General features: G+C 71.2%; 52 protein-coding genes and 5 tRNA genes (2 of these 57 cut by a window edge). 21 read left to right on the top strand and 36 right to left on the bottom strand.

Annotated elements, in window-relative coordinates:
* Positions 1 to 747: the 5' end (the start) of a DAK2 domain-containing protein gene (locus ABD269_RS21980; RefSeq protein WP_344120230.1), read on the bottom strand. The gene continues 936 nt to the left of window position 1, outside the view; the window shows 747 of its 1,683 coding nt (coding positions 1-747); the start codon lies at positions 745 to 747; its stop codon lies off the left edge, out of view.
* 338 nt (positions 748 to 1,085) lie between these two features.
* Here ABD269_RS21980 and rpmB point away from each other — a divergent pair, with 338 nt between their 5' ends.
* A complete protein-coding gene (rpmB, locus tag ABD269_RS21975) occupies positions 1,086 to 1,271 on the top strand; it encodes a 50S ribosomal protein L28 (RefSeq protein ID WP_087926075.1) in 186 nt (61 codons plus the stop codon).
* 149 nt (positions 1,272 to 1,420) lie between these two features.
* Here rpmB and thiD read toward each other — a convergent pair whose 3' ends face one another.
* Together thiD and ABD269_RS21965 are read right to left on the bottom strand one after the other, a co-directional pair.
* A complete protein-coding gene (thiD, locus tag ABD269_RS21970) occupies positions 1,421 to 2,212 on the bottom strand; it encodes a bifunctional hydroxymethylpyrimidine kinase/phosphomethylpyrimidine kinase (RefSeq protein ID WP_344120229.1) in 792 nt (263 codons plus the stop codon).
* A 10-nt stretch (positions 2,213 to 2,222) separates the two neighbouring features.
* A complete protein-coding gene (locus ABD269_RS21965) occupies positions 2,223 to 3,194 on the bottom strand; it encodes a thiamine-phosphate kinase (protein ID WP_301892051.1) in 972 nt (323 codons plus the stop codon).
* A gap of 137 nt (positions 3,195 to 3,331) precedes the next feature.
* On the opposite strand from ABD269_RS21965, the gene ABD269_RS21960 reads away from it, so the two are divergent.
* A complete protein-coding gene (locus ABD269_RS21960) occupies positions 3,332 to 3,565 on the top strand; it encodes an Lrp/AsnC ligand binding domain-containing protein (protein WP_116214093.1) in 234 nt (77 codons plus the stop codon).
* Positions 3,566 to 3,585: 20 nt separating this feature from the next.
* On the top strand, positions 3,586 to 4,092 hold the full coding sequence (locus ABD269_RS21955; protein ID WP_344120226.1) for a DUF3515 domain-containing protein: 507 nt from the start codon (positions 3,586 to 3,588) through the stop codon (positions 4,090 to 4,092).
* Here ABD269_RS21955 and ABD269_RS21950 read toward each other — a convergent pair.
* From ABD269_RS21950 to ABD269_RS21940, 3 genes are read right to left on the bottom strand one after another with little or no spacing between them, the layout of a single operon-like run.
* Complete coding sequence (locus tag ABD269_RS21950) at positions 4,089 to 5,243, bottom strand: D-alanine--D-alanine ligase family protein (protein ID WP_301892053.1); 1,155 nt, start codon at positions 5,241 to 5,243, stop codon at positions 4,089 to 4,091. The two genes, ABD269_RS21955 and ABD269_RS21950, sit on opposite strands and share 4 nt — an antisense overlap.
* 34 nt (positions 5,244 to 5,277) lie before the next feature.
* Complete coding sequence (locus ABD269_RS21945) at positions 5,278 to 6,279, bottom strand: NAD(P)H-dependent glycerol-3-phosphate dehydrogenase (protein WP_301892054.1); 1,002 nt, start codon at positions 6,277 to 6,279, stop codon at positions 5,278 to 5,280.
* Entirely contained in the window at positions 6,276 to 7,025 is a 750-nt protein-coding gene (locus ABD269_RS21940) for a lysophospholipid acyltransferase family protein (RefSeq protein ID WP_301892055.1), read from the bottom strand. Before ABD269_RS21940 ends, ABD269_RS21945 begins: the two co-directional genes overlap by 4 nt.
* A 160-nt stretch (positions 7,026 to 7,185) precedes the next feature.
* On the opposite strand from ABD269_RS21940, the gene cofC reads away from it, so the two are divergent.
* Together cofC and ABD269_RS21930 are read left to right on the top strand one after the other, a co-directional pair.
* Entirely contained in the window at positions 7,186 to 7,839 is a 654-nt protein-coding gene (gene cofC / locus ABD269_RS21935) for a 2-phospho-L-lactate guanylyltransferase (protein WP_301894301.1), read from the top strand.
* 118 nt (positions 7,840 to 7,957) lie between these two features.
* Complete coding sequence (locus tag ABD269_RS21930) at positions 7,958 to 8,158, top strand: hypothetical protein (protein ID WP_344120222.1); 201 nt, start codon at positions 7,958 to 7,960, stop codon at positions 8,156 to 8,158.
* A gap of 72 nt (positions 8,159 to 8,230) precedes the next feature.
* Here the strand turns inward: ABD269_RS21930 and ABD269_RS21925 are convergent, their stop codons facing one another.
* The 4 genes from ABD269_RS21925 to leuC form a co-directional block, all read right to left on the bottom strand.
* Positions 8,231 to 8,941, bottom strand: coding sequence for an HU family DNA-binding protein (locus ABD269_RS21925; protein WP_301892057.1), 711 nt, complete (start codon positions 8,939 to 8,941; stop codon positions 8,231 to 8,233).
* Positions 8,942 to 9,066: 125 nt separating this feature from the next.
* Positions 9,067 to 9,312 carry an SCO5555 family protein gene (locus ABD269_RS21920; protein WP_116214085.1) on the bottom strand — a complete coding sequence of 82 codons (246 nt, stop codon included), beginning with the start codon at positions 9,310 to 9,312 and terminating at the stop codon, positions 9,067 to 9,069.
* A 169-nt stretch (positions 9,313 to 9,481) separates the two neighbouring features.
* The gene (leuD, locus tag ABD269_RS21915; protein WP_344120219.1) at positions 9,482 to 10,075 is read right to left on the bottom strand and encodes a 3-isopropylmalate dehydratase small subunit; all 594 of its coding nucleotides are present in this window, start codon (positions 10,073 to 10,075) and stop codon (positions 9,482 to 9,484) included.
* A 6-nt stretch (positions 10,076 to 10,081) separates the two neighbouring features.
* Positions 10,082 to 11,515, bottom strand: coding sequence for a 3-isopropylmalate dehydratase large subunit (gene leuC / locus ABD269_RS21910; protein ID WP_301892061.1), 1,434 nt, complete (start codon positions 11,513 to 11,515; stop codon positions 10,082 to 10,084).
* Positions 11,516 to 11,644: 129 nt separating this feature from the next.
* Here leuC and ndgR point away from each other — a divergent pair, with 129 nt between their 5' ends.
* Entirely contained in the window at positions 11,645 to 12,373 is a 729-nt protein-coding gene (gene ndgR / locus ABD269_RS21905; RefSeq protein ID WP_301892062.1) for an IclR family transcriptional regulator NdgR, read from the top strand.
* A 46-nt stretch (positions 12,374 to 12,419) separates the two neighbouring features.
* On the opposite strand, the gene ABD269_RS21900 is transcribed toward ndgR, so the two are convergent.
* The 10 genes from ABD269_RS21900 to ABD269_RS21855 form a co-directional block, all read right to left on the bottom strand.
* Positions 12,420 to 13,406 (bottom strand): anti-sigma factor RsbA family regulatory protein, encoded by a 987-nt coding sequence (locus ABD269_RS21900; RefSeq protein ID WP_344120215.1) that lies wholly within the window; start codon positions 13,404 to 13,406, stop codon positions 12,420 to 12,422.
* Positions 13,396 to 14,325, bottom strand: a complete 930-nt coding sequence (locus ABD269_RS21895; protein WP_344120213.1) for an MEDS domain-containing protein — start codon at positions 14,323 to 14,325, stop codon at positions 13,396 to 13,398. Before ABD269_RS21895 ends, ABD269_RS21900 begins: the two co-directional genes overlap by 11 nt.
* A gap of 87 nt (positions 14,326 to 14,412) precedes the next feature.
* Positions 14,413 to 14,485: transfer RNA gene (locus ABD269_RS21890), tRNA-Glu, on the bottom strand.
* Between the two features lie 35 nt (positions 14,486 to 14,520).
* A tRNA-Gln gene (locus ABD269_RS21885) sits at positions 14,521 to 14,592 on the bottom strand.
* Between the two features lie 12 nt (positions 14,593 to 14,604).
* Positions 14,605 to 14,677 (bottom strand) — tRNA-Glu (locus ABD269_RS21880).
* Positions 14,678 to 14,736: 59 nt separating this feature from the next.
* Positions 14,737 to 14,809, bottom strand: a tRNA-Glu gene (locus ABD269_RS21875).
* Between the two features lie 61 nt (positions 14,810 to 14,870).
* Positions 14,871 to 14,942: transfer RNA gene (locus tag ABD269_RS21870), tRNA-Gln, on the bottom strand.
* Between the two features lie 293 nt (positions 14,943 to 15,235).
* Entirely contained in the window at positions 15,236 to 16,714 is a 1,479-nt protein-coding gene (gltX, locus tag ABD269_RS21865) for a glutamate--tRNA ligase (protein WP_344120211.1), read from the bottom strand.
* The gene (locus tag ABD269_RS21860; RefSeq protein ID WP_301892066.1) at positions 16,707 to 17,489 is read right to left on the bottom strand and encodes a fumarylacetoacetate hydrolase family protein; all 783 of its coding nucleotides are present in this window, start codon (positions 17,487 to 17,489) and stop codon (positions 16,707 to 16,709) included. The genes gltX and ABD269_RS21860 overlap by 8 nt, the downstream gene beginning before the upstream one ends.
* A gap of 92 nt (positions 17,490 to 17,581) precedes the next feature.
* Entirely contained in the window at positions 17,582 to 17,794 is a 213-nt protein-coding gene (locus tag ABD269_RS21855) for a hypothetical protein (protein ID WP_301892067.1), read from the bottom strand.
* A gap of 482 nt (positions 17,795 to 18,276) precedes the next feature.
* On the opposite strand from ABD269_RS21855, the gene ABD269_RS21850 reads away from it, so the two are divergent.
* The 8 genes from ABD269_RS21850 to ABD269_RS21815 all read left to right on the top strand — a co-directional run bounded on the left by ABD269_RS21850 (position 18,277) and on the right by ABD269_RS21815 (position 28,625).
* Positions 18,277 to 21,951 (top strand): sensor histidine kinase, encoded by a 3,675-nt coding sequence (locus ABD269_RS21850; RefSeq protein WP_344120207.1) that lies wholly within the window; start codon positions 18,277 to 18,279, stop codon positions 21,949 to 21,951.
* A 9-nt stretch (positions 21,952 to 21,960) separates the two neighbouring features.
* On the top strand, positions 21,961 to 22,374 hold the full coding sequence (locus ABD269_RS21845) for a roadblock/LC7 domain-containing protein (RefSeq protein WP_301894302.1): 414 nt from the start codon (positions 21,961 to 21,963) through the stop codon (positions 22,372 to 22,374).
* A gap of 104 nt (positions 22,375 to 22,478) precedes the next feature.
* The gene (locus ABD269_RS21840; protein ID WP_116214075.1) at positions 22,479 to 22,886 is read left to right on the top strand and encodes a DUF742 domain-containing protein; all 408 of its coding nucleotides are present in this window, start codon (positions 22,479 to 22,481) and stop codon (positions 22,884 to 22,886) included.
* The gene (locus tag ABD269_RS21835) at positions 22,867 to 23,448 is read left to right on the top strand and encodes a GTP-binding protein (RefSeq protein WP_301892070.1); all 582 of its coding nucleotides are present in this window, start codon (positions 22,867 to 22,869) and stop codon (positions 23,446 to 23,448) included. Before ABD269_RS21840 ends, ABD269_RS21835 begins: the two co-directional genes overlap by 20 nt.
* Before the next feature lie 328 nt (positions 23,449 to 23,776).
* Complete coding sequence (locus ABD269_RS21830) at positions 23,777 to 27,013, top strand: nitrate- and nitrite sensing domain-containing protein (protein ID WP_344120204.1); 3,237 nt, start codon at positions 23,777 to 23,779, stop codon at positions 27,011 to 27,013.
* A 1-nt stretch (position 27,014) separates the two neighbouring features.
* Positions 27,015 to 27,437, top strand: a complete 423-nt coding sequence (locus tag ABD269_RS21825; RefSeq protein WP_087926101.1) for a roadblock/LC7 domain-containing protein — start codon at positions 27,015 to 27,017, stop codon at positions 27,435 to 27,437.
* 86 nt (positions 27,438 to 27,523) lie between these two features.
* Complete coding sequence (locus ABD269_RS21820; protein ID WP_116214071.1) at positions 27,524 to 28,063, top strand: DUF742 domain-containing protein; 540 nt, start codon at positions 27,524 to 27,526, stop codon at positions 28,061 to 28,063.
* Entirely contained in the window at positions 28,044 to 28,625 is a 582-nt protein-coding gene (locus ABD269_RS21815) for a GTP-binding protein (protein WP_116214070.1), read from the top strand. The genes ABD269_RS21820 and ABD269_RS21815 overlap by 20 nt, the downstream gene beginning before the upstream one ends.
* A 109-nt stretch (positions 28,626 to 28,734) precedes the next feature.
* Here ABD269_RS21815 and ABD269_RS21810 read toward each other — a convergent pair whose 3' ends face one another.
* The 3 genes from ABD269_RS21810 to ABD269_RS21800 form a co-directional block, all read right to left on the bottom strand.
* Positions 28,735 to 28,932: an acyl-CoA carboxylase subunit epsilon gene (locus ABD269_RS21810; protein ID WP_301892072.1), complete on the bottom strand. Its 198-nt coding sequence runs from the start codon at positions 28,930 to 28,932 to the stop codon at positions 28,735 to 28,737.
* Positions 28,933 to 28,944: 12 nt separating this feature from the next.
* Positions 28,945 to 30,528 (bottom strand): acyl-CoA carboxylase subunit beta, encoded by a 1,584-nt coding sequence (locus tag ABD269_RS21805; protein ID WP_116214068.1) that lies wholly within the window; start codon positions 30,526 to 30,528, stop codon positions 28,945 to 28,947.
* A 219-nt stretch (positions 30,529 to 30,747) separates the two neighbouring features.
* Positions 30,748 to 33,129 (bottom strand): polysaccharide lyase 8 family protein, encoded by a 2,382-nt coding sequence (locus tag ABD269_RS21800; protein WP_344120199.1) that lies wholly within the window; start codon positions 33,127 to 33,129, stop codon positions 30,748 to 30,750.
* Between the two features lie 242 nt (positions 33,130 to 33,371).
* On the opposite strand from ABD269_RS21800, the gene ABD269_RS21795 reads away from it, so the two are divergent.
* Positions 33,372 to 34,001 carry a YceI family protein gene (locus ABD269_RS21795; RefSeq protein WP_344120197.1) on the top strand — a complete coding sequence of 210 codons (630 nt, stop codon included), beginning with the start codon at positions 33,372 to 33,374 and terminating at the stop codon, positions 33,999 to 34,001.
* Positions 34,002 to 34,012: 11 nt separating this feature from the next.
* On the opposite strand, the gene ABD269_RS21790 is transcribed toward ABD269_RS21795, so the two are convergent.
* Entirely contained in the window at positions 34,013 to 35,566 is a 1,554-nt protein-coding gene (locus ABD269_RS21790; RefSeq protein WP_344120195.1) for an FAD-dependent monooxygenase, read from the bottom strand.
* Between the two features lie 106 nt (positions 35,567 to 35,672).
* Here ABD269_RS21790 and ABD269_RS21785 point away from each other — a divergent pair, with 106 nt between their 5' ends.
* A complete protein-coding gene (locus ABD269_RS21785; protein WP_344120192.1) occupies positions 35,673 to 36,305 on the top strand; it encodes a TetR/AcrR family transcriptional regulator in 633 nt (210 codons plus the stop codon).
* Positions 36,306 to 36,383: 78 nt separating this feature from the next.
* Here ABD269_RS21785 and cimA read toward each other — a convergent pair whose 3' ends face one another.
* From cimA to ABD269_RS21765, 4 genes are all read right to left on the bottom strand, one after another.
* Positions 36,384 to 37,982 (bottom strand): citramalate synthase, encoded by a 1,599-nt coding sequence (cimA, locus tag ABD269_RS21780; RefSeq protein ID WP_116214063.1) that lies wholly within the window; start codon positions 37,980 to 37,982, stop codon positions 36,384 to 36,386.
* Positions 37,983 to 38,262: 280 nt separating this feature from the next.
* A complete protein-coding gene (locus tag ABD269_RS21775; RefSeq protein ID WP_344120189.1) occupies positions 38,263 to 39,579 on the bottom strand; it encodes an MFS transporter in 1,317 nt (438 codons plus the stop codon).
* A 117-nt stretch (positions 39,580 to 39,696) separates the two neighbouring features.
* Positions 39,697 to 40,785 carry a branched-chain amino acid aminotransferase gene (locus tag ABD269_RS21770; RefSeq protein ID WP_344120187.1) on the bottom strand — a complete coding sequence of 363 codons (1,089 nt, stop codon included), beginning with the start codon at positions 40,783 to 40,785 and terminating at the stop codon, positions 39,697 to 39,699.
* Positions 40,786 to 40,982: 197 nt separating this feature from the next.
* On the bottom strand, positions 40,983 to 42,026 hold the full coding sequence (locus ABD269_RS21765; protein WP_344120185.1) for a 3-isopropylmalate dehydrogenase: 1,044 nt from the start codon (positions 42,024 to 42,026) through the stop codon (positions 40,983 to 40,985).
* Between the two features lie 129 nt (positions 42,027 to 42,155).
* Between ABD269_RS21765 and ABD269_RS21760 the strand changes: the two genes are divergently transcribed.
* Complete coding sequence (locus ABD269_RS21760) at positions 42,156 to 43,757, top strand: purple acid phosphatase family protein (protein WP_344120183.1); 1,602 nt, start codon at positions 42,156 to 42,158, stop codon at positions 43,755 to 43,757.
* Positions 43,758 to 43,783: 26 nt separating this feature from the next.
* Here ABD269_RS21760 and ABD269_RS21755 read toward each other — a convergent pair whose 3' ends face one another.
* The 3 genes from ABD269_RS21755 to ABD269_RS21745 form a co-directional block, all read right to left on the bottom strand.
* Complete coding sequence (locus ABD269_RS21755) at positions 43,784 to 43,927, bottom strand: hypothetical protein (RefSeq protein ID WP_301892084.1); 144 nt, start codon at positions 43,925 to 43,927, stop codon at positions 43,784 to 43,786.
* Between the two features lie 313 nt (positions 43,928 to 44,240).
* Positions 44,241 to 45,872 (bottom strand): L-glutamate gamma-semialdehyde dehydrogenase, encoded by a 1,632-nt coding sequence (gene pruA, locus ABD269_RS21750; protein ID WP_344120180.1) that lies wholly within the window; start codon positions 45,870 to 45,872, stop codon positions 44,241 to 44,243.
* Between the two features lie 46 nt (positions 45,873 to 45,918).
* Positions 45,919 to 46,845: a proline dehydrogenase family protein gene (locus ABD269_RS21745; protein WP_301892086.1), complete on the bottom strand. Its 927-nt coding sequence runs from the start codon at positions 46,843 to 46,845 to the stop codon at positions 45,919 to 45,921.
* A 232-nt stretch (positions 46,846 to 47,077) separates the two neighbouring features.
* Between ABD269_RS21745 and ABD269_RS21740 the strand changes: the two genes are divergently transcribed.
* Positions 47,078 to 48,325 (top strand): PucR family transcriptional regulator, encoded by a 1,248-nt coding sequence (locus tag ABD269_RS21740; RefSeq protein ID WP_301894303.1) that lies wholly within the window; start codon positions 47,078 to 47,080, stop codon positions 48,323 to 48,325.
* A gap of 21 nt (positions 48,326 to 48,346) precedes the next feature.
* Here ABD269_RS21740 and ABD269_RS21735 read toward each other — a convergent pair whose 3' ends face one another.
* The 4 genes from ABD269_RS21735 to ABD269_RS21720 form a co-directional block, all read right to left on the bottom strand.
* Positions 48,347 to 48,541 carry a ferredoxin gene (locus ABD269_RS21735; RefSeq protein WP_301894304.1) on the bottom strand — a complete coding sequence of 65 codons (195 nt, stop codon included), beginning with the start codon at positions 48,539 to 48,541 and terminating at the stop codon, positions 48,347 to 48,349.
* Between the two features lie 35 nt (positions 48,542 to 48,576).
* A complete protein-coding gene (locus tag ABD269_RS21730; RefSeq protein ID WP_301892087.1) occupies positions 48,577 to 49,791 on the bottom strand; it encodes a cytochrome P450 in 1,215 nt (404 codons plus the stop codon).
* 262 nt (positions 49,792 to 50,053) lie between these two features.
* Positions 50,054 to 50,665, bottom strand: a complete 612-nt coding sequence (locus tag ABD269_RS21725; RefSeq protein ID WP_344120176.1) for a TetR/AcrR family transcriptional regulator — start codon at positions 50,663 to 50,665, stop codon at positions 50,054 to 50,056.
* A 113-nt stretch (positions 50,666 to 50,778) separates the two neighbouring features.
* Positions 50,779 to 50,901, bottom strand: coding sequence for a hypothetical protein (locus ABD269_RS21720; protein ID WP_344120173.1), 123 nt, complete (start codon positions 50,899 to 50,901; stop codon positions 50,779 to 50,781).
* Between the two features lie 376 nt (positions 50,902 to 51,277).
* Here ABD269_RS21720 and ABD269_RS21715 point away from each other — a divergent pair, with 376 nt between their 5' ends.
* From ABD269_RS21715 to ABD269_RS21705, 3 genes are read left to right on the top strand one after another with little or no spacing between them, the layout of a single operon-like run.
* A complete protein-coding gene (locus tag ABD269_RS21715; protein ID WP_344120170.1) occupies positions 51,278 to 52,378 on the top strand; it encodes a polyprenyl synthetase family protein in 1,101 nt (366 codons plus the stop codon).
* The gene (locus tag ABD269_RS21710; protein WP_344120168.1) at positions 52,375 to 53,466 is read left to right on the top strand and encodes a terpene synthase family protein; all 1,092 of its coding nucleotides are present in this window, start codon (positions 52,375 to 52,377) and stop codon (positions 53,464 to 53,466) included. Before ABD269_RS21715 ends, ABD269_RS21710 begins: the two co-directional genes overlap by 4 nt.
* 18 nt (positions 53,467 to 53,484) lie before the next feature.
* Complete coding sequence (locus tag ABD269_RS21705) at positions 53,485 to 54,897, top strand: cytochrome P450 (protein ID WP_344120166.1); 1,413 nt, start codon at positions 53,485 to 53,487, stop codon at positions 54,895 to 54,897.
* Positions 54,898 to 54,992: 95 nt separating this feature from the next.
* Here the strand turns inward: ABD269_RS21705 and serA are convergent, their stop codons facing one another.
* Positions 54,993 to 56,567, bottom strand: the 3' portion of a protein-coding gene (serA, locus tag ABD269_RS21700) for a phosphoglycerate dehydrogenase (RefSeq protein WP_301892093.1). Its footprint extends 30 nt past the window's final position; only the last 1,575 of its 1,605 coding nucleotides appear in the window; its start codon lies beyond the right edge, outside the window; the stop codon is at positions 54,993 to 54,995.

Raw genomic sequence — 56,567 nt, 5'->3', positions numbered from 1 at the left:
GCAGCCGACGGCCGCGGGTCGCGCCTGCGGACCGGGTTCGACGGCCGCCTGCTGCGCGGCCCGGTGCCGCCGCTCCCGCGCGGCCTCGGGCGCCGCCGTCTCCCCGGACAGCGCGCGGGACAGCGCGCCCAGGACCTCCACCAGGCCGAGGCCGCCCGCGTCGACGACGCCCGCCCTGCCGAGCACGTCCAGCTGGCCGGGGGTGATCGCGAGGGCCGTGCGGGCCGCCTCGTCCGCGGCGCGGGCCACTTCCGGGGCGCCGCCGGGCGCGTCCGCCGCCGCCTTCGCCGCGGCCGTGGCGACCGTGAGCACCGTGCCCTCGACGGGCCGGGCCACTCCCTCGTACGCGGACTCCACGGCCCGTCGCAGCGCCCTGCGCAGCAGTTCCCCGCCGTCGGGTCCGCCGGGGTGCTCCTGGGCCGCCAGGACCTCCGCCATGCCGCGCAGGAGCTGGGCCAGGATCGTGCCGGAGTTGCCGCGCGCGCCTATGAGGGCGCCGTGGGCCATGGCCCGTACGGCGTCGGGGAGGCCGGGGAGGGGGGCCGGGGAGGCGGGGCCCGCCGTGGCGTGGCCGTCGAAGACCGCCTCGACGGCGCGGGCTGCGGACTCGACGGTCAGGTAGAGGTTGGTGCCGGTGTCGCCGTCCGCGACCGGATAGACGTTGATCGCGTCGATCTCCTCGCGGGCCCGCCCGAGCGCGTCGAGGGCCAGAGCGCACCAGGTGCGTACCGCGGTGGCGTCCAGCATGTGCGGCACCTCGTGTCCTCCTCGGACTCCTGGGGGCGGTGTGGCAGTGATTCGGCAGCGTAGTCCCGCGACGGGCGGGGGCGGGCAGCCGGTGGGACCGTGTGTCCACAGGGCCCTGACAGGCGGCGATCCGCCCGTCGGGAGCGGCCCGGAGCGGCCCGGGCGGTCATGGTAGTTTCGTTGTACGGGAGCAGCCGATGTATGCTGCTCCGGTTGCCTGATGAAAATCAGGAACATCCCCTGATACTGCCGGTCACTGAGATTTCGGCACGCAGGGATTCACCGTACGTGCCTGTTGTTCCCGCGCAAGTGGGGATGACCCGTCTTTGGAGTAACCCGTGGCTGCCAACTGCGACGTCTGCGGCAAGGGGCCGGGCTTCGGCAACGCTATTTCGCACTCGCACCGCCGTACCCCCCGTCGTTGGAACCCCAACATCCAGCGGGTGCGCGCAGTGATCGGGCGCACGCCGAAGCGGATCAACGCCTGCACCTCGTGCATCAAGGCCGGCAAGGTCTCGCGCTGAAGCGAGTGATCTTTCCCGCGCAAGCGGACACCGGTCCACCTTTGGGTGGACCGGTTTTTCGCATGTCCGGAAGCGTGCTCTGAAGCACTCCCAACGGAAGCAGCCGGGCATGATTCCGGGGCGCCCCTTCGGGCGCCCCGGATTCGTCGTCACCTGAAGCGCCACCCGTGGTCCACGGGCCCGATACCGCCGCCCAGCGCGAAGCCCGCGGCGATGGCCCCGGTGACATAGTCCTTGGCCGCCGTGACGGCCTCCGGCACCCCGCTCCCCTTCGCCAGTTCCGCGGCGACGGCGCTGGCGAGGGTGCAGCCGGTGCCGTGCGTATGGCGGTTGTCGTGGCGGGGGGCGCGCAGCCAGTGTTCCTCGGTGCCGTCGGTCAGGAGGTCGACGGCCTCGGCGCCGTCCAGGTGGCCGCCCTTGACGAGCGCCCACGCCGGCCCGTAGGAGAGCACCGCGTCGGCGGCCCGGCGCAGGTCGGCCTCGGTGGCGACCCGTACGCCCGTGAGCCAGGCGACCTCGTCGAGGTTGGGGGTCGCGACGGTCGCCACGGGCAGCAGCTTCGTGCGCAGCGATTCGAGCGCGGAGGCGGCGAGCAGGGGGTCGCCGTGCTTGGAGATGCCCACCGGGTCGACGACCACGGGGGCATCGAGGCCGGTGAGGAGTTCCGCCACGGTCTCCACGAGTTCGGCCGAGGCGAGCATGCCCGTCTTGACGGCCTGGACGCCGATGTCGTCGACGACGCTGCGGAACTGGGCGCGCACCGCGTCGGCGGGCAGCTGCCAGGCGCCCTGCACCCCGCGGGAGTTCTGTGCGGTGACGGCGGTGAGCACGCTCATGCCGTGCACGCCGAGGGCGAGCATCGTCTTGAGGTCGGCCTGGATGCCCGCACCGCCGCCGGAGTCGGATCCGGCGACGGTCAGCACGCGTGGAGGTATCGGCATACCGCCGAATCTACTCGTCGGGCTCCGCGTCCCCGAAGTGGTCCCAGCCGCCGCCCTTGTCCCAGGGGGCGCCGTCGACGGTGACCTGCGGGAGCGCGGAGGGGCTGACGACCTCGCCGATGACCTTCCAGCGGGCCGGGAGCTTCACGTCCGGCGGGAAGGTGGCCACGATCGCGTGGTCCTCTCCCCCGGTGAGCACCCACTGCAGGGGGTCGACGCCGACGGCCTGCCCGATGTCGGACATCTGGGTGGGGACGTCGATCGCGGCGGTCCGCAGGTCGATGCGGACCTTGCTGGCCTCGGCGATGTGCCCGAGGTCGGCGATGAGGCCGTCGCTGACGTCGGTCATCGCCGTGGCGCCGAGCCCGGCGGCGGCGGGGCCCGCGTGGTACGGCGGCTCCGGGCGCCGGTGGGCCTCGACGAAGGCGCGGGGCGAGCGGAAGCCGCGGACGAGCACCGCGAGCCCGGCGGCGGACCAGCCGAGCCAGCCGGTGACCGCGACGACGTCGCCCGGCTGGGCGCCGGAGCGGGTGACCGGCTCGTGGTTGCGCAGGTCGCCCAGGGCCGTGATGGCCACGGTGATGGTGTCGCCGCGCACCACGTCGCCGCCGACCACGGCGGCGCCCGCGACCTGGCACTCGTCGCGGATGCCGTCCATCAGCTCGGTCGGCCAGGTGGCGGGGAGTTCGGCGGGCACGACGAGGCCGAGCAGGACGGCGGTGGGGACCGCGCCCATGGCGGCGATGTCGGCGAGGTTCTGCGCGGCCGCCTTGCGGCCGACGTCGTACGCCGTGGACCAGTCGCGACGGAAGTGCCGCCCTTCCAGGAGCACGTCCGTACTGGCCACGACCCTCCGGTCGGGCGCAGCGACCACCGCGGCGTCGTCACCCGGCCCGAGCCGGACCGCCGGGGTGGTGGTGAGCCGGGAAGTAAGCTCTCTGATGAGCCCGAACTCCCCCAACTCGCCCACGGTGCCTTTCACTGAGCTCCTCCTAGGAGTATCGGTTGTGACATTCGCCGCGCCGCGCAGTCAGCGCGGGTCTCCCCGCGCCGTACGGCGACGCGGTACCGTGGCGTCTCTTCTCCCCACATGATCCTCGTAGCCGCCCTGGAGGTTCCGTGGTACAGGCGTACATCCTGATCCAGACCGAGGTCGGCAAAGCGTCGACCGTGGCCGAAGTCATCGCAAAGATCACGGGAGTGATCCAGGCCGAGGACGTGACCGGTCCGTACGACGTGATCGTGCGCGCCCAGGCCGACACGGTCGACGAGCTCGGCCGGATGGTCGTCGCGAAGGTCCAGCAGGTGGACGGCATCACCCGCACACTGACCTGCCCGGTCGTTCATCTGTAGGTCCCCCGTATGCTCGGCCGGTGACGTTTTCGCTCCGCCGGTCGCTCGGTCTGCCCGCTGTCGTCGTGCTGTTCGCAGCCGTCGGCTGTTCCTCGGGCAACGACACGGCGGGCCCGGCGGTTCCCACGCCGCCGGCGCGGGCGGTCGGGCCCTGCCGGGCACTGCACAAGGCGCTCCCGGAGTCCGTGGACGGGATGGAACGGCGCAAGGCCGGTCCCGTCTCGGACTTCACCGCTGTCTGGGGCGACCCCGCGATCGCGCTGCGCTGCGGGGTGCTGCGCCCCGAGATCATCCGGGAAGGCTCCAAGACGTACGCGCCCTCCACCGGCTCGGTGGAGGCCGACGGTGTCGAGTGGCTGCCCGAGCAGCTGTCGGACGGCAGCATCCGCTGCACCACCGTGCACCGGGAGGTGTGGGTGGAGGTGACGCTGCCGAAGAAGGTCGTCGGTGGCGCCGGCGATCTCGGTGCGCTCACCGATCTCGCCGACGCCGTCAAGAAGACGATCCCCTTCGGTTACGTCGACTAGCGCAGGCCCGTGGACCGGCGCAGCGCCGCCTGGACGAGCGCGTCGATCAGCTCGGGGTAGCTCACGCCGCTCTCCTGCCACATGCGCGGGTACATCGAGATGGGCGTGAAGCCCGGCATGGTGTTGATCTCGTTGATGACGAACTCGCCGTCCTCGGCGAGGAAGAAGTCCGCGCGGACCAGGCCCTCGCAGGAGACGGCGTCGAAGGCCTGCACGGCGAGCTCCTGGACGCGGGCGGTCTGCTCCGGCGTCAGCGGCGCCGGGACGATGCCCGCGGCGGAGTCGATGTACTTCGCCTCGAAGTCGTAGAAGTCGTGGGCGGTGACCGGGGGGATCTCGGCGGGGACGCTCGCGCGCGGCCCGTCCGCCAGCTCCAGCACACCGCACTCGATCTCGCGGCCGCGCAGCAGCGACTCCACGATGATCTTGGGGTCGTGGCGCTGGGCCTCGGCGATGGCGTCGTCGAGACCGGCGACGTCGTCGACCTTGGTGATGCCCATGGAGGAGCCGGCGCGGGCGGGCTTCACGAAGAGCGGCCAGCCGTGCTCGCCGGCGAAGTCGACGATCTTCTTGCGGGCGGCGGCCGGGTCGGCCTGCCACTCGCGGGGGCGGACCACCTCGTACGGGCCGACGGGCAGGCCGTAGGAGATGAAGACCCGCTTCATGTACTCCTTGTCCTGGCCGACGGCCGAGGCGAGGACGCCGGCGCCCACGTAGGGGATGCCGGAGAGCTCCAGCATGCCCTGGAGGGTGCCGTCCTCGCCGTACGGGCCGTGCAGCACGGGGAAGACGACGTCGACCTCGCCCAGCGCCTTGGGGACGTTGCCCGGCTCGGTGTAGACGACCTCGCGGGAGGCGGGGTCGACCGGCAGCACCACGGTGCCGTCGGGCGACCGGTCGAGCTGGTCGACGGTCGGCAGCGTGCGGCCGGCGATGGCCATCCGCTCGGGGTCGTCGGCGGTGAGCGCCCAACGGCCGTCGGTGGTAATGCCGATCGGCAGCACGTCGTACTTCGTACGGTCGATCGCGCCCATGACGGCACCGGCGGTGACGACGGAGATCGCGTGCTCGGAACTGCGACCGCCGAACACGACCGCGATGCGCGGCTTACGGCTCCGGTCAGGGCTCTGGGTGGTGGTCTCGCTGCTCATATCGCGACGAGACTACCTGGTGGTACGGGGTGAGTCAGTGCCGCTCGGGCTTGGCGCTGCGCGACATCAGCTCCTTGAGGGCCACCAGCGGCGGCTTCCCCTCGTGGACGATCTCCACCACGGTCTCCGTGATCGGCATGTCGACATCGTGCCTGCGCGCCAGATCCAGCACGGACTCACAGGACTTGACGCCCTCGGCGGTCTGCCTGGTGACGGCGATGGTCTCGGCGAGGGTCATGCCGCGGCCGAGGTTGGTGCCGAAGGTGTGGTTGCGGGAGAGCGGCGAGGAGCAGGTGGCCACGAGGTCGCCCATCCCGGCGAGACCGGCGAAGGTGTGCGCGTCGGCGCCCATGGCGAGGCCGAGCCGGGTCGTCTCGGCCAGACCGCGGGTGATGAGCGACGCCTTGGCGTTGTCGCCGAGGCCCATGCCGTCGGCGATGCCCACGGCGAGCGCGATGACGTTCTTGACGGCGCCGCCCAGTTCGCAGCCGACGACGTCGGTGTTGGTGTAGGGGCGGAAGTACGGGGTGTGGCAGGCCGTCTGGAGCCGCTTGGCCACGGCCTCGTCCCGGCAGGCGACGACGGCCGCGGCGGGCTGCCTGGCGGCGATCTCCTTGGCGAGGTTGGGGCCGGTGAGGACGGCGACGCGGTCCGCGGAGACCTTGGCGACCTCCTCGACGACCTCGCTCATCCGCTTGGCGGTGCCCAGTTCGACGCCCTTCATCAGGGAGACGAGGACGGTGCCGTCGGCCAGCAGGGGCGCCCACTCGGTGAGGTTGCCGCGCAGGGTCTGCGAGGGCACGGCGAGGACGGTGAAGTCCGCGCCGGCGGCCGCCTCGGCGGGGTCGGTGGTGGCCCGCACGGCGGCGGGGAGCTCGGTGCCCGGGAGGTAGTCGGGGTTGGTGCGGGTGGTGTTGATCTCGGTCACCAGGGACTCCCGGCGGCCCCACATCGTCACCTCGCAGCCCGCGTCGGCGAGGATCATCGCGAAGGCGGTGCCCCAGGATCCGGTGCCGAAGACGGCGCAGCGCGTCACTTGGTGTCCTCCTGGGCCTTGCGGCGGGTCGCGGCAAGGGCCTTGCGGTGGTTGTACGGCTCGGCGGGGGCGTCCTCGCCGCGGAGTTCGGCGAGGAGGGCCGTGATGGCGGCCATGATCTCCTCGGTGGCGCCGCGCAGCACCTCGGCGGTGGGCTCCTTGCCGTAGTACGCGGAGAGGTCGACGGGCGGGCCCGCGAGGACCTTGAGCGTCTTGCGGGGGAAGAGCCGGAGCTTCTTCTCCTTGGCGTACGGCGGCATGGCCTCGTTGGCGCCCCACTGGGCGACCGGGATGACGGGCGCCTGCGTGAGCAGCGCCACACGGGCGGCGCCGGTCTTGCCCTCCATCGGCCACATGTCGGGGTCGCGGGTGAGGGTGCCCTCGGGGTAGAAGGCCACGCACTCGCCCCTGTTGATGGCGTCGACGGCGGACCGGAAGGCGGTGGCGGCGTCGGTGGTCTCGCGGTAGACCGGGATCTGTCCGGTGCCGCGCAGCACCGCGCCGACGAAGCTGCCCTTGAACAGGCCCGCCTTGGCCAGGAAGCGGGGGACGCGGCCGGTGTTGTACTGGAAGTGCGCGTAGGAGAGCGGGTCGAGATACGAGTTGTGGTTGACCGCGGTGATAAACCCGCCGTCGGCCGGAATGTGCTCCATTCCGCGCCAGTCCCGCTTGAACAGAACCACGAGCGGCGGTTTCGCCAACACCGCCGTAAAGCGGTACCAGAAGCCGATTCTGTGGCGGGACACTCGGACACCCTTCTCTCGGGACCTGGGGGCTGTATGAACCCGGGGGCCGCACAAGTGTCGCCCCAGGTACCCGGTCTGTCGAGAACACCGTAACCCCGCGCTCCCCTGGCCACTGCGGCAGCGGGTGACAATGAGGCTGATGCGAAGAGAGGGGGCGGATGTGGTCTGGACCCTGGTGGTGCCGCTGAAGCCGCTGTCCCAGGCCAAGAGCCGTCTCGCAGGGGGCACCGGGCACGCTCCGCGGCCCGCCCTCGCGCTGGCGTTCGCCCTGGACACGGTGGCGGCCGCGCTGGCCTGTCCGGCGGTGGGGGGTGTGGTGGTCGTCACGGACGATCCGCTGGCCGGTGCGGAGCTGGGGGCACTCGGGGCCCGGGTGCTGCCGGAGCCGACGGGGCGGGGCGGGCTGAACGGCGCGCTGGCGCACGGCGCGCGGAGCGTGCGGGCACAGTGCCCGCGGTCCGCCGTGGCGACGCTCAACGCGGATCTGCCGGCGCTGCGGCCGGCGGAACTCGGGCGGGTGCTCGATTCGGCCACGGAATTCCCGCGGGCATTTCTCGCGGACGCGGCGGGAATCGGGACGACGCTTCTCGCGGCGGCTCCCGGAATGGAATTGGCTCCGGCGTTCGAGGGACCTTCGCGCGCCCGCCATCGGGCCTCGGGGGCCCATGAGATCGAACTCACGGGGGTCGATTCCGTGCGCCAGGACGTGGACACGGAGTCCGATTTGCGGGCGGCGCTGGGTCTCGGTCTCGGCCCGCGGACGGCCGCCGCTGCGGCGGGTCTGCTGGCGCACGGGCCCGGACGGGCCGACTAGGCGGAGCCGGGCGGGGTTTTCCGGGGCTCGGGACGGAGTCCGCGTCCAGGGGTCGCGGAGGCCCCCGTTGCGGGTGGGGGTAATCCGCCGGGCCCGCCGCAGGCCGTACGCTCGACCCATGCAGGCCACCGCGTACACCTACGACCCCCAGACCCGTTCCGGCAGCGTGCTGCTGGACGACGGCACGCCCGTGCCCTTCGGCACGGCGGCGTTCGACGCCGGCGGCCTGCGGCTGCTGCGCCCCGGTCAGCGCGTGCGCATCGAGCGCGCGGAGGGCCGGCGGGGCGAGGTCACGCTGGTGACACTGCAGACGTTCTGACAGGCCTCTCACAACACCGCGGGCCGGGCTCCCCGAAGGGAGCCCGGCCCGGTGCGTGACGCCTTCGCTGCCTTACTTCTTGGCGGCGGCCTTCTTGGCGGTGGTCTTGCGCGCCGTGGTCTTGCGCGTCGCAGCCTTGGTCGCCGTGGCCTTCTTGGCGGGCGCCGTCTTCTTGGCGGCCGCCTTCTTGGTCGTGGCGGTGGCCTTCTTCGCCGTCGTGGTGGTCTTCTTGGCCGCGGCCTTGGTGGCCGTGGCCGCCTTCTTGGCCGGGGCGGCCTTCTTCGCCGTGGTCTTCTTCGCGGCGGCCTTGGTGGCGGTGGCCGTCGTCTTCTTGGCGGTGGTCTTCTTCGCCGTGGCCTTCTTCGCGGTGGCGGCCGTGGTGGCCTTCTTCGCGGTGACCTTCTTGGCGGTGGCCTTCTTGGCCGCGGCCTTGGCCGTCACCTTGGTGCCGCCCGAAAGGCTGCCCTTGGGCGCCTTCTTCACCGCGACGTCGTTCTTCGGCAGCTTCTTCGAGCCGCTCACCAGGTCCTTGAAGCCCTGGCCCGCGCGGAAGCGCGGCACGGAGGTCTTCTTGACCCGGACGCGCTCACCCGTCTGCGGGTTGCGGGCGTAACGGGCCGGACGGTCGACCTTCTCGAACGAGCCGAAGCCGGTGACCGAGACCCGGTCCCCGGCGACAACTGCACGGACGATCGCGTCGAGTACCGCGTCGACCGCGTCTGCGGCCTGCTGACGGCCACCGAGCTTGTCGGCAATCGCTTCAACGAGCTGCGCCTTGTTCACGTCTTCCCCTTCGGAGACATTGCTGGAACGAATGCGTTCCAGCCTTTTCGCACGTTAGGCAGATATATACCGCAAATCAAACACGAAACGGTCTAATCACCCTTGTGCCGCAACGAACTCGACCATCACGGAGTTCCGTCACGGTCGGGCTCTTCGGGGAAACGGCCCTCGTCGAGGTCGTTCATCAGCCGGTCCAGACGCTTTGCCGCGCCTGAGAGATCGTGCTTTGCCGCAGCCGTGATGGCCAGCAGCTTCCGGGACAGCGCCATCCGTACGCCCTCCGGGACTTGCAGTGTGCGCACCCTGGTGTGCGCTTGCTTGAGTTGGTCGGCGACGAGCCGGTAAAGCTCGAGTTGGCTGTCGCGTTCCATGCACCGATTGTGCCATCTGAGGCGAGTTGTCGCTTCACAGGGCCTCAACAAAGCGATGCGCCCCCTGTCCGAAGACAGGGGGCGCATCATGTCAAACCCTGGGTGAGCAGCGAAAATCCGGGTCCCCGCAAGCGTGTCGGCCGACCGCCGGACGGGCCCGAAATCCGTGTCAGAACTGGGCCGTGGACGGCTTGTACGAAGGCCTCCGGGCCTCGAAGGCGGCGATGTCGGCCTCGTGCCGGAGGGTCAGGGCGATGTCGTCCAGCCCCTCCAGAAGACGCCGGCGCGCGTTCTCGTCAAGCTCAAAATCAGCCGTGATGCCCTCGGCCCGGACCTGTCGTCCGACGAGGTCGACCGTCACCTCGGCGGTGGGGTCGGACTCGGTCAGCCGCCAGAGCGCGTCGACGGTCTCCTGCGGCAGGACGACGGTCAGCAGCCCGTTCTTCAGCGAGTTCCCGCGGAAGATGTCGGCGAAGCGGGACGAGACGACGGCCTTGAAGCCGTAGTTCTGCAGCGCCCAGACGGCGTGCTCGCGGGAGGAGCCGGTGCCGAAGTCGGGGCCCGCGACCAGAACGGTGGCGCCGCGGCGCTCCGGACGGTTCAGGACGAACTCCGGGTCCTTGCGCCAGGCCTCGAAGAGCCCGTCCTCGAAGCCGTCGCGGGTGACCTTCTTGAGCCAGTGCGCCGGGATGATCTGGTCGGTGTCGACATTGCCGCGGCGCAGCGGTACGGCCCGGCCGGTGTGCGTGGTGAAGGCTTCCATGTCTCCTCAGACCCCTACGGCAGTACGTACGTCGGACGCGTCGGCCAGCTCGGCCGGGGAGGCCAGCCGGCCCAGGACGGCGGTGGCGGCGGCGACCTGGGGCGACACCAGGTGGGTGCGGCCGCCCTTGCCCTGCCTGCCCTCGAAGTTGCGGTTGGAGGTCGACGCGGACCTCTCGCCGGGCGCGAGTTGGTCGGGGTTCATGCCCAGGCACATGGAGCAGCCCGCGTGCCGCCATTCGGCCCCGGCGGCGGTGAACACCTTGTCCAGCCCCTCCGCGACGGCCTCGAGGGAGACGCGTACGGACCCGGGGACGACCAGCATCCGGACGCCGTCGGCGACATGCCGGCCCTCCAGGACGGCCGCGACGGCACGCAGGTCCTCGATCCGGCCGTTGGTGCACGAGCCCACGAAGACGGTGTCGACACTGATGTCGCGCAGCGCCTGACCCGCCGTCAACCCCATGTATTCCAGGGCCTTTTCGGCGGCGAGCCGGTCCGAGGGGTCGGCGTAGGAGGCCGGGTCGGGAACGCTCGCCGACAGGGGTGCGCCCTGGCCGGGGTTGGTGCCCCAGGTGACGAACGGCGAGAGCTCGGTGGCGTCGATGACCACCTCGTGGTCGAAGACGGCGTCGTCGTCGGTGCGCAGGGTGCGCCAGTGGGCGACGGCGGCGTCCCAGTCGGCGCCCCGGGGTGCGTGGGGGCGGCCTTCGAGGTAGGCGAAGGTGGTGTCGTCGGGGGCGATCATCCCGGCGCGGGCGCCCGCCTCGATGGACATGTTGCAGACGGTCATCCGCGCCTCCATCGACAGCTTCTCGATGGCCGGGCCGCGGTATTCGATGACGTAGCCCTGGCCGCCGCCGGTGCCGATGCGGGCGATGACGGCCAGGATCAGGTCCTTGGCCGAGACGCCCTCGGGCAGTTCGCCCTCGACGGTGACGGCCATGGTGCGGAACGGGGCCAGCGGCAGGGTCTGGGTGGCGAGGACGTGCTCGACCTGGCTGGTGCCGATGCCGAACGCCAGCGCGCCGAAGGCGCCGTGGGTGGAGGTGTGGCTGTCGCCGCAGACGACGGTGGTGCCGGGCTGGGTCAGTCCCAGCTGCGGTCCCACCACGTGGACCACGCCCTGCTCGACGTCGCCCAGCGGGTGCAGCCGCACCCCGAAGTCGGCGCAGTTCTTGCGCAGGGTCTCCAGCTGGGTGCGGGAGACGGGGTCCGCGATCGGCTTGTCGATGTCGAGGGTGGGGGTGTTGTGGTCCTCGGTGGCGATGGTGAGGTCGAGCCGGCGGACCGGGCGGCCCGCCTTGCGCAGCCCGTCGAAGGCCTGCGGACTGGTCACCTCGTGGAGCAGGTGCAGGTCGATGAAGAGGAGGTCGGGCTCGCCCTCGGCGCGCGTGACGACGTGGTCGTCCCAGACCTTCTCCGCGAGTGTCCGTCCCATCGCTGTCCCTCCGGCCGGCGTCACCGCCGGTCCCATTCGTGTCGCTCGTGGGTTGCTGTCCCTCCAGGTTGGCGGGTCCGCCGGAAAATTGAACTTGCGTTTCACAGTGTGAGACGGGAGTATCGTTTCATGGACAACTCTGGTGGCGCCTCGAGCGGTGTGGGCGTTCTCGACAAGGCGGCTCTGGTTCTGAGCGCTCTGGAGTCCGGTCCGGCGACGCTGGCCGGACTGGTCACGGCGACCGGGCTGGCGCGCCCGACGGCGCACCGGCTCGCGGTCGCGCTTGAGCACCACCGCATGGTGGCGCGGGACATGCAGGGCCGTTTCATCCTCGGTCCCCGGCTGAGCGAGCTGGCGGCCGCGGCCGGCGAGGACCGGCTGCTGGCCACGGCCGGGCCGGTGCTCACGCACCTGCGGGACGTGACGGGCGAGAGCGCGCAGCTCTACCGCCGGCAGGGCGACATGCGGATCTGTGTGGCGGCCGCGGAGCGGCTGTCCGGTCTGCGGGACACCGTGCCGGTCGGCTCGACGCTGCCGATGAAGGCCGGTTCCGCGGCGCAGGTGCTGATGGCCTGGGAGGAGCCCGAGCGGCTGCACCGCGGCCTCCAGGGCGCCCGCTTCACCGCGACGGCGCTCTCGGGCGTGCGGCGCCGCGGCTGGGCCCAGTCGATCGGCGAGCGGGAGCCGGGTGTCGCCTCGGTCTCCGCGCCCGTGCGGGGCCCGTCCAATCGCGTGGTCGCCGCCGTCTCGGTCTCCGGACCGATCGAGCGCCTCACCCGCCACCCGGGCCGGATGCACGCCCAGGCGGTCATCGACGCGGCCATGCGGCTGAGCGAGGCCCTGCGCCGCAACGGCTGACCCTTCGGTACGAAAAGCCCTGTGAGGGCGGGCACGCCGCCCGCCCTCACAGGGCTTCCGCGTCTGTCGGGCCGGCGACGCGCAGGGTGATCCGGGTCGCGTCGTCCCCGGAGCGCACGTCCAGGAACTCGCTCAGGCGCCGGGCGAGCCACAGGCCGTCCTCCCCGCCCTGGGCGGCCCCGGGCGGGGTGTAGCCCGCGAGCGCGGGCACGGGGGCGCCGAGCGGCCCGGGGCGCCACAGGTCGTACACCAGGGCCCCCGGCTCCTCCCAGGCGCTCAGCGTGACGTGCGCGCCGTCGGCGGCCAGCAGGTGCCCCGCGGCCTCGTGGACGGCGAGCACCGCCAGGGCGAGCCGCTCGCCGGTGAGGCCCGCGGCGGCCCCCCGGGCGCGGGCGAAGCGGCGTACGGCGGGCAGGGAGGCCGTCGCGGGGGCCAGGGCGGCCGAGGGCGGCGGCGGGAGATCGGGCGGCGGCACCGACGCCGTGTAGTGCGCGGGGTCGCGATAGCCGGCGCACGGCGTCACGCGCTCGCCGTCCAGCCGCGCCGGATGGGTCGCGCAGGCCGCCTCGGCCACGTCGGGCGGCACGGTCCTGGTGTCGTACGGGCAGATCATCCACAGCGGAAGTCCGGCCAGCAGCAGGTTCAGGCCGGACTCCATCCGCTTCCACTCGGCGGTCTGGCGGGCGGATCTGCCGCCCCACACCGGCTCGGCGATCATCCGCAGCCGACCGCCGGGCCGGGCCCGGCGGTCGTGGTAGCGCAGGAAGGCGGAGACCCGCTCGACGGGTCTGCGGCCGAAGTACGCGGTCTCGGCGGTGTCCAGGGCGTGCGCGCCGTCCCCGAGGGCGGCGCGCAGGAGTTCGATGTTGGCGGGGGTCGTCGCCGCCAGTACCGACTCCCCCGCGGCCAGCCCGGCGCGGACGAAGGGCACCGCCATGGCGAGGAACTCCGCGTCGCTCCCGTACAGGCAGGCGTGGTGGACGAACCCCCGGGCGGTTCCGGGCCCGTCGGGGCCCGCGTGCTCAGCAGGCATGCGCGGCCCCCAGCCGCAGGCCCGGTGTCCGGTCCCAGCCGATGAGGGTGATGACGTGCAGCAGATGGGGCGGCACCCCGGCCAGTTCGACGGTGCAGTGGCGGGCGGCACGGGCCCTGGCGAAGGTCATCAGCAGCCGCAGCCCGGCGAGGTCGAGGAATTCCACCCGGGACATCTCCAGCCGGACGTCGCCCCGGACGGAGGCGACGGACTGGAGGGCGTCGCGCAGGTGCCGGTGCGAGGCGGTGTCGACCACCCCTTCTATCCGCAGACCGGGTGGGTCGAAGGTGCGGACGACGACGAGTTCGGCGGTACGGATGAGGGGATCCACTTCGACGCTCCTGGGATGAGCCGATGCGAAGGCGTCCAGGGCGGCGGGGTCGCAGCGGCGGGTGTCGCACTGGCAGACCGCCAGTGCCTCGCCGGAGCCGAACTCCGCGGCCAGCAGGGCCTCGTAGCGCAGCAGCCGGGAGACGTCCCGGCCGTCGCACAGAGCGGTGCACAGATCCCCCGTGATGCGCAGCGCGCGGTAGCCCTCGCTGCGGGACCGGTCGACGGCCGCCCGCAGCGAGCCGAGTAAGGCGGCCGGGTCCAACTCACCCTGCCGCGGGGAGAGCTCGGCCGGTCCGAGCACCTCCAGCTGCCCGGCGGGCACCTCCGGCGGTCCGCTGAACCGGCACTGCTCCAGCAGTTCCCCCGGCCCCCGTGGGCCGTCCGCGTCCGCGAGGTAGAGGATCTTGTGCTTCGCGTCCAGACCGCCGAGCAGGAAGCCCCGCAGGATCGACGCCCGTTCCTCGTCCGACGCGTAGAGCGCACAGGCGTGGTCGCCGGGACGGAGGTCACCGACGTGAACCGTGCCGGCCGTGCCGCCGGTGCCGCTCGTGCCGCCCCGGTGTCGCGCGCCGTCGGTATGGGCCATGCGTGGATTATCGGGCCCGGTACGTGCCTGCGGAAGCCCGCACGAAAAAATGCCCCCCGCTTATGCGGGAGGCATCTTTCCTTTTTGTACCCCCGACCGGATTCGAACCGGCGCTACCGCCTTGAGAGGGCGGCGTGCTAGGCCGCTACACAACGGGGGCCTGCTTTGCAGTTTGCAGAGCTGTCGCTCTCTGCGCTGGGCTACCAGGACTCGAACCTAGACTAAGGGAACCAGAAACCCTCGTGCTGCCAATTACACCATAGCCCATGGTGTTACAAGTACCCCCGACCGGATTCGAACCGGCGCTACCGCCTTGAGAGGGCGGCGTGCTAGGCCGCTACACAACGGGGGCCCTAGCGATCCATTCCTCGCCTCCGGGAAATCTCCGGATGGTGATGAATTCAGGATCTGTACCCCCGACCGGATTCGAACCGGCGCTACCGCCTTGAGAGGGCGGCGTGCTAGGCCGCTACACAACGGGGGCTCGCACTGCGCTTTACTGCGTTTCCTACTTTATCAAAAGAAATCCGAGTGAATTTCTTTTGCTGGGGTACCAGGACTCGAACCTAGACTAAGGGAACCAGAAACCCTCGTGCTGCCAATTACACCATACCCCACCAGAACTCGACCTCCCTGAAGGGGTCTTGCTCGGGCTTGCTCCGTCCGTTCCGGCCTCTCGGCCCTCTCGGGCGGCGCAGGAAGAACATTACCCGAAGGTGGAGGGTGCTCCAAAACCGATAAGCCCACGCACCGGCCGGGACACCTGCCAAGGTCGCGCGGGCGGCCGGGAAGAGGTCCCAGGCGCCCCACACGGCCCGTGGAGAGCCCCGGCGGCAAAAGGGCCGAGGGCCTGCCCCGCGGAGTCGTACCGCGCGAACAGGCCCTCGGCCCCCGGTGTTGCGGAACGGCCTTACGCCGCCAGCTTCGCCAGCGCCGCGTCGATGCGCGCCAGGGTGCGCTCGCGGCCCAGGATCTCCAGGGACTCGAAGAGCGGCAGGCCGACCGTGCGGCCGGTGACGGCCACGCGGACCGGGGCCTGCGCCTTGCCGAGCTTCAGGCCGTGCTCCTCGCCCGCCGCCAGGACGGCGTTCTTGAGGGACTCGGGGCTGGACCAGTCGGCCGCCCCGAGCTTCTCGCGCGCGGTGCGCAGCAGCGCGTCCGAGCCCTCCTTCATGGCCTTGATCCAGGACGCCTCGTCCTCCACCGGCTCCTTCAGGAAGAGGAAGTCGACGTTGGCCGTGATGTCCGACAGGACCGTGACGCGGGTCTGGGCGTGCGGGGCGATCGCCTCCCAGGCCGCCGGGTCGAAGTCCTCCGGGGCCCAATTGGCGTGCGGGGCCCGCAGCCACGGCGCACAGGCCTCGGCGAAGGCCTTCACGTCGAGGCGCCGGATGTGGTCGGCGTTGATCGACTCGGCCTTCTTGAGGTCGAAGCGCGCCGGGTTGGCGTTGACGTCCGCGAGCTCGAACTTCGCCACCATCTCCTCGATCGAGAAGATGTCCTGGTCGGCCGAGAACGACCAGCCGAGCAGCGAGAGGTAGTTGAGCAGGCCCTCGGGGAGGAAGCCGCGCTCCCGGTAGAGGTTGAGGGACGCCTGCGGGTCGCGCTTGGAGAGCTTCTTGTTGCCCTCGCCCATCACGTACGGCAGGTGGCCGAACGCCGGGATCTCCTTGGCGACGCCCAGCTCGATCAGCGCCTTGTAGAGCGCGATCTGGCGCGGGGTGGAGGACAGCAGGTCCTCGCCGCGCAGCACGTGCGTGATCTCCATCAGCGCGTCGTCGACGGGGTTGACGAGCGTGTAGAGCGGGGCGCCGTTGGCACGGACGATGCCGTAGTCCGGGACGTTCTCCGGGGTGAAGGTCAGCTCGCCGCGGACGAGGTCGGTGAAGGTGATCGCCTCGTCGGGCATCCGGAAGCGGACGATGGAGGAGCGGCCCTCCGCCTCGTACGCGGCCTTCTGCTCGGGGGTCACGACGCGGCACTTGCCGTCGTAGCCGGACGGCTTGCCGGCGGCGCGGGCGGCCTCGCGGCGGGCGTCGAGCTCCTCGGTGGTGCAGTAGCAGTGGTAGGCGTGGCCGCCGTCCAGGAGCTTCTGCGCGACGTCCTTGTAGATGTCCATGCGCTGCGACTGGCGGTAGGGGGCGTGCGGGCCGCCGACCTCGGGGCCCTCGTCCCAGTCGAAGCCGAGCCAGCGCATCGAGTCGAGCAGCTGCTCGTACGACTCCTCCGAGTCGCGCGCCGCGTCGGTGTCCTCGATGCGGAAGACCATGGTGCCGCCGTTGTGGCGGGCGAACGCCCAGTTGAAAAGGGCGGTGCGGACCAGACCCACGTGGGGGTTGCCGGTCGGCGAGGGACAGAAACGGACCCGTACGGGAGTTGCGCTAGCCACGCTTGATCACCTTATTGGTGAGAGTGCCGATGCCTTCGATGGTGACGGCGACCTCGTCGCCGACGTTCAGGGGTCCGACGCCGGCCGGGGTCCCGGTGAGGACGACGTCGCCGGGGAGCAGCGTCATCGCCTCGGTGATGTGGACGATCAGGTCCTCGATGGAGCGCACCATGTCGCTCGTGCGGCCCAGCTGGCGCTGTTCGCCGTTGACCGTGCACATGATCCCGAGGTCGCTCGGGTCGAGCTCGGTCTCCACCCAGGGGCCGAGCGGGCAGGAGCTGTCGAAGCCCTTGGCGCGGGCCCACTGCTTCTCGCGCTGCTGGATGTCGCGCGCGGTGACGTCGTTGGCGCAGGTGTAGCCGAGGATGACGTCCTTCACGCGCTCGCGCGGGACCTCGCGGCACATCCGCCCGATGACCACGGCCAGCTCGGCCTCGTGGTGCACCTCGTTGGAGAAGGGGGGGTACGCGATGGGGTCGCCGGGGCCGATGACCGAGGTGGACGGCTTGAAGAAGGCGACCGGGGCGTCGGGGACCTCGTTGCCCAGCTCGGCGGCGTGCTCGGCGTAGTTGCGCCCGATGCCGACGACCTTGTTGGGCAGGACGGGCGGCAGGAGCCGCACCTTGGAGAGAGGGATCTTCTGCCCCGAGCGCTCGAATTCGGCGAAGGGGTGGCCCTTGATGATGTCGAGGACGGGGCCGCCTTCGGTTGAGGCGTCCCCTTCCACGACGCCGAAGGCGACGTTGCCGTCGATGGAGAACCTGGCGATGCGCACGGGAAGCTGTTGCCCCTTATCTGATCCGGCCGGAGTCTGAACCGTCTCAGGCTATCGCGGGGGGCGTGCGCGGCCCGTGCGCCGCCAGGGGGTCAGTCCTGGGGGGCCGCGACGGGGGCGGTCATGAGGACCGTGCGGCGCGGGTTGGCCGTGACGGCCGGCAGCTCGACGGCGTGCTCCCGGGGCTCCAGGGCGCGCATCGCCTGGGCGCTCTCCAGGTGGGCGAGCGTCGTGCGGCGCGGGTTGGCGGTCTTGCGGGACACCAGCGTCGTCGTGGTCTTCGTCTTCTTCGTGGTGCTCTGCACTTGCTGCCTCGCGGTGTGGTGTGTCGCGGTCGTTTTCGCGGCTTGTGTAAAGGACCAGGCTAGGCGCGCCTATCCCCAGTCGTCCGCGCGAGAAGTCATGACTTGCTTGTGAGTTTGCTCACGAGCGCGTCGAAAAATGCCGCATAGCGGGCGTCGATTTCGCCTTCACGAAACGGACATTGCATGGCTGAACCTGACGTTCCGCTCCTGATCATGGCGACTGGGACACGTGGCGACCCGGGTTGCCAGGGAGGCAAATTGTCGATTTGTGCCGCATATAAAGGCTCTGGTCCTCTACACCCCGTGACGGATCACGGCACTGAGCGTCACGCACCGCACGGGGGCGTGCACCGGCCTTGTTGGAGATCCGGCACTGTGCTGGAATTCCACGGACCGCCAGGGGGCAACCGCGGTCCCCCCACGACTCGACACCGTCCCGCCGCTCCACCGGTGGGACGCCTGGTCCAGAGGTTGCGACGCTAGTGCAGGGACGTTTCAAGAGGGATGGCAGCGCTGCGGCGGAGCCGGAGCCGCGCGGTGCGACCGACCGCGGCACGTCCGTCGACGCGCCGACCGGTGGCGAATCCGCCGAACGGTCGAAGTCCAAGTCGAAGGCGAAAGGGCCCAGCGGGCCGGGCTCACGAATAGCCCTGCGCAACTGGCGCATTTCAACCCGGCTCGTCTCCCTGCTGGCCCTCCCCGTCGTCGCCGCGACGACCCTGGGTGCCCTGCGAATCGACAGCTCGCTCCAGAACGTCGACCAGCTCGACCACATGAAGCTCCTCACCGACATGACGGGCAAGGCCACCGCACTGGCCAGCGCCCTGCAGGAGGAGCGCGACAAGACCGCCGGGCCGCTGGCCGGCGGCAACAAGACCAACGACCTCGTGGTCTCCACCCGGCAGCGCTCCGACAAGGCCATCCAGGCCTTCAGCGATGCCACCGAGGGCGTGAAGCCCAACGACACGACGATGGTCGGCGTGCAGACCACCCTGGTCGACATCAGCCGTCAGCTGAAGAAGATCCAGGACGTCCGCAACACCGCGTACACCGACGACGCCTACATCGCGAAGACGGTCAACAACTACGACTCGCTGATCAACTCGCTGCTGTCGCTCTCGCAGGACATGGCCCAGGCCACCAGCAACGCCGACATGATCACCGCGACCCGCTCGCTGGCCACGTTCTCCGCGGCCAAGGAGTACGCGTCCATCCAGCGCGCCGTGATCACCGCGGCGCTGGCCGCGAAGGGCGGCGCCAACCTCTCGGACAACGACCGCCAGTACGCCGACGAGGCGCGGCAGGCCGAGGACCAGGCGATCAAGCGGTTCTCCGCGATCCACGCCGCCGACGCCAAGACGCTGCTCCAGGCGCTCAACGGCGGTGCCCCGGACGTCACCACGGCGAACGCCCTCGCCGAGCGCGTGCTGTCCAAGAAGGACGGGATCAAGGACGCCCAGGCCACCTGGATGGACTGGTCCGACCAGTCGGGCACCAAGATCACCGAGATGTCCAAGGTCGAGCAGACCCTGCTCTCGCAGATGGAGCAGAAGGCGCGCGAGCTGCGCGACGAGGCCCAGCAGGAAGCCATCCTCAACGGTGTGCTGATCGTGCTCGTCCTCGGCATCTCGCTCGTCGGCGCGTTCGTCGTGGCGCGGTCCATGGTGCGCTCGCTGCGCCGCCTTCAGGACACCGCCCAGAAGGTCGCCCAGGAACGTCTGCCCGAGCTCGTCAAGCAGCTCTCCGAGACCGACCCGCAGGACGTCGACACGTCCGTGGAGTCCGTCGGCGTGCACAGCACGGACGAGATCGGCAAGGTGGCCGCGGCCTTCGACGACGTGCACCGCGAGGCCGTCCGCCTCGCCGCCGAGCAGGCGCTGCTGCGAGGCAACGTCAACGCGATGTTCACCAACCTCTCGCGCCGCAGCCAGGGCCTCATCCAGCGTCAGCTGTCGCTGATCTCCGAGCTGGAGAGCCGCGAGGCCGACCCCGACCAGCTCTCCTCGCTGTTCAAGCTCGACCACCTCGCGACCCGCATGCGCCGTAACGGCGAGAACCTCCTCGTCCTCGCGGGTGAGGAGCCCGGCCGCCGGTGGACCCGGCCCGTGCCGCTCGTCGACGTCCTGCGTGCCGCCGCGTCCGAGGTGGAGCAGTACGAGCGCATCGAACTCAGCGGTGTGCCGCCGACCGAGGTCGCCGGCCGCGTGGTCAACGACCTCGTGCACCTCCTCGCCGAGCTGCTGGAGAACGCCACGTCGTTCTCCTCGCCGCAGACCAAGGTCAAGGTCACCGGTCACGCGCTGCCCGACGGCCGGGTGCTGGTCGAGATCCACGACACCGGCATCGGCCTCTCCCCCGAGGACCTCGCCTCCATCAACGAGCGGCTCGCCAGCCCGCCGACCGTGGACGTGTCGGTCTCCCGCCGCATGGGTCTGTTCGTGGTCGGCCGCCTGTCCCTGCGACACGGCGTCCGCATCCAGCTCCGTCCGTCCGACTCGGGCGGCACCACCGCGCTCGTCATGCTCCCGGTCGACGTCGCCCAGGGCGGCAAGCGGCCGATGCCCGGTGCCACCGGCGCGCCCGCCCCGGCGGGCATGCCCCCCGCGCCCGGCGGCAAGGGCGGCCCCGGCCCGATGGGCTCCGCGCCGCGCCGCCAGGTCCCGGCCAGCGGCCCGCGCCCGGCGCTGCCCGGCCGCCCGGCCACGACGGAGAGCGGTCTGCCGACGCGCCCCGTCCCCGCGCCCGGTGCGGGCAACGGCGCCGGTGCGGGCGCCGGTTCGACCGGTGGCAGCCTCTTCGACGCCGCGCCGCGCGGTGGCGGCGACGCCAAGGGCGCCCCGGGCGCCGACGGCCGCCCCGCGCTGCCGTCCCGCGGTGACGGCGGCCCCGCCGCCATCCCGCCGGCGAGCGACAACGTCCGCCGCCCGCAGATGCCGAGGCGCCGGGGCAGCGCTCCCGCGGCCGGTCCCGGCTCCGCGCCCGAGCTGCCGACCCGCAAGACCCCCAGCTGGGGCAACCAGCAGCAGCCGGCCGCCCCGAAGCCGCCGGCCGACGACTGGCCGATGCCGTCCGCGGACGCCGCGGGCCGCGCCGCGCAGGACACCCCGCGCGGTCACCAGGACGTCGACGCCCTCGGCTCCCCCGAGACCACGGGCAGCTTCGCCGCGCCGGCCGACGGCACGTCGGGCGGGTTCGCCCTGCCCGCGGGCGGCCCCGGCGACACCGCCCAGTTCCCGGCGATCGGGTCCGCGCCCGAGCCGTCGGGCAGCACGTCGGGCGAGTACGCGCGGCCCGACGGTCCGGGCGGCACGGGGCAGTTCGACCTCCCGAACAGCACCAGCGGCCAGTTCCCGCAGCCGAACGGCCCCGGTACGACCGGCCAGTTCGCCCTGCCGGCGAGCACGGACGCGCCCAACAGCACCAGCGGTCAGCACGCGCGGCCCGGCGGCACCGGCCAGTTCGCCCTGCCCGGGACCACCGACGCCCCGAACAGCACCAGCGGCCAGCACGCTCGGCCGCAGGCACCGCAGCACCAGGCTCCGGCGGACGACTGGCCGTTGGCCGGTGACGGCTCCGCCCGTACGCCGGAGCGCCGGTTCGGCCGGCAGGACGGCGCCACGCCGGCCCCGCTGCCCTCGGCCGGTCCCGGCGACGGCCGGACCCCGCTCTTCGAGGAGCTTGAGTCCAACTGGTTCCGCGGTACGGACGAGAACCAGGCACCCGCGGCGCCGGAGCCCCCGGCGGCCGCCCCGCAGCGGCTGCCGCGGCGTGAGCCGCGCCAGACCCTCGACGACCCGCAGCGCTCCCAGGTCCCGCCCGCCCCGCGGGCCGACCGGCCGCAGCCGGCCGCGCAGGACAACTGGCGCGACTCCCCCAACGACGCGCGCTGGCGCCGGGCCGAGCAGGTCCGTGAGCCGGCCGCGGGCGGGATCACCCAGTCCGGCCTGCCGCGGCGCGTGCCGCGCGCGAACCTCGTCGAGGGCACCGCGGAGCAGCAGCAGAACAACCCGACCGGTCCGCAGGTCTCGCGTGCGCCCGACGACGTGCGCGGCCGTCTGACCAACCTTCGCCGGGGCATCCAGCAGGGCCGTCAGGCCGGTAACTCCTCGGCCACCGGCAGCCACAACGTTGGCCCCACCTACCAGCAGGAGCGTTAGTTGAGTCCGATGAGCCAGGCGGCGCAGAATCTGAACTGGTTGATCACCAACTTCGTGGAGAGCACCCCAGGGGTGTCCCACACGGTGGTGGTCTCCGCCGACGGACTCCTTCTGGCAATGTCCGAAGGTTTCCCGCGGGACCGCGCGGACCAGCTGGCGGCGGTCGCCTCCGGCCTGACGTCCCTGACCGCGGGCGCCTCCCGGATCTTCGAGGGCGGCGCGGTCAACCAGACCGTGGTGGAGATGGAGCGCGGCTTCCTCTTCATCATGTCCGTCTCCGACGGATCCTCGCTGGCCGTACTCGCGCACCCCGAGTGCGACATCGGCCTCGTGGGCTACGAGATGGCCCTCCTCGTCGACCGCGCGGGCACCGTGCTCACGCCCGATCTCCGCGCCGAGCTCCAGGGCAGCCTGCTGAACTGACCCCGCGCACACCGCAGATACCGTCCGACCGCACGGCCGAAAACCCCCCACCGGCCACCGCTCGACGGCATTATTGCCATCCTGCTGTCCCGTCCGGAGGATTCATGACCCCGCCCGCCTCGCCCGGCCCGTACGGCGCTTCTCACCACGCGTCGTACGGGAGTGAAGGCGACCAGCCGCTGGTCCGCCCCTATGCCATGACGGGTGGCCGCACCCGGCCGCGCTACCAGCTCGCCATCGAGGCCCTGGTCAGCTCGACGGCCGATCCGGCGCACCTGCAGGGGCTGCTCCCCGAGCACCAGCGGATCTGTCACCTGTGCCGGGAGGTCAAGTCGGTCGCGGAGGTCTCGGCGCTGCTGAACATGCCCCTGGGCGTGGCGCGCATCCTCGTCGCGGACCTGGCGGAGGCCGGGATGGTGGCGATCCACCAGCCGGGCGGCAGCGGCGAGTCCGGCGGGACGCCGGATGTGACACTGCTCGAAAGGGTGCTCAGTGGACTTCGGAAGCTCTAGCGGGGGCGTCGCCCGTTCCACCACCTCCGCGAAGATCGTGGTGGCGGGCGGCTTCGGCGTGGGCAAGACCACGTTCGTCGGCGCGGTCTCGGAGATCAGCCCGCTGCGCACCGAAGCCGTGATGACGTCCGCGTCGGCCGGGATCGACGACCTCACGCACGCGCCGGACAAGACCACGACGACCGTGGCGATGGATTTCGGCCGCATCACGCTGGACGACGATCTGATCCTTTATCTGTTCGGAACGCCGGGTCAGGACCGTTTCTGGTTCATGTGGGACGACCTGGTGCGCGGTGCGATCGGCGCCGTCGTGCTGGTGGACACCCGCCGGCTCGCGGACTGTTTCCCCGCGGTCGACTACTTCGAGAACAGCGGCCTGCCCTTCGTCATCGCCCTCAACGGTTTCGACGGACACCAGCCGTACGGTCCCGAGGAGGTGCGCGAGGCGCTCCAGATCGGCCCGGACACCCCGATCATCACGACGGACGCCCGCCACCGCAACGAGGCGAAGAGCGCCCTCATCACTCTTGTCGAGCACGCCCTGATGGCGCGGCTGAAGTAGCGCCGCGCAATCTCCTGGTTGTCGCAAATGGGTTGTGGTATTGAACACGACCCGGCACTGCGTTCATAACGTTTCGACAGAGAATCGGCCGGATGTGGGCACAGTGTGCGTTCGGCCGACTTCGCTGCGCTCATGATTCGCCCGCCATTTGGCGCCGCTCGCTCTTAATGCCCGTTTTATGTCGGGCAAATCGCTTCGGCCGTCGGCCGCGTGCAGTGTTTGGAATGCGCACGCCTGACGTGCTGGAATTCCAGGAACTGAGCAGTAACGGCTCAGTTCGAAAAACGGCACACAACGCAGGTGCCGACGCCGAGAGGTTGTTGGTCGAGTGACGCGCAGAAAGACGGGCGCCGCACAGCAGGCGCGGGACGAGCGGGGCAACTTCACCCCGCCGTCGCGCACAGCGGTGCCGCCTTCCGACGTGCCGGAAACGCCCGCCCCGCCCGCGGCCCCCGGCGGCCGCTTCTCGCCCCGCAACTGGCGTGTGCCCGTTCGCCTGAACGCGATCCTGCTGATCCCGGTGCTCGTTGCCCTGGTCTTCGGCGGTCTCGACGTCAAGGGCTCGGTGGACACCTGGACCGAGGCGAAGGACGCGGCGAACACCGCGCGTCTGGTCCGCGCCGCGGCCACGTACGCCCACGCCGTCATCGACGAGCGCGACCTGAGCACGCAGCCGATGCTGCTGAACCACCGTGACGACCCGGTCGTCAAGAAGGCGCAGGCCGCGACGGACACCGCCAAGGCGGAGTTCGACAAGGCCGTCGCGAAGGCCCCGCACACCCAGAGCCTGCAGCGCCGTCTGAAGCTCTTCCGTGAGGCCGAGCTGACGCTGCCGAAGCTGCGCCAGGCGGCCTTCACCCCGGACATGCCGCAGGTGAAGTCCGAGGACGGCTACGGCGCCATCCAGCAGCCGCTGATGACCTTCGCCAACGAGCTGGGCCTGGGCACCGGCAACAACTCCTACGGCCGCATGGTCTACGCGATCGAGCTGGCGAAGGCCGCCGAGTCGCTCCAGCGCTCCATCGGCACCCACCTGCTGGTCAAGCCTGCCGAGGGCGAAGCCGACCGGGCCGCCCAGACGACCGCGTTCATCTCCTACAACTTCCTGGAGTCCATCGCCCGGCGTGAGTACGACGCCGCCGGCAGCGAGGACGACATCAGCCGCCTGAACGACATCATGGCCACCAAGGCCAAGTCGTCCGAGCAGGACAAGATCTTCAACCTGATCGCGGCCGGCAAGATCTCGAAGCAGCAGCAGACCGCCCTGGACATCAGCCCCGAAAGCTGGTTCACGGCCGCGACGGCGAAGTTCGACGCCTACCGCGAGGTCGAGAAGGAGCTGGCCGACAAGGCGGTGAACGAGGCCGAGCAGGTCTCCTCCGACGCTCAGCAGACCGCCTACGTCAACGGCGCCATCCTGGTCACCGTTCTCATCATCGCGTTCTTCGTGGCCGGGATGATGGCCCGCTCGATGAGCCGCAACATGCGCCACCTGCGGCGCGCGGCCTTCGACGTGGCCGAGCAGCGGCTGCCCGCGCTGGTCGACCAGCTCTCGCGCACCGACCCCGGCCGCGTGGACACCCGGATCCAGCCCATCCCGATCACCACCCGGGACGAGATCGGCGAGGTCGCCCGCGCCTTCGACCAGGTGCACCGCGAGGCCGTCCGGCTCGCCGCCGAGCAGGCGCTGCTGCGGGGCAACGTCAACGCGATCTTCACCAACCTCTCGCGCCGCAACCAGAGCCTGATCGAGGGCCAGCTGACCCTGATCACGGAGCTGGAGGAGAACGAGGCCGACCCGGACCAGCTGGAGAACCTCTTCCGCCTGGACCACCTGGCCACCCGTATGCGCCGCAACGGCGAGAACCTCCTGGTCCTCGCCGGCGAGGAGCCCGGCCGCCGCTGGGACCAGCCGGTCCCGCTGGTGGACGTGCTGCGCGCCGCCTCCTCCGAGGTGGAGGCGTACGAGCGCATCGAGCTCTCCGGCGTCCCGGACGCCGAGATCCACGGCCTGGCCGTGACCGACCTCGTGCACCTGCTCGCGGAGCTGCTGGAGAACGCGACCTCGTTCTCCTCCCCGCACACCAAGGTCAGGGTCACCGCGACCCGGCTGCCCGACGGCCGTGTGATGGTCGAGATCCACGACAAGGGCATCGGCCTGACCGCCGAGGACTTCGCGGACATCAACCACCGCCTGGCCAACCCGCCGTCCGTGGACGTCGCGATCGCGCAGCGCATGGGCCTCTTCGTGGTCGGCCGTCTGGCGACCCGCCACGGCATCCGCGTCCAGCTCCGCCCGTCCGGCGAGCAGGCCGGCACCACCTCGCTGGTGATGCTCCCGGACGCCATCACGCACGGTGGTGGCGGCGAGGACGAGCTGGCCGGCGACGACTTCACGGTCTCCCGGATGGTGCCCGAGCAGCAGTCCACGCCCATCGGCCGGTCCCGTACCGCGGCCGAGCTCGGCTTCGACGACTCGCGCTACGAGCCCCGGCAGGAGAACTCCGGCGCCCCGGCACTGGACCCGCTCGGCCGCTCGCGACTGCGCGAGGAGCGCCGCGCGGCCCTGGAGGCACAGGTGGCCGAAGGCCGCCCGCTGTTCCAGGACCAGGTGTCCCAGCAGCCGTACGAGCAGCAGGGGCAGCAGGGGTACGAGCAGCAGCCCGACCAGGACACCGGTGGCCACGCGGTCCCCTACCCCGGTCAGCACTCGACGGGCCAGCACGCCGTCCCGCAGCAGGGGCAGCACTCGACCGGCCAGCACGCCGTGCCCCAGCAGGACCAGTACTCGACGGGCCAGCACCGGGCGCCGCAGCCGGAGCACGAGTCCTACGAGCAGACGTCCCAGCACGCCTACCCGGAGGCCGCCTATCCGGAGGCCGACTACGACGCCGGCTATGCGGAACCGGGCTACGCCGGGCAGCAGCAGGGCTTCGACGGTTTCAACGCCCCGGCCCAGCAGGGCGGGTGGCAGGAGTCTGGTCCGTACCAGAACGCCCCCCAGCAGGGTTACGGAGCGGATTCGGAATCCCGGCCGCCCGCTGACACGGCACAGCCCGAGCGCGTAGAGTTCGACCGTCCGGGCCCCGCCTCGAGCGGCTCCCACTCGCTGACCGGGTCCGGTCTGCCGCGCCGCGCGACGCAGTGGCAGCAGCCCGAGTCAGTCGAGGACGCCGCGGGGGCCGGCGAACCGGAGCAGCCTCAGCAGGACGTCCGACAGCAGCCGCACGAGGGCGACGACCCCGACTGGCGATCGACGAACGATGAGCGCTGGCACCGCGCCGAGCAGCTCCGTGAGCCGAAAGCCGGCGGAATCACCCCCTCCGGCCTGCCCCGCCGAGTGCCCAAGGCCAATCTGATCGAGGGCAAGGCGGCGCAGACCCCCCAGGGCGGCACCCAGATATCCCGTGCCCCGGAGGACGTACGCGGCAGGCTGAGCAATCTGCGCCGCGGCATCCAGCAGGGGCGCAGCGCGGGCGGCGACACCGCCGGCTCCGCGCAGGAGCAGCATGAGCAGCACGACCAGGGCTTCGGCCCCGGCGGTACCTACGATCAGGAGCGTTAGTGTGAGCCCGATGAGCCAGGCGGCGCAAAACCTGAACTGGTTGATCACCAGTTTCGTGGAGAACACCCCAGGGGTGTCCCACACCGTCGTGGTCTCCGCCGACGGACTCCTTCTGGCGATGTCCGAAGGTTTCCCGCGGGACCGCGCGGACCAGCTGGCGGCGGTCGCCTCCGGCCTGACCTCGCTGACGGCCGGAGCCTCCCGGATCTTCGAGGGCGGCGCGGTCAACCAGACCGTGGTGGAGATGGAGCGCGGCTTCCTCTTCATCATGTCCGTCTCCGACGGATCCTCGCTGGCCGTACTCGCGCACCCCGAGTGCGACATCGGCCTCGTGGGCTACGAGATGGCTCTCCTGGTCGACCGGGCGGGCAGTGTGCTGACGCCCGATCTCCGTGCCGAACTGCAGGGGAGCCTTCTCAACTAGCAAAGAGGCAGTGCGTTTCGCGCCACCGCGCCATAAGGTGCGGTGGCGCGACCAGCAGCAGACAGGCGAGTTGGAGGAGGATGGACGTGGCAACGCCCCCAGGCGGTTACCCGTATGGCAATGAACAGCAGGGGCAGCCCCCGCTGAACCGCTTCAACTTCCCCTCTGCGCCGAGCCACCAAGCGCACGCGGAGCCCCCGCGTCCGCCGCAGCACGTCCAGCCGGTGCCGCAGCAACAGCAGAACCGGCGCGCAGCCCAGGCGTCCCCCTCGGGGGGCAAGAAGCACAATCCGCTGGTCCGTCCCTATGCGATGACCGGCGGCCGGACCCGGCCGCGGTACCAGCTCGCCATCGAGGCGCTGGTGCACACCACGGCCCAGCCGTCCCAGCTCCAAGGGCAGTTGCCGGAACACCAGCGCATCTGCCATCTGTGCCGTGAGATCAAGTCGGTCGCCGAGATCTCGGCACTTCTCTCCATTCCCCTCGGCGTCGCCCGAATCCTCGTCGCCGACTTGGCGGAGGCCGGGCTCGTCGCCATCCATCAGCCCGGCGGCGACGAGTCCGCCGGCGGCCAGCCTGACGTGACACTGCTCGAAAGGGTGCTCAGTGGACTTCGGAACCTCTAGCGGCGAGGCAGTCCGCTCCACCACCTCCGCGAAGATCGTGGTGGCGGGTGGATTCGGCGTGGGCAAGACCACGTTCGTCGGCGCGGTCTCGGAGATCAACCCGCTGCGCACCGAAGCCGTGATGACGTCCGCTTCCGCGGGTATCGACGACCTCACGCACGCGCCGGACAAGACCACGACGACCGTGGCCATGGACTTCGGCCGCATCACCCTGGACCAGGACCTGATCCTGTACCTCTTCGGTACCCCGGGTCAGGACCGCTTCTGGTTCATGTGGGACGACCTGGTGCGCGGCGCGATCGGCGCCGTCGTCCTCGTCGACACCCGCCGGCTCGCGGACTGCTTCCCGGCCGTCGACTACTTCGAGAACAGCGGCCTGCCCTTCGTCATCGCCCTCAACGGCTTCGACGGACACCAGCCGTACACGCCGGAGGAGGTCCGTGAGGCCCTCCAGATCGGCCCGGACGCCCCGATCATCACGACGGACGCCCGCCACCGCAACGAGGCGAAGAGCGCCCTCATCACCCTGGTCGAGCACGCCCTGATGGCGCGCCTGCGGTGAGCGGATCGGCTGCGCCGACGCGAAAAGGTCCCCACACTCACGGAGTGCGGGGACCTTCTGCGTGTTCCGGGCGGGGCCTGGGCCTCGCCCGGATCAGGGCAGCGGAGCGCTAGACCTGCCAGCTGTGCGGCGCCCGGAAGCCGGACGTGCGCTCCAGGCGGCGCCACCCGGCGGGCGTGCGGCGGGGCCGGGCCACCGCCGGGGCGTTGCCTGCGGCTGCCGCACGGGCGAGCAGGACGGCCGTGACCGCGGCGACTTCCTCCGCGTCGGCGGTGCCCTTCTCGACGCGTACGAGCGTGTTCTCCATGCGTTGACTCCCTTACTGGGGCGGGTTGCCGTGCTTGCGGGAGGGCAGGTCCGCGTGCTTCGTGGCGAGCATCGCGAGCGACTTGATCAGCACCGACCGGGTCTCGACCGGGTCGATCACGTCGTCCACCAGTCCGCGCTCGGCGGCGTAGTACGGGTGCATCAGCTCGGCCTTGTACTCCTTGACCATCCGCGCCCGCATCGCCTCGGGGTCGTCCGCCTCGGCGATCTGCTTGCGGAAGATCACGTTGGCCGCGCCCTCGGCGCCCATGACGGCGATCTCGTTCGTCGGCCAGGCGTAGGTGAGGTCGGCGCCGATGGACTGGGAGTCCATGACGATGTACGCGCCGCCGTACGCCTTGCGCAGGATGACCGAGATCCGCGGCACCGTGGCGTTGCAGTACGCGTACAGCAGCTTCGCGCCGTGCCGGATGATTCCACCGTGCTCCTGGTCGACGCCGGGGAGAAAGCCCGGTACGTCCAGAAGAGTGATGATCGGGATGTTGAAGGCGTCGCACATCTGGATGAAACGGGCGGCCTTCTCGCTCGCCTCGATGTCCAGCACCCCGGCGAGGGACTGCGGCTGGTTGGCGACGATGCCGACGACCTGGCCGTCCAGCCGGGACAGGGCACAGATGATGTTGGTGGCCCAGCGCTCGTGGACCTCGAGGTACTCGCCGTCGTCGACAAGCTCCTCGATGACCTTGCGCATGTCGTACGGGCGGTTGCCGTCGGCCGGGACCAGGTCGAGGAGGGCCTCGCCGACGCGGTCGGCCGGGTCCTCGCTCGCCACGCGGGGCGGGTTCTCGCGGTTGTTCTGCGGCAGCAGCGACAGGAGGTAGCGGACCTCTTCGAGGCACGTCTCCTCGTCGTCGTAGGCGAAGTGGGCCACGCCGGAGGTCTCGGCGTGCACGTCCGCGCCGCCCAGGCCGTTCTGGCTGATCTCCTCGCCGGTGACGGCGCGCACGACGTCGGGGCCGGTGATGAACATCTGCGAGGTCTCACGGACCATGAAGACGAAGTCCGTGAGCGCCGGGCTGTAGGCCGCGCCGCCGGCGCAGGGGCCGAGCATCACGCTTATCTGCGGGATGACACCGGAGGCCCGGGTATTGCGCTGGAAGATCCCGCCGTAGCCGGCGAGCGCGGAGACGCCCTCCTGGATGCGGGCTCCGGCGCCGTCGTTCAGGGACACCAGGGGCGCCCCGGCCGAGATGGCCATGTCCATAATCTTGTGGATCTTGGTGGCGTGCGCCTCGCCGAGCGCACCGCCGAAGATCCGGAAGTCGTGGGCGTAGACGAAGACCGTACGGCCGTGGACGGTGCCCCAGCCGGTGATCACACCGTCGGTGTAGGGCTTCTTGCTCTCCAGTCCGAACCCCGAAGCCCGGTGCCGCCGCAGCGGCTCCACCTCGGAGAACGACCCCTCGTCCAGGAGCAGGTCGATCCGCTCCCGGGCCGTCAGCTTCCCCTTGGCCTTCTGGGCCTGGGTCGCCCGCTCGCTCGGACCACGCCGAACCTGCTCGCGGATGGCGTGCAGCTCGGCGACGCGCCCACGGACGTCACTCGCCTCTACGGGCGCACCTTCGAGATTGCTCATGCATAGACGGTACGTGGCGGGGCGGCCGGAAACTCATGTCGGTTCCATACAACGTCCTGCGTCATTTGGTGGGCAGGGATCACAGAAGGCCACAGCGACTGGGGTCCGGACCACCCCCAATAGGGGGTGCCCATTGTGAATACCCCACAAAAGTCCTTGACAGGAGCCGTAGGCTGCCCAACTTGACGGCCGTCCGGCGCGGGGCGGCACCCCTCTTGCTCACTCCAGAGCGACCGTACAGCGGTGGGTGGCGCAGGCCGTGCCCGGGGTGATCCTGAGCCGCAGTGTGTCACCTGTGGCCAGTACGCGCACCGAGGGGTCGTGGGCGGTCACCCCGCGCACCGGGCGGTGCCAGGTGAGGTCGAGGGGGGTGCCGGTGCGCGGCGGCTCGGCGAGGTGGAGGGTCGCGGTGCGCCCGCGCGCGGCCGGCGCGGGGCCGGGCGCCTCCCTGACGAGCACGGCCGCCGGGGCCGAGACGGTGAGGGCGCCGGCCGTGCCCGCCACCCAGAAGTTGGCGGCGGTGAGGCCGAGCGAGGGGAGGCGAATCGCCTGGCACTCGGGGGAGTTGGCGAGCACCGTGAGCCGGCCCGGATCCCCGGCCCATGCCGCCACGGCGCGCTGCCCGGCGCCGGGCAGCAGGAGATACGCGTAGGTCGCGCCGGCCGGGTCCGTGCCGTGGGGGCGGAGGAGAGTGAGGTAGCGACGGGTGAGACGGGCGGGACTGCCGCCGGAGTTGATGTCGCGCCAGGCGCCGGTACGGGCTTCGCACAGGGCCTCCAGGGGGGCGCCGCCCGGGAAGACATAGCCGCCGTGGCCCGCGAGGTGGACCCAGTGGGCGCGGGCGTAGGACCGCGCCCAGCCGGCGGTGGCGGCCTGCGGTTCGCCGTCGACGGTCAGGAGGGGCACCCCGTGCTCCCCGAGGGCGCGGTTGTCGACGACCGTTTCCACGGGTGTGCCGTCGCGGGCGGTGATGCCCGCGCCGAGGCAGACGACCGCATCGGCCGCGCAGAACCAGGACTTGCGGGCCTCCAGGGTGGAGGCGAGCCCCTTGAGGTGCTGCCCGAGGGCCGCGAATTCCCCGTCGGTGACGCCGCCCACCCAGCGCACGGCGGGTCTGGGCGCGCCCCAGCCGCCGCCTTCGTTGTCGGCGAGCCGCTTGGCCGAGACGGTCGTCCCGGGCAGCCGGTAGGGGTCGACGGTGGGCCAGAAGGCGTCCGTGTACTGTCCGTTGCCGCCCGGCGCCGCCCACCAGGAGAGCATTCCGGCGCCGGTGTGCCAGCCGCGGGGGTTCTCGCCGTTGCCGTTCTCGTAGTGGGTGATGCGGTCGGAGGCCATGGCGATGTTGACGGCCCAGCCGGGGCGGCGGTGCACGGCCCGGTCCATGGCGGCGAACAGCCGGTGCCCGACGGGCGCGGGCGCGGCCGGGCCCGGGGCGTCGAGGGCGGCGGCGATACGGGCGAGGTCGGCGACGCCGAACTGCGGGTCGGTCCGCAGACCGGTGCCGCGGTCCGCCCAGCCCTTGATCAACGCGTACCAGCGGTCCCGGTCGGCGGGGGTCGCGCTCGCGGCCAGCAGGGCGATGGCGGCGATGGTCGCGTGGCCGCGCTGGCGGTCGCTCTGCGGCAGCCCGCGGGGGTCGGCGCGCTGCAGGCCCCGGCTTATGGCGCGGCCGGAGACGCTGTCCATCATCAGGCCGTCGTGGATCAGGGGCGCATAGGCGTTCTCGACGCTGTCGTGGATGTTCCGCGCGGCCGGGTCGTCGACCTCCCAGCGCGATCCCCGCAGCAGGGCGAAGAGCCGCCCCAGCCCGTCGAGCAGGACCTGGCCGTAGGTGCCGGAGTAGGCGACCCAGGTGTGCTGGACGAACGAGCCGTCGGCGTAGAGCCCGTCGCCCCGGGCGACATGGGGGAAGACGGGCGAGAGGGCGTCGCGGGCGAGCGCGGTCCGGTCGGCGTCCGCGCCGAGGATGCCGCGCAGGGCGACGACGCGGCACAGGTCGACGCGGTTGGCCCCGGTGCTGGTGCCGGAGTAGTCGCCGAGCTCGGAGTCGGGGACGAAGTGGCCGATCGCGTCCAGCTGTCCGGCACGCCGCTCGGGACCGGCCTCGTCGTGGAGGAGCGTGAGCGTGTCGAGGAGCAGCCGGGGGCTGCCGATCTGCCACTCCCACCAGTTGCCGTACCGCGTGGTGCCCGAGTGGTAGACGCGCTCATGCACATGGTCGAGCCCGGCGAGGACGTCGGCGGCGAGGCCGGCGTCCCCCGTGAGCCCGGTGCCGGGCTGGGCGTACGCCTGCGCCATGGTGTGCAGCCGGGCATGGCTCTGGGTGATCCCGCTGGGCGGGTCGAAGGGGGCGTCGGGCCAGAGCGAGGCGGGATCGGGTCTCATGCTCGCCCGGTAGGCGCGGGCGAGCTCTCCGGTGCCGCGCAGGACGGTGGCGTAGGGCTCGGCGCCGGCGTCGAACCCGGTGCCGAGCATGATGGCGCGCCAGCGCTGCCGCAGCACCGGGAACTCCTCCCCCGGCCCGGCGAGGGTGAGGCCGAGCGCACCGGCGGCGGAGGCGGCGAGGAAGCCGCGGCGGGTCCAGGCGGGGACGGGCGGCACGGCGGGATCCTTCCGGTGGCAGGTGCGACGCGGAACGGCTGCGGTGGGCGAAGGGGCGTCGTGCGGGCGGCGAGGGCACACCGTGGCACGCCCCGGAAGGGCCCACAAGGGACACGACCGCGCCCGGCTCGGAATGCGCCAGGAAATCACCCCCGCCAGATGTTGAAACTTGAACCAGATCGCGCTAACGTCCTTCTCGTTGAACATTCAACGACACCTCGACTCGCACCCAGGAGCACCCCATGGCCCTCTTCGCCCGCAAGCGCGACAACGCCGCCACCGCCACCCTCGAAGCGCCCGCCACCACGGCCGTCGACCCGGCGCTGGCCGCCCTGACCGGCGAATACACCATCGACCCGGCCCACAGCAGCATCGGCTTCACCGTGCGCCACGCCATGGTCACCAACGTCAAGGGCTCGTTCACCGAGCACGAGGGCACCCTGCGCCTCGACGGCTCCGACCCCTCCCGCTCCACCGCGTCCCTCGACGTGCGGATCGAGAGCGTGGACACCGGCATCAAGGACCGCGACGCCCACCTGCGCGGCGCCGACTTCTTCGAGGCCGAGCGCTTCCCGCTGATGACCTTCCGCTCCACCACCGCCCGGCAGCTCGGCGGCGACCGCTACCGCGTCACCGGCGACCTCACCATCAAGGACGTCACCCGCCCGCTCTCCATCGACCTGGAGTTCAACGGCTCGGCCACCGACGTCTACGGCAACGAGCGGGTCGGCTTCGAGGGCGGCGCCGAGATCCTGCGCTCCGACTGGGGCCTGACCTGGAACGCCGCCCTGGAGACCGGTGGCGTGATGGTCAGCGACAAGGTGAAGCTGACCTTCGACATCTCCGCGGTCAAGTCCGCTCCCCAGGCCTGATCCGTGCGGTGTCAGCGGCCGAGGCGCTCCAGACGGTCGACGACCTCGGCGCCTCGGTCCACCGACGCCGTCAGGGCGACGTGGTTGTCGGGCCGCACGAGCACCAGCCCGCCCCTTCCGGCCCTCCCCGGCCCGTCCGCACCGCCGCCCTCCCGTCCCGCCATTCCATACGCCCGCCACGCGTGCCCCTCGGGATCCGCCAGCCCCGCGCCGCTTCCGTCGATGAGGCACGTACGGACCAGTTCGCCGCAGGCCGCCGACACCCGTGCGAGTGCCGCCGCGCTCTCCGGGCCGAAGCCCAGCAGGGTGAACCGGGGGCCGGCGAAGACCTCGAAGAGCCTGACGGGCGCGCCGGTCAGGGCGTCGTGGCACGGTGCGTCCGGCGCCCGCTCCCCCGCCGCCGGCCCGCCCCACGCCAGCGAGCTCCAGCCGTATCCGACGCCCAGAGTGGTGAGGTCGCTGCTGAACCCCGCCTCCGTGCCGACCCCCGCCTTCCGCGCCCCCTCCCTGACGGCCCGCAGCCGCTCGTTGGTGATCTTCAAGGTCCAGGCGGCCACCGGCAGCCGCTCCTCCTCATAGGTGTCCAGCAGCCCCTCCCCCGCCGCGCCGTTCACGACGAGGGCGAGCTTCCAGCCGAGGTTGTAGCCGTCCTGGATGCCGGTGTTCATGCCGAGGCCGCCGGCGATCGAGTGGATATGGGCCGCGTCGCCCGCGAGGAAGACCCTGCCGACCCGGAAACGCTCGGCCATCCGGACATTGACGCGATACGTCGAGAGCCAGCCCGGGTTGGTCAGCCGCAGCCCGGGCATCCGCGCATGGCGGTCGAGCTGGCGCTGGAACACCTCCAGGGACGGCTTCGCATAGCCCCCATCGGAGTCGGGCTCGGGCGAACTCTGGAGCTGCCAGCGCGGGGTGCCGGGCAAGGGGCAGAGGAGAACGGCGCCGTCCTCGTCGATCCACTGGTGCCAATAGCCGCGGTCCAGGCCGCCCTCGACCTCGACATCCCCGACCAGCGCGAGCTCCGGTTCGGCCGCCCCGTCGAAGGCCACCCCGAGCGCCTTGCGGACCATGCCGCGGGCGCCGTCGCAGCCCACGAGATACGCGGCATCGACGCGCCGGCCGTCGGCGAGTGTCACCGCCACCCCGTCCTGGTCCTGGGTGAACTCGGCCACCTCACTGCCCAGTTCGACCCGCACCCCGTACGATGCGAGCTTCGCCCTGAGGATCCCCTCGGTCCGCCACTGCGGTATCCACAGCCCCGTCGCGTAGGGCACGTCGGGCGACGGGGCCGCACCCTCCCCAGGCGCATGGTCGGCCACCGCGACGCCGTCCCGGTATTTGCGGAAGACCAGGCGGGGGTTGCCCGCTGCCGTGAACTCCTCCCCCATGCCGAGGTCGGCGAGCACCTCACGGCTGCGCTGGTTGAGCCCCTTGCCCCGCGAACCGTCGTGGAACGCGGGCGACTTGTCGACGATCCGCACCGGGACCCCGGCCCGGGCGAGTGTGCAGGCCAGCGTCAGACCCGTCGGCCCTGCGCCCACGATCAGCACTGCGGTGGTGGTCATGCGGTGTCCCTCCGTCGTTCGGTACGTCCATCAAAGACCCCGCGGAGAAGAAATGCAACTGAGTAACAAAAGATCCTGGGTAACAAACGCCTGATAGAGTGAACCCGTGACTGACGAGACCGGACTGCGGGAACGCAAGAAGCAGCGCACACGGCAGGCGCTGTCCGAGACGGCGATCGAGCTCTTCCTCGCGCGCGGCTTCGACCAGGTGTCGGTCGCGGACGTGGCCGCCGCGGTGGAGGTGTCCAAGCCGACGCTCTTCCGCTATTTCCCGGCCAAGGAGGATCTGGTCCTCCACCGCATCGCCGACCACCAGGGCGAGGCGGCCCGCGTGGTGCGCGACCGGCCGGCCGGGCTGTCGCCACTGGCCGCGCTGCGCACGCACTTCCACGAACGCCTCGACGCCCACGACCCGGTCACGGGCCTCAACGACAACCCCGCCGTGCTGGCCTTCCACGACCTGGTCTTCACGACGCCGAGCCTGGCGGCGCGACTCGTGCGGTACACGGCGCGGGACGAGGAGGAGCTGGCCTCGGCGCTGCTCGTCGCGGGAGGTGACGAGCTCACCGCTCGGCTTGCCGCTTCGCAGATCGTGACGGTGCAGCAGCGGATCGCGCGCGTGAACTGGGGGCGGATTGCGGGTGGGTCGAGCGCGGTCGAGGTTCTGCCGCTTGCTCACGCGGATGCGGATGTTGCGTACGAGCTGCTGGGGGGCGGGGTGGGGGTGGTGTACGGCTGAGGTGGGCGGGGGATTTTTCCCCTACCCGCCCCTTCCCTCAACCGGGGCTCCGCCCCGGACCCGCCCCCAACCCCGGCACTACTCCTGCGGTTCCACCCCCGCGCGGCGCAGGCCGTACGCGTACGCGTCGTCCAGTGCCTGCCACGACGCCGCGATGACGTTCTCCGCCACGCCCACCGTGGACCACTCCCCGCTCTCGTCGCTCGTGGAGACGAGGACCCTGGTGATGGAGCCCGTGCCCAGGCTGCCTTCCAGGATGCGGACCTTGTAGTCGGTGAGCTTCAGGGCGGCGAGCTGGGGATAGATGCGTTCCAGGGCGACGCGCAGGGCCCGGTCCAGGGCGTTGACCGGGCCGTTTCCCTCGGCGGTGGCGACGATGCGTTCGCCCTTGGCCCACAGCTTCACGGTCGCCTCGTTGGCGTGCGTGCCGTCGGGGCGGTCCTCGACGATGGCGCGCCAGGACTCCACCCGGTAGTAGCGGCGCGCCCGGCCCTCCGTCTCCTGGCGCAGCAGCAACTCGAAGGAGGCGTCGGCGGCTTCGTAGGTGTACCCCGCCAGCTCGCGCTCCTTGACGCGCTCGACGACGCGGCCGATCAGCTCGCGGTCGCCGCCCAGGTCGATGCCCAGTTCCTTGCCCTTGAGCTCGATGGAGGCGCGGCCGGCCATGTCGGAGACCAGCATCCGCATGGTGTTGCCGACCCGCTCCGGGTCGATGTGCTGGTAGAGGTCCGGGTCGACCTTGATCGCGGAGGCGTGCAGCCCGGCCTTGTGCGCGAAGGCGGAGACGCCGACGTAGGGCTGGTGGGTGGAGGGGGTGAGGTTGACGACCTCGGCGATGGCGTGCGAGATCCGGGTCATCTCGGCGAGCGAGCCCTCCGGCAGCACGCTGCGGCCGTACTTGAGCTCCAGGGCGGCGACGACGGGGAAGAGGTTGGAGTTGCCGACGCGCTCGCCGTAGCCGTTGGCCGTGCACTGCACGTGCGTCGCGCCCGCGTCCACGGCGGCGAGGGTGTTGGCGACCGCGCAGCCCGTGTCGTCCTGCGCGTGGATGCCGAGCCGCGCCCCGGTGTCGGTGAGCACGGTGCGGACGACGGACTCCACCTGCCGGGGCAGCATCCCGCCGTTGGTGTCGCAGAGGACGGCCACGTCGGCGCCCGCCTCGTGCGCGGTGCGCACGACCTGCGTCGCGTAGCGGGGGTTGGCGCGGTAGCCGTCGAAGAAGTGCTCGCAGTCGACGAAGACGCGGCGGCCCTTCGCCCGGAGGTAGGAGACGGTGTCGCGCACCATCGCGAGGTTCTCCTCCAGCGTGGTGCGCAGCGCGAGTTCGACGTGGCGGTCGTGGGACTTGGCGACCAGGGTGATGACGGGGGCTTCCGAGGCGAGCAGCGCCGCGACCTGCGGGTCGTCCTCCGCACGCACGCCCGCCTTGCGGGTGGCGCCGAAGGCGACGAGCTGGGCGTGCTTGAAGTCGATCTCCAGGCGGGCCCGCTGGAAGAACTCGGTGTCCCGGGGGTTCGCGCCCGGCCAGCCGCCCTCGATGAAGCCGACGCCGAAGTCGTCCAGGTGCCGGGCGATGGTCAGCTTGTCCGCGACGGTGAGGTTGATGCCTTCGCGCTGCGCGCCGTCACGCAAGGTGGTGTCGAAGACATGAAAGCTGTCGTCGGTTGCGTCCGTCATGCTGCTCTGACTCCTGTCGGGATCTCGGTCTACCGGATTGACCGGTTCCACCGTCCCCTCATGGTCCCTCGCGCCTCGCCCCGGCGAGGTGGTGCCGGGAAACGAAAAGACCTCTCGCGGGTGCGAGAGGTCTGCGCGCGGGTCTGGGACGACGGTGGCCGCGCCGTACGTCGTGGGTACGGCGGGGTCACTGCGGACCGGCGCGCTCACTGCCCATAATCGTGGCGAGGTGAAGCACGGGGCCATCTTGGCACGGGGCCGGGCGCGGTGCGGTCCGGTCTCACGATGCGGTCACTTCGGGCGTTCGGGGCACTTCGTCGCGCCGTGCCCCCTTCAGGTCGATGTCCCGCGTCTCGCGCATCGTGAGATAGACGACCAGGGAGACCGCCGCGCAGCCCGCGACGTACCAGTAGAAGCCCGATTCCACGCCCGCCTTCTTGAACCACAGGGCCACGTATTCCGCCGTGCCGCCGAAGAGCGCGTTGGCGACCGCGTACGGCAGGGCGACGCCCAGGGAGCGGATGGCGGTGGGGAAGAGCTCGGCCTTCACGCACGCGTTGATCGACGTGTAGCCGGTGACCACGACCAGGGCGAGCAGGGACAGACCGAGCGCGGGCCAGAAGGAGCCCGCGTGTTTGAGCAGGGTCATGATCGGCACGGTCAGGAACGTGGAGCCCACCGCGAAGGTGATCAGCAGCGGGCGGCGGCCGATGCGGTCGGAGAGCGCCCCGGCGAGCGGCTGGAGGCAGGCGAAGACGATCAGCGCGCAGAAGCTGACCAGGGTCGCGGTCTGCTTGGGCAGGCCCGCGCTGTTGGAGAGGTATTTGGTGAGGTAGGTGGTGTAGGTGTAGTACGCGACCGTGCCGCCCATGGTGAGCGCGACGACCAGGAACGCCTCCCGCTTGTGCCGCAGCAGCGCGCGGATGGTGCCCCGGTCCTCCGGCGCCGTCGCGTCCGCTCCGCCGATCTCCTCGTACGCCTCCGTCTCCAGCATGTTGCGCCGCAGGTAGAAGATGACGGCGGCGCCGAGCGCGCCCACGACGAAGGGGATGCGCCAGCCCCAGCTGTGCAGCTCGCCGCTGGAGAGGGTGTGCTGGAGCAGGATCTGGAGGCCGAGGCCGATGATCTGGCCCGCGGTCATCGAGACGTACTGGAAGCTGGAGGCGAAGCCGCGGCGGCCCGGCGCGGACGCCTCGGTGAGGTAGGTGGCGCTGGCCGCGTACTCGCCGCCGACGGAGAGGCCCTGGAGCAGCCGGGCGACGAGGAGGACGGCGACCCCGCCATAGCCCGCGACCCCGTAGGTCGGGGCGACGGCGATCAGCACGGCGGACGCCGACATCAGCGACACGGTCAGGGTGAGTGCCGCCTTGCGGCCCTTGCGGTCGCCGACCCGGCCGAGCAGCCAGCCGCCGACCGGGCGCATGAAGAAGCCGACCGCGAAGATGCCCGCGGTGTTCATGAGTTTGGCGGTGTCGTTGCCCTCGGGGAAGAAGGCGCCCGCGAAGTAGGTCGCGAAGCTCGCGTAGACGAACCAGTCGAACCATTCGACCATGTTGCCGGCCGAACCGACCCAGATCTTCTTCCAGTGCTGTCCCATGGTCGATCACGGTGACGGAACAGCGGGGTTTCGGACAAGGGTCCGGGCGACAACGATCATGCGTACTTGCGTGCGTTGTGATCACCGCGCACGCAAGTACGCGACCGCGGAGTCGTCTCAGCCGCCCAGCGGGTGCATCCAGCCGTGGGTGTCCGGCGCGGCGCCGGTCTGGATGTCGAGGAGCGCCTTGCGGAGCTTCATGGTGACCTCGCCGGGCTTGCCGTCGCCCACCGTCCAGTCGGCGCGCGTGGACTTCACCGAGCCGACCGGGGTGATCACGGCGGCGGTGCCGCAGGCGAAGACCTCGGTGAGGGTGCCGTCGGCGCTGGCGTTCTTCCAGTCGTCGACGGAGATGCGGCCCTCGGTGACCTCGTAGCCGAGGTCCGCGGCGATCGTCATCAGCGAGGCGCGGGTGATGCCGGGGAGGAGGGAGCCGGTGAGCTCAGGGGTGATGATCTTGTCCCCGTACACGAAGTACAGGTTCATGCCGCCCATCTCCTCGATCCAGCGGCGCTCGATGGCGTCCAGCCAGACCACCTGGTCGCAGCCGTGCTCCATGGCCTGGGCCTGGGCGACGAGGGAGGCGGCGTAGTTGCCGCCGGCCTTCGCAGCGCCGGTGCCGCCGGGGGCGGCGCGCACGTACTCCTCGCAGAGCCACACGGAGACGGGCTTGACGCCGCCCGGGAAGTAGGCGCCCGCGGGCGAGGCGATGACGACGAAGAGGTACTCGTTGGCCGGGCGGACGCCCAGGCCGACCTCCGTCGCGAACATGAAGGGCCGCAGGTACAGCGAGGCCTCGCCGGAGCTCGGCACCCACGCCTTGTCCTGGGTCACGAGCGCGTCGCACGCCTCGATGAAGGTCTCGACGGGCAGCTCGGGCATGGCCAGGCGGCGCGCGGACGCCTGGAGGCGCTTGGCGTTCTCCTCCGGGCGGAAGATGGCGACCGAACCGTCGGGCTGCCGGTAGGCCTTGGCGCCCTCGAAGATCGTCTGCGCGTAGTGCAGCGTCATGTTCGCCGGGTCGATCGACAGCGGCGCGTAGGGGACGAGCTGCGCGTCGTGCCAGCCGCGCCCTTCGGTCCACTTGATGGTCACCATGTGGTCGGTGAAGTGGCGGCCGAAACCGGGGTTCGCCAGGATCCGTTCCCGCTCGGCGTCCGACAGCGGGTGCGAGGAAGGCTTGAGCTCGATCGTGGGCGTCGTCATGAATCCGTGTCCTTCACCTTTGTGTGTGGCGGACCGCGAACTCAAACTCCGTCCCGTTCGGTACGGGACGTCCGAGATTCCCCTCGTACCGCGGCCCCACGTTCGATTATCGCTCGTGGGGCCGTGGACGGAAAATGTGTTGCGCGGCCCGGGTCGATGGTCGCACCCAACCGCGCGGTAGCACAGCGGGGCGGTGGCTAGCCGACGGTTACGCGTAGTGCGAGCGCGTCGCCGATCTCGTCCGTGGTGCGGAAGGCGTCGCCGCGCTCCGCGAGGTCCTCGCTCACCGCGGTCTCGATGCGGGCCGCCTCGCTCTCGTGGCCGAGGTGGCGCAGCAGCAGGGCCACGGAGAGGACGGTGGCCGTCGGGTCGGCCTTGCCGGTGCCCGCGATGTCCGGCGCGGAGCCGTGCACCGGCTCGAACATCGAGGGGAACTCGCCGCTGGGGTTGATGTTGCCGGAGGCGGCGAGGCCGATGCCACCGGTGACGGCGGCGGCGAGGTCGGTGAGGATGTCGCCGAAGAGGTTGTCGGTGACGATGACGTCGAAGCGCTCCGGCTGGGTGACGAAGAAGATCGTCGCGGCGTCGACGTGCAGATAGTCGGTGGTGACCTCGGGGTACTCCCGGCCGACGCGGTCGAAGATGCTCTTCCACAGGTGGCCCGCGTGCACGAGGACGTTGTTCTTGTGGACGAGGGTGAGCTTCTTGCGGGGGCGGGACCGGGCGCGCTCGTAGGCGTCGCGCACCACGCGCTCCACGCCGTACGCGGTGTTGACGCTGACCTCGGTGGCGACCTCGGCGGTGGTGCCGGTGCGCAGGCTGCCGCCGTTGCCGACATACGGGCCCTCGGTGCCCTCGCGTACGACGACGAAGTCGATCTCGGGGCGCCCGGCGAGCGGGGTCGCCGTGTGGGGGAAGAGCTTCGACGGACGCAGGTTGACGTAGTGGTCGAAGGCGAACCGCAGCTTGAGCAGCAGCCCGCGCTCCAGCACCCCGGACGGGACGGAGGGGTCGCCGATCGCGCCGAGCAGGATCGCGTCGTGGCGCCTGAGGGACTCCAGCTCGGCGTCGGGGAGGATCTCGCCGGTGGCGTGCCAGCGGCGGGCACCGAGGTCGTATTCCTCGGTCTCCAGCTTGACGTCCGAAGGGAGCACGGCGCCAAGGACCTTGAGGCCCTGGGCGACGACTTCCCGGCCGATTCCGTCACCGGGGATGACTGCGAGGCGAAGGCTGCGAGACATACCGGGACCGTACTCCCCGTCCCGCTGGATGACACGGCGCGTCCACCATACGGACACATTGCGATTCGTATAGGCCGTGTTCATGCAAAGTCCTCATTCGCGTCGTCGATCCCTGGCACGTTCTGCGTCATGGACACACCACGGGTAGGCATCCCCCAACAGCTCGCGAGCCGGATGACGATGGCCGAGCAGCACGAATACCTGCGGACCAAGCTGACGCGGCGCGGCATGCTGCGCGCCGGGGCCGTCACGGCGGGCACCGTGGCGGGCGCGGGCCTGCTGGGCGGCGCCGGCACCAGCGCGTACGCCGCGGCCCCCGCACCCCTCTCCCCCACGCTGCTGACCTCGGCCGCGACCGCCAAGGTGGACGGCAAGCACGTCGCGCCCTTCGGCCGTCACCTCGCCTTCGGTGCCGACCCGAAGATGCAGATGCGGATCTCCTGGCAGGTGCCGTTCGCGGTCAAGCGGCCGTTCGTGCGGGTGGGCCTGAAGCCCTGGGACCTCAGCCACCGCATCGACGCGGAGGTGCGGGACCTGCACACCCCGTCGCTGTCCTCGAAGCTCCCGGCCGTCGACCAGGTCTATCTGCACGCGGCCCTGGACAACCTCCGCCCCGGCCGGACCTATTACTACGGCGTCGGGCACGACGGCTTCGACCCGGCCGACCCCGCCCACTTCTCGACCATAGGCACCTTCAGCACCGCCCCGGCGCGGGCGGAGAAGTTCACCTTCACCGCCTTCGGCGACCAGGGCGTCAGCTATCACGCGCTCGGCAACGACCAGTTGATCCTCGGCCAGAACCCGGCCTTCCACCTCCACGCGGGTGACATCTGCTACGCCGACGACAGCGGCGAGGGCAAGCCCACGGACCACTACGACGCGCGGGTGTGGGACCAGTTCCTCGCCCAGACCGAGTCGGTGGCCAAGTCCGTGCCCTGGATGGTGACCACCGGCAACCACGACATGGAGGCCTGGTACTCCCCCGACGGCTACGGCGGCCAGAACGCCCGCTGGACGCTGCCGCGCAACGGCATCGATGCGACGAAGTCGCCGGGCGTCTACTCCTTCGTCTACGGCAACGTCGGCGTCGTAGCCCTCGACGCCAACGACGTCTCGTACGAGATCACCGCCAACACCGGCTACACCGGCGGCAAGCAGACCCGCTGGCTCGACCGGCGCCTGGGCGAGCTGCGCAAGCAGCGGGGCCTGGACTTCATCGTGGTCTTCTTCCACCACTGCGCCTTCTCGACCACCAACTCGCACGCCTCGGACGGCGGCGTGCGCGACGCGTGGCTGCCGCTCTTCGAGAAGCACAAGGTCGACCTCGTCATCAACGGCCACAACCACGTCTACGAGCGGACCGACGCGATCCGGGGCACCGGGGTCGGCAAGAAGCTCCCGATCGGCGGGAGCGCCGACTCCACCCGCGACGGCATCGTCTACGTCACCGCGGGCGGCGCCGGGAAGTCGCTGTACGACTTCCCGGTGCCGGACAGCTACGAGGGCCACGTCAAGGACCTGGACAGCGTGGCCACCTACCACTGGGAGAAGGGCGGCAAGGAGCACAAGGAGACGGTGGAGTGGTCCCGCGTGCGTTACACCGGCTACTCGTTCCTCGCGGTGGAGTGCGAGCCCGGCCCGCGGCCGCGGCTACGGGTGACGGCGCTGGCGGAGAGCGGCGCCCGCATCGATCACTTCGACGTGACGCGGAGCGGAGCGTCGAAGGGCTAGCACAGCGACGTGACGCGCTCCTCGGGTCAGTGACCGGTCTCGCCGCCGTTGTCCCTGCGGTCCAGCGCGCGCTGGAGGGCGGCGGCGGCGTTCATCCGGTCGGCCTTGCGGTCGGCGCTCTCGGCCGAACGGGGGGTGCGGCGGATCCTGCGGACGGCGGTTTCGGGCATGGACGTCACGTCTCCTCTTACTGAGTCGTCTTGGCTGATCCCCCGAGAGGGGTCGGACGGAGCCGGGAGGAGGGCGCGGGGCGGGTGCCGCAGGGGTCACCTGCGCGGGGCACGCCGGCCGGGGCCGCTGTCGCTCGATGGAGCGGAAGGTTTCGGCTCCTTACACGCTAGGACAGGGTGGCGGCGGTGTCTGCCCAATTACTCGGTCTTCCTACTATCTGAGACGGCGAGCGGGGCACCGGGAACGACACCGCCCCCGTCGGCTGGGGGCCGGCGGGGGCGATGCAACAGAAGGGGTCAGCAAACGGGCAGGTCAGCCCATGTGCGGGTAGCGGTAGTCGGTCGGCGGGACCAGGGTCTCCTTGATGGAGCGGGTCGACGTCCAGCGCATCAGGTTCGACGCGGCACCGGCCTTGTCGTTGGTGCCCGACGCGCGGCCGCCACCGAACGGCTGCTGGCCGACGACGGCGCCCGTCGACTTGTCGTTGATGTAGAAGTTGCCCGCGGCGAAGCGGAGCTTCTCCATCGCGTCGGCGGCCGCGGCACGGTCCTGCGCGATGACCGCACCGGTCAGGGCGTACGCCGAGACCGACTCCATCTGCGCCAGCATCGCGTCGAAGTCGCCGTCCTCGTAGACGTGCACGGCGAGGATCGGGCCGAAGTACTCGGTCGTGAAGACCTCGTTCGCCGGGTCGGTGCACTCGATGACCGTCGGGCGGACGAAGTAGCCGACGGAGTCGTCGTACGTGCCACCGGCGACGACCGTGCAGCTCGGGTCGGCCTTGGCGCGGTCGATCGCGGCCTTGTTCTTGGCGAAGGAGCGGTCGTCGATGACGGCGCCGATGAAGTTCGACAGGTCGCTGACGTCACCCATGGTGATGCCGTCGACCTCGGCCGCGAACTCCTCCTTGAAGCCGTCCTCCCAGATGGAGCGCGGGATGTAGGCACGGGAGGAGGCCGAGCACTTCTGGCCCTGGAACTCGAAGGAGCCGCGGGTCAGCGCGGTCTTCAGGATGGCGCGGTCGGCGCTCGGGTGGGCGACGACGAAGTCCTTGCCGCCGGTCTCGCCGACCAGGCGCGGGTAGGACCGGTAGTTCTCGATGTTGTTGCCGACCGTCTTCCAGAGGTACTGGAAGGTCTTGGTCGAACCGGTGAAGTGGATGCCGGCCAGCTCGGGGTGGTTCAGGGCCACCTCGGAGACGGCGATGCCGTCGCCGGTCACCAGGTTGATGACGCCCTTGGGCAGGCCCGCCTCCTCCAGGAGCTGCATCAGCAGCACGGCGGCGTGGGTCTGGGTCGGGGACGGCTTCCAGACGACCACGTTGCCCATCAGGGCCGGGGCGGTCGGCAGGTTGCCGGCGATGGCGGTGAAGTTGAAGGGCGTGATCGCGTAGACGAAGCCCTCCAGCGGCCGGTGGTCGCTGCGGTTCCACACGCCGGTGGAGTTGGCGACCGGCTGCTCGGCGAGTATCTGGCGCGCGAAGTGCACGTTGAAGCGCCAGAAGTCGACGAGCTCGCACGGGGTGTCGATCTCGGCCTGCTGGGCGGTCTTCGACTGGCCCAGCATGGTGGAGGCGGCCAGCGTCTCGCGCCAGGGGCCGGCCAGCAGCTCGGCGGCGCGCAGGATGATCGCGGCGCGGTCGTCGAAGGACATCGCGCGCCAGGCCGGGGCGGCGGCGAGGGCCGCGTCGACGGCGTCCTGGGCGTCCTGCTGCGTGGCGTTGTTGAACGTGCCGAGCACGGCGGCGTGGTTGTGCGGCTGTACGACCTCGAACGGCTCGCCGCCGCCCATCCGCTTCTCGCCGTTGATCGTCATCGGCAGGTCGATGGGGTTCCCGGCCAGCTCCTTGAGCTTCGCCTCGAGGCGGGCGCGCTCGGGGGAACCGGGGGCGTAGCTGTGCACCGGCTCATTGACCGGGGCGGGGACCTGGGTAACGGCGTCCATGATTTTCCGTTTCTCCTTCGGGGCTCGTCAGAGGGGGTCGGGCGGCTCAGCCCTTGGTGAGGATGGAGCGGGCGAAGAACAGCAGGTTCGCGGGCTTCTCGGCGAGACGGCGCATGAAATAGCCGTACCAGTCGGTTCCGTAGGCCGTGTAGACCCGCATCCGGTGGCCCTCGGCGGCCAGCCGGACGTGCTCCTCGCTGCGGATGCCGTACAGCATCTGGAACTCGTATTCGTCCAGTTTGCGCCCCGCCTGCCGGGCCAGCTCCTGCGAGATGGCGATCAGCCGCGGGTCGTGCGAACCGATCATGGGGTAGCCCTCGCCCGCCATCAGGATCTTGACGATGCGGACGAACGCCTTGTCGATCTCGGCCTTGTCCTGGTACGCGACGGAGGCCGGCTCCTTGTACGCACCCTTCACGATACGCACGCGGCTGCCGGCCGCGGCCAGGCGGCGGGCGTCGTCCTCGGTGCGGAAGAGGTACGCCTGGATGACGCAGCCGGTCTGCGGGAAGTCCCTCCGCAGCTCCTCGTGGATGGCGAACATCGAGTCGAGGGTGGTGTGGTCCTCCGCGTCGAGCGTGACCGTGGTGCCGATGGCGGCGGCGGCCTCGACGACCGGGCGGACGTTGGCGAGCGCCAGCTCGTGGCCGCCCTCCAGCGCCTGGCCGAACATGGAGAGCTTGACCGACATCTCGGCCCTGGTGCCCAGGCCGAGCTCCTTGAGGCGGTCGACCAGCGCCAGGTAGGCGTCGCGCGCGGCGTACGACTGCTCGACCGTGGTGATGTCCTCGCCCACCACGTCGAGGGTGACCTCGAGGCCCTCGGCCGCGGCGTCCTTGACGATCGGGATGACCTGGTCGAGGGTCTCGCCGGCGATGAAGCGGGCGACGACCTGCTTGGTGCCCGGCGCGGCCGAGACAAGACGGCGGATGGCATCGCTGCGGGACGCGGCGAGCAGCACAGGACCCAGCACTGGGCACCTCCACGATGACGGCCGGCCCCACGGAGGGGAACGGCATAAGTAACTCATCGTGAAACCTAGAGATCACAGCGATCCTCGGCCATCGACAGCTGTCACGCATCCGTGGCCCGGATCTCAGACACGTGTATGACAATAGTGAGCGGCACATGAAACCGGGGGGCGAATTCGGGCCATAAGGGGTCCAGTGGAGGGGCCCCAGGGCCGGAAGGAGCGCGGCGGGGCGATGCGCGGCGACTATCAGCAGCTCGTGGACGAGATATCGGCCGCGCTCGGCGCGCCCGCGACCCTGGAGGACCGGGATTTCGGACTGATCGCCTTCGGCGCCCACGACGGTGACGACGACGTCGAGCTGACGATGGACCCGGTGCGGACCCGGTCCATCCTCCAGCGGCGGTCGACGGCGGCCGTCCGGGCGTGGTTCGAGGCGTTCGGCATCGCGCGGGCGCAGGCGCCGCTGCGGATCCCGCCGGATCCGGCGGCCGGGGTGTTCAAGGGCCGTATCTGCCTGCCCGTACGCCATCGGGGTGTGGTGCTCGGCTATGTATGGCTGCTGGACGACGAGCACCTGGCGGGGCTGGACCTCGCCGTGCCGCTCGCGGACCCGCGGCTCGCGCAGGCGATGGAGACGGCCGCCCGGATCGGGGCGCTGCTGGCCGCCGAGGCCCGGGCGGGCGCGGAGCTGGGCGAGCTGCTGCGGGAGCTGCTGACCGGGAGGCCCGCGGGCCGGGAGGCGGCGCGGGCCGCGCTGCGCGAGGCGCTGGGCCCGGCGGGCGACGGGCCGCTGGCGGTGGTCGCGGTGGCGCCCTGGCGGACGGCGGGCGAGACCGACGGCGAGACGGGCGACGCGGGGGACGCGGAAGGGACCGCGGCGGGATCGGCGCTGGCCGGGCAGTCGGGGGTGGCGGCGCTGTGCGCGGTGCCGGACGCCCTGCCCGACGGGTCGGCCGCGCTGGCCGCGCTGATCCGCCTGCGGGCGACGACGTCCCCGGCGCCCGCGCACACGGCGGCGGACCGGCTGCTGCGCTCGCCCCGCGCGGGCGGTGCGCCCGGCCGTCCCGTACGGGCCACGGCCGGGCTCGGCACCCCGCGCCGGGGGCTCGCGGAACTGCCCGCCGCCTGGCGCGAGGCGCTGGCGGCGGCGCGGGCGGCCGGGGCGGAGGCGCGGCTGGGGCCGGTGGCGGAGTGGTCCGGCATCGGCCCGTACCGCGTGCTGTCCGCGCTGCCCGCGCACGCCGCGGCCGATCCGTCCATCCGGCCGCTGCTGGCACCGGCCCACACGGAACTGGCCCGCACGGCGGAGGTCTTCCTCGACTGCGCGGGGCAGGCGGGGCGGACGGCCGCGGCGCTGGGCATCCACCGACAGACGCTCTACTACCGGCTCTCCCGGGTGGAGCAGCTCACGGGCCTGGACCTGGACGACGGCGAGGGCCGCCTGCTGCTGCACATGGCGCTGAAGGCGGACCGCCTGTAGCGCCGGGGGCTGCCAGGGGCGCTAGTCCTCCTCCACCGCGATCGCCTGGACGGGACACGCCCGCGCCGCCTCGCGGGCCAGCGGGTCGCCCCCGCCGTCCTCGCGCCCGGGCAGGACCGCGCCATAGCCGTCGTCGTCCTGGGTGAAGACACTGGGCGCGGTCATCGCGCACTGGCCCGAGCCGACGCAGAGGTCGGAGTCGATGGAGATGCGGATGGTGCTCATGGTGGTTTTCCGTTTCCGTGAGGCCGTCACCAGGTGACGGGGAAGGCGAAGAGACCCTGCAGGCTGTGGCCGGGCTTGAGGGGGACCTCGTCGGGGGCGACGGCCGGGCGCAGGGTCGGGATGCGCCGGAAGAGCGTGGTGAGGGCGATCTCCATCTCGGCCCGGGCCAGGTTCTGGCCGAGGCACTGATGGACACCGAAGCCGAAGGCGACGTGATGGCGGGCCGACCGGTGGACGTCGAGGGCGTAGGGGTCTGCGTAGGCGGCCGCGTCCCGGTTGACCAGCGAGGTGCCGATCATGACGCCGTCCCCGGCGCGTACGGTCCGGCCGTCGATCTCGAAGTCCTCGGTGGCCACGCGTATGAGCCCGTCGGCGATGGACAGGAACCGCAGGAGCTCCTCGACCGCCCCGGGCATCAGCGTCGGGTCGGCGCGCAACGCAGCGAGCTGGTCGGGGTGTTCGAGCAGGGAGTACGTCCCCAGGGAGATCATGTTGGAAGTGGTCTCGTGCCCGGCGACGAGCAACAGCAGGGCGGTCAGCGCGACGTCGTTCCGGTCGAGCTCCCCGGCGGCGAGCCGGTCGGCCACGAGTTCGTCGAGGAGGCCGTCGCCGGGCTCCGCCCGCCTGCGGTCGACCAGGTCCTCCAGATAGTCCCGCAGCTCGTCGAAGGCCGCCATCGACTCGTCCGACGTCGCGGCCATGAGCATCGCCCGCGAACTGTCCTCGAAGAACGCGTGGTCGGCGTAGGGGATGCCGAGCAGGTCGCAGATGACCATCGACGGCACCGGCAGGGCGAAGGCGCGGACGAGATCCGCCCCCGGCCCCTCGGCCAGCATGGTGTCGAGGAGGCCGTCGACGACCTGCTGGATCCGCGGCCGCATGGCGGCGACGCGCTTCAGGCCGAAGTGGGGGATGAGCATGCGGCGCTGCCGGCCGTGCTCGGGGTCGTCGACGCCCAGGACCGGCAGGCGGATCTCGCCCTGCCGCTCGCTGCTCGGGGCGATGACGGGGAAGGCCGGATTCTGCCGGTCGGTGGACAGCCGGGGGTCGACGAGCAGGGCCCTGGCCTGGGCGTGCCCGGTCACCAGCCACACCTGGCGCCCGTCGTACAGCGTGACGCGCGTCAGCGGCCCGTCCGCGATCAGCCGGTCGTAGTCCGCGGGCGGCCGGTAAGGACAGGTGCGGTCCTGCGGGAACGCGGGCGCGGAGGGCGTGAGAGTACGGATTCCGGAGTCGGTCATGGCCAACCTTCCAGGCGTTCGGACGAGTGTCCTCTACATCCAGTACGTCCAGTGCAAGCTGCTCCAGCGCGGTCGGCTACGCGTAATCCGGCCACTTCCCGTACAACGACGAAATACGGCACACCGCTACGCCTTCCCGGACAGGTCCGCACACACGGGTGCGGCCGCGACCGCGCGTACGGTGATGCCGTGGGCGTCGCCTGTGATGGTGACGGCGTGCAGGTGCGCGGAGGGGTCCGACGCCCTCGGGGCGCCGGACCCGTCAGACGCCCTCGCCGCCGTCCGCCGCCGTGCCTGAGAGCTGTCCCGCCAGCGCCCGGCGCATCCCCTCGACCAACTCCGCGCCGGTCGGCGCGGATTCGGCGTCTATGGCCCACTGGACCCACATCCCGACGAAGAGGGAGTGGTAGAAGGCGCCCACGGTGCGCACCTCCTCGTCGCTCGCGGTGCAGCCGTCGACGCCCTCGAAGATCGACACCATGCCCTGCCGGCCTTCCGGGAAGACCCCGGCGAACCACTTCTTGAGCTCCGGGTTGCTCCCCAACTGGCCGATCACCTCCAGCTGGAGCTCCCAGAACTGCCGGTTGCTCCCCAGCCCGGCGGCCAGCGTGTCCAGCCTCGCCGCGAGGAGTTCCGCGCGCGAGGCGTCCGCGGGCACACCGGCCTCCAGGGCGCGGCTCATCTCGGCGCCCCACTCCTCGGTCATCCTCACGAACGCCGCCATCATCAGCGCGTCCTTGGAGCCGTAGTGGTAGCCGATCGAGGCGAGGTTGGCGCCGGAGGCGGCCACGATGTCGCGCGCGGTGGTGCGCACCCAGCCCTTTTCGAGCAGGCAGGCCTTCGCACCGTCGAGCAGATCTTCGCGATGTCCCATGTCAGCAGCCTAGCGTCGGCCATACGCGCGTCCTATACAAGCGTTCATAATGTTCGCGCGCCCCGGGTTCGCCCAACGGCCGCCCCCACGGGCCCGTTACCCAGGGGCCGCCGTCACTCCGCGACCGCCGCGGGTCTGTCCCCGGCCGCCTGTGCCGTCGAGGCGACGGCTCCGATCCCACCGATCGCGGCCACCACTGCCACCACCGTCACCATCCGGCGCACCAGAACACCCATTGCTGCCCTCCGCATTCTCGGCACGGGAGCCCGTGCGGGCTCCCGGCTGCAAGGGATACCCGGCAGGAACGTTCACGCATTCGGCGCCGGTCACGGAAGTTCCGGCCATCGTGGGCCGGCGGGTACGGGCCGGGGATCCGCCCGGGGCGGACGGTCCAGCGGAATGCGAGGTCTCCCCTAAGGCAACAGGGCGCTTCCGCAAAGAAGTTGGTAGGTACATTTGGCGAGTCGCGCGCCGTCCACTCCGGTGCGCTTCCACCGGACCGCGTCCACCTGTTTGCCCGTTCACGCCGAGCGGGGAAGAACCTGCGGGCAGGTCATTCCGGACAGTGTGCCAGAAGACCGGTTTCCCGCAAGGGGTGAGGGGGCTGATTCCATGGGATCGACGCGCGGAACTTTCCTCGACGTCACAGCCGCACCACTCGACCTTCCCGCCCTACGAAGCCGGATCGACCTCGCCCTCGCCGAATTCCTGGACGAGAAATCCCGCGCCGCCGCGATGCACGGCCTGCCCGCCGAAGTCACCGAATTCCTGCGGGGCTTCCTCTTCTCCGGCGGAAAGCGACTCCGGCCCCTCCTGTGCGTCATCGGCTGGCATGCCGCGGGCGGCCACGGCACCCCCGCGTCCACGCTGCGGGTGGCGGCCTCGCTGGAGATGTTCCACGCCTTCGCCCTCATCCACGACGACATCATGGACAACTCCGATACCCGCCGCGGATTTCCCACCGCCCACCGCGCTCTCGCCGAGCGCCACAGGGCGGGCCGCAGCGGCCCCGCCGCCGACCGCCTCGGCATCGGCGCCGCCATCCTGATCGGCGACGTCGCCCTGGTCTGGGCGGACGAGTTGCTCCACACCGCCGGCCTGCGTCCCGGGCAGCTCGCCGACGTGCTGCCGGTGATCGACACGATGCGCACCGAAGTGATGTACGGCCAGTGCCTCGACCTGATCACCACCGGACTGCCCACCCCGGACACCGAGCGGGCCCTGGCGATCACCCGCTACAAGACCGCCAAATACTCCATCGAACGCCCCTTGCACATCGGCGCCGCCCTGGCCGGGGCCGGACCGGCCTTCCGGGCCGGTCTGAGCGACTACGCCCTCCCCCTCGGCGACGCCTTCCAGCTCCGCGACGACCTGCTCGGCGTCTACGGCGACCCGGCCGTGACCGGGAAGTCCGTCCTGGAGGACCTGCGGGACGGCAAGCACACGGTGCTCGTCGCCCTCGCCCTGCGGCACGCCGACCGCGCACAGCGGCGGACCCTGCGCGCGCTGGTCGGCAATCCGGATCTGGACGATTCGGGTGCCGACCGGATACGCCGCCTGCTCGACGGGACCGGTGCCCACGCTGCCGTGGAGCACCTCATCCGGGTCCGCCGCGCCCAGGCCGAACAGGCCCTCGACCAGAGCTTCCTCCCGCCCACCGCGATCAGTGTCCTGCGCGAGCTGGCGCAGGACGCCACGACGAGGTCCGCATGAGCACTTCCCTGGCACTCCGCCCGCAGGCCGACTCCTGGCTGCCCGCTCCCGGTACGCCGTACTGCCTGCCCCGGATCGACACCCGCCTGCCCATCCTGTGCAACCCGCACTGCGCGGAGGCCGAGCGGCTGACGCACTCCTGGGAACGGCCGGCGCTGGCCGCGTACTTCGGCAGCGAGACGGCCGCCCTCCGGTACCAGAAACAGCGCGCCACCCATTGGGGGTGTCTGTGCTATCCGCGGGCGACGCGCGACCGGATGCTGCGCATGTCCGGCCTGATGCACTGCCTGGCGCTCCTGGACGACCTGTTCTCGATACCCGCCGTCCGGGGGCACGCCGAGCGCATCCGGCACTACCGGGAGCTCTACCTCGCCGCCCTGGACGGGGTGGCGCCGCCGCCGGAGTTCCCCGAAGTCCGCCTGGTCCACGAGGCGGTGCCGCGCGCCGTCGCGCAGATGTCCCCCGGCCTCGCGGCGCGGTACCTCGACGGTCTGCGGAGCATCGTCGACAACACTGCCGCCCAGAGCGCCGGACGCGACATCCGCTGCTTCCGCACGGTCGACGGCTATCTCCAGGTCCGCAGGGTCGACGTGTTCGGCTACTGGTCCGCCCATCTCGCCGAGTACGCGGCCGAGGTGGACCTGACCCGCGAACTCGGCCGGGACGACGACCTGGCCACGGCGCAGGACCTGGCCATCGAGAGCCTGATCTGGGTGAACGACCTCTATTCCTTCCCCAAGGAACTCACCCGCGGGGACTCGCTGAACAGCATGTGGCTATTCATGGGGGTCCAGGGAATGGAGCTCCAGCAGGCCGTCGACGAACTCGCGAGGCTCATCGGCGAGACCGAGCGGCGCTTCCTCGCGACGTGCGCGCGGATCGACGCGGGGCCGCTGGGCGGCAGGCCCGACGTCCGTGGCTATCTGGCCTGCCTCGGCCATCTGATGACCGGGAACCTGCAGTTCCACCGCATGGCCACCCGCTATCACGGCGACGACCACGCGGAGGGGGATCCGGCCTCCGGGCCCCGGACCCTGCGGCCCGTCGTCTCCACCGCGAGCATCCACCACGACACCTCGGACGGCTGACCCGAAAGGAACCGGTTCATGGCGTCATGCCCTCGGCCCACGGTCGCAGCGACGCGGGAGGGGACCACCACCGTACGGGCGCCGGGCGCCCTGCCGCTGGTCGGGCACACCGTCCGGCTCGCGCGCGACCCCCTGGGATTCCTCCAGGCCCGGCACGGCGGCGCCCCCGTCGTGGAACTCCGCTTCGGCACCGGCCGGGTCCAATTGCTGACCCGCCCCGACGTGGTCCGCGAGGTCCTGGTCACCGGCCACCGCTCGTACGACAAGGGCGGGCCGATCATCGAAGGCGCGCGCACGCTGTTCGGCAACGGGCTGGGGACGTGCCCGCGCGAGCAGCACCGGCGCCAGCGGCCGATGCTGCAACCCGCCTTCCGCCCCTCCCGGCTCGCGGGCTACTCCCCCACCATGCAGTTGTGCGCGGAGGAGATCGCCGGGAAGTGGCAGGACGGCCAAGTGCTCGACGTCGGACGGCAGATGAACCGGATCGCGGCCCGGGTCCTCATGCGGACGCTGGCCTCCGGCGACGCCGCGAGCACAGCCGTGCGGCAGGTGGAGGAGTTCCTGCCCACCTTGATGAGCACGGCCTTCCGGCGGGTCGCCGTTCCCTGGGCCTGGCCGCACGAGCTGCCGCTCCCGTCCAACCGCCGCTACCGCCGTGCCGATACAGCCGTGCGCGCCTCGATCGATGCGACGATCGCCGAATACCGCCGCGCCGGCGCCCCGGGAGACGACCTCCTCGGCCATCTCGTCGGCGCCCGCGACGAGGCCGGCACGGAGCTGAGCGACCAGGAGATCCACGACCAGATCAAGATCATGCTGATCGCCGGGATCGAGACCACGGCCACCGCGCTGTCCTGGACCTTCCATGTCCTCGGCCGGCAGCCGGAGATCGAGCGGCGTGTGTACGCCGAGCTCGACGCGGAGCTGGACGGCAGGCCACCCACCGGCGACGACCTCGCACGGCTGCCCTACCTCACCCGGGTGCTCACCGAGACGCTCCGCGTCTATCCCACCGTGCCGTTGCTCAGCCGGGTCGCGACCGCCGATGTCGCCCTCGGTGGAAGGGAATTCCCTGCGGGGACGGAATTCTTCTTCAGCCCCTATTGTCTGCACCGCGATCCGGGCGCCTTCCCCGAACCGGAGCGCTTCGATCCGGACCGCTGGCTTTCGGAGCGAGTGGGTGCCGCGCAGCGACTGGCATTCATCCCCTGGGGCGCGGGGCCCCGGAAGTGCATCGGCGACACCTATTCCCTGATCGAGGCGTCACTCGCACTGGCCACGATTCTCACCACCTGGCGGCTGCGGCCCATTGCCACCGCCAAGGTCACTCCCACCGTGCGCTTCAGTCTGCATCCGACGGGACTTCGTATGACCGCGGAACGCCGCCCGGCCCGGCATCGCGGTTCAGGGCTCGACATCGAGGCCGCATAAGGGGCAAGCACGCTTTCCGGTATTCATTGCGCGAAAACGCAGCGGGCCCGGCCCCACCCCTGAAGCGCGGCCGGGCCCGGGCCCGTACGGAAAACTCAGTCGGTCAGATTCACCGCGCGCGCCGACGCCGCGCCGATCTCCTCGGCGATCTCGGCGAGGACCGGTGCGGGAATGGATTCGTCGACGGTCAGGGCGACCAGGGCCTCGCCGCCCTCGCGGGCCCGGGAGACCTGCATGCCGGCGATGTTGATGCCCGCCTCGCCCAGGATCCGGCCGACCGTGCCGACGACGCCGGGGCGGTCGCCGTAGCGCAGGAAGGCCATGTGGTCGGCGAGCGCCAGGTCCACGTCGTGCTCGCCGACGGCGACGATCTTCTGGAGGTGCTTGGGGCCCGCGAGCGTGCCGGAGATCGAGACCTCGTCGCCGCCCGACAGGGTGCCGCGCACGGTGACGACGTTGCGGTGCTCGGCCGACTCGGAGCTGGTGGTCAGGCGGACCTCGACACCGCGCTCCTGCGCGAACAGCGGGGCGTTGACGTACGACACGGTCTCGTCGACGACATCCTCGAACACGCCCTTGAGCGCGGAGAGTTCGAGCACCTTGACGTCGTGCTGGGTGAGCTCGCCGTAGACCTCGACGTCGAGCCGCACCGCGACCTCGCCCGCGAGCGCGGTGAAAATGCGGCCGAGCTTCTCGGCGAGCGGCAGACCCGGCTTGACGTCCTCGGCGATGACACCGCCCTGGACGTTGACCGCGTCCGGCACCAGCTCGCCGGCCAGCGCGAGCCGGACCGACTTCGCGACCGCGATGCCCGCCTTCTCCTGCGCCTCGCCCGTGGAGGCGCCCAGGTGCGGGGTGGCGACCACGTTGTCGAACTCGAACAGCGGGGAGTCCGTGCACGGCTCCTGGGTGTAGACGTCCAGGCCGGCGGCCGCGACGCGGCCCTCCTTCAGCGCCGTGGCCAGCGCCGCCTCGTCGACGATCCCACCGCGCGCGGCGTTGACGATCCGCACCGACGGCTTGACCTTGTGCAGCGCCTCGTCACCGATGAGGCCGAGCGTCTCGGGGGTCTTGGGCAGGTGGACGGTGATGAAGTCCGCGGCCTCCAGCAGCTCGTCCAGCGTCAGCAGCTTCACGCCCATCTGTGCGGCGCGCGCGGGCTGCACATAGGGGTCGTACGCGACGATCTTCATGCCGAACGCGGACATGCGCTGGGCCACGAGCACCCCGATGCGGCCGAGGCCGACGACGCCGAGGGTCTTCTCGGACAGCTCGACGCCGGTGTACTTCGAACGCTTCCACTCGCCGTTCTTCAGCGCCGAGTTGGCCTGCGGGATGTTGCGTGCGGTGGCGATCAGCAGGCCGCACGCGAGCTCGGCGGCGGTGACGATGTTGGAGGTCGGCGCGTTCACGACCATCACGCCGGCCTTGGTCGCGGCGGCGACGTCGACGTTGTCCAGACCGACACCGGCGCGCGCGACGACCCGCAGCCGCTTGGCGGCCGCGATGGCCTCGGCGTCGATCTTCGTGGCGCTGCGGACGAGGACGGCGTCCACATCGACGATGGCGGGCAGCAGGGCGGCGCGGTCCGCGCCGTTGCAGTGCCGGATCTCGAAGTCCGGACCCAGGGCGTCGACGGTCGCGGGCGAGAGCTCCTCCGCGATCAGTAC

The sequence above is a fragment of the Streptomyces blastmyceticus genome, assembly GCF_039521185.1.
GTDB lineage: Bacteria > Actinomycetota > Actinomycetes > Streptomycetales > Streptomycetaceae > Streptomyces > Streptomyces blastmyceticus.
This window is presented reverse-complemented; position numbering and strand designations above follow the sequence as displayed.

Bases quoted from the DNA above. Each gene is read 5' to 3' on its own strand.
- thiD (WP_344120229.1), bottom strand. From the start codon at position 2,212: ATGCCGATACCTCCACGCGTGCTGACCGTCGCCGGATCCGACTCCGGC.
- ABD269_RS21950 (WP_301892053.1), bottom strand. From the start codon at position 5,243: ATGAGCAGCGAGACCACCACCCAGAGCCCTGACCGGAGCCGTAAGCCG.
- ABD269_RS21930 (WP_344120222.1), top strand. From the start codon at position 7,958: ATGCAGGCCACCGCGTACACCTACGACCCCCAGACCCGTTCCGGCAGC.
- ABD269_RS21920 (WP_116214085.1), bottom strand. From the start codon at position 9,312: ATGGAACGCGACAGCCAACTCGAGCTTTACCGGCTCGTCGCCGACCAA.
- leuD (WP_344120219.1), bottom strand. From the start codon at position 10,075: ATGGAAGCCTTCACCACGCACACCGGCCGGGCCGTACCGCTGCGCCGC.
- leuC (WP_301892061.1), bottom strand. From the start codon at position 11,515: ATGGGACGGACACTCGCGGAGAAGGTCTGGGACGACCACGTCGTCACG.
- ndgR (WP_301892062.1), top strand. From the start codon at position 11,645: ATGGACAACTCTGGTGGCGCCTCGAGCGGTGTGGGCGTTCTCGACAAG.
- ABD269_RS21900 (WP_344120215.1), bottom strand. From the start codon at position 13,406: ATGCCTGCTGAGCACGCGGGCCCCGACGGGCCCGGAACCGCCCGGGGG.
- ABD269_RS21895 (WP_344120213.1), bottom strand. From the start codon at position 14,325: ATGGCCCATACCGACGGCGCGCGACACCGGGGCGGCACGAGCGGCACC.
- ABD269_RS21845 (WP_301894302.1), top strand. From the start codon at position 21,961: ATGAGCCAGGCGGCGCAGAATCTGAACTGGTTGATCACCAACTTCGTG.
- ABD269_RS21840 (WP_116214075.1), top strand. From the start codon at position 22,479: ATGACCCCGCCCGCCTCGCCCGGCCCGTACGGCGCTTCTCACCACGCG.
- ABD269_RS21810 (WP_301892072.1), bottom strand. From the start codon at position 28,932: ATGGAGAACACGCTCGTACGCGTCGAGAAGGGCACCGCCGACGCGGAG.
- ABD269_RS21805 (WP_116214068.1), bottom strand. From the start codon at position 30,528: ATGAGCAATCTCGAAGGTGCGCCCGTAGAGGCGAGTGACGTCCGTGGG.
- ABD269_RS21795 (WP_344120197.1), top strand. From the start codon at position 33,372: ATGGCCCTCTTCGCCCGCAAGCGCGACAACGCCGCCACCGCCACCCTC.
- ABD269_RS21790 (WP_344120195.1), bottom strand. From the start codon at position 35,566: ATGACCACCACCGCAGTGCTGATCGTGGGCGCAGGGCCGACGGGTCTG.
- cimA (WP_116214063.1), bottom strand. From the start codon at position 37,982: ATGACGGACGCAACCGACGACAGCTTTCATGTCTTCGACACCACCTTG.
- ABD269_RS21775 (WP_344120189.1), bottom strand. From the start codon at position 39,579: ATGGGACAGCACTGGAAGAAGATCTGGGTCGGTTCGGCCGGCAACATG.
- ABD269_RS21770 (WP_344120187.1), bottom strand. From the start codon at position 40,785: ATGACGACGCCCACGATCGAGCTCAAGCCTTCCTCGCACCCGCTGTCG.
- ABD269_RS21765 (WP_344120185.1), bottom strand. From the start codon at position 42,026: ATGTCTCGCAGCCTTCGCCTCGCAGTCATCCCCGGTGACGGAATCGGC.
- ABD269_RS21760 (WP_344120183.1), top strand. From the start codon at position 42,156: ATGGACACACCACGGGTAGGCATCCCCCAACAGCTCGCGAGCCGGATG.
- ABD269_RS21755 (WP_301892084.1), bottom strand. From the start codon at position 43,927: ATGCCCGAAACCGCCGTCCGCAGGATCCGCCGCACCCCCCGTTCGGCC.
- pruA (WP_344120180.1), bottom strand. From the start codon at position 45,872: ATGGACGCCGTTACCCAGGTCCCCGCCCCGGTCAATGAGCCGGTGCAC.
- ABD269_RS21740 (WP_301894303.1), top strand. From the start codon at position 47,078: ATGCGCGGCGACTATCAGCAGCTCGTGGACGAGATATCGGCCGCGCTC.
- ABD269_RS21730 (WP_301892087.1), bottom strand. From the start codon at position 49,791: ATGACCGACTCCGGAATCCGTACTCTCACGCCCTCCGCGCCCGCGTTC.
- ABD269_RS21725 (WP_344120176.1), bottom strand. From the start codon at position 50,665: ATGGGACATCGCGAAGATCTGCTCGACGGTGCGAAGGCCTGCCTGCTC.
- ABD269_RS21720 (WP_344120173.1), bottom strand. From the start codon at position 50,901: ATGGGTGTTCTGGTGCGCCGGATGGTGACGGTGGTGGCAGTGGTGGCC.
- ABD269_RS21715 (WP_344120170.1), top strand. From the start codon at position 51,278: ATGGGATCGACGCGCGGAACTTTCCTCGACGTCACAGCCGCACCACTC.
- ABD269_RS21710 (WP_344120168.1), top strand. From the start codon at position 52,375: ATGAGCACTTCCCTGGCACTCCGCCCGCAGGCCGACTCCTGGCTGCCC.
- ABD269_RS21705 (WP_344120166.1), top strand. From the start codon at position 53,485: ATGGCGTCATGCCCTCGGCCCACGGTCGCAGCGACGCGGGAGGGGACC.